This window comes from Caulobacter sp. 05L422, assembly GCF_056397765.1.
The window spans coordinates 1-55,862 of sequence record NZ_JBFTOB010000009.1; the positions used below are offsets into that span (position 1 = coordinate 1).

General features: G+C 70.0%; 50 protein-coding genes and 1 riboswitch (1 of these 51 running past the window's edge). Of the genes, 22 read left to right on the forward strand and 28 right to left on the reverse strand.

The annotated features are described in order from the left end of the window. Positions 1 to 81 precede the first annotated feature (81 nt). The 4 genes from AC1DMQ_RS10040 (at position 82) to AC1DMQ_RS10055 (ending at position 12,862) form a co-directional block, all read left to right on the forward strand. Positions 82 to 8,580 (forward strand): hypothetical protein, encoded by an 8,499-nt coding sequence (locus AC1DMQ_RS10040; RefSeq protein WP_477033418.1) that lies wholly within the window; start codon positions 82 to 84, stop codon positions 8,578 to 8,580. A gap of 152 nt (positions 8,581 to 8,732) precedes the next feature. Then, complete coding sequence (locus AC1DMQ_RS10045) at positions 8,733 to 9,485, forward strand: phosphocholine cytidylyltransferase family protein (protein ID WP_477033419.1); 753 nt, start codon at positions 8,733 to 8,735, stop codon at positions 9,483 to 9,485. A gap of 360 nt (positions 9,486 to 9,845) precedes the next feature. After that, entirely contained in the window at positions 9,846 to 12,149 is a 2,304-nt protein-coding gene (locus AC1DMQ_RS10050) for a TonB-dependent receptor (RefSeq protein ID WP_477033420.1), read from the forward strand. 272 nt (positions 12,150 to 12,421) lie between these two features. Further along, entirely contained in the window at positions 12,422 to 12,862 is a 441-nt protein-coding gene (locus AC1DMQ_RS10055) for a hypothetical protein (RefSeq protein WP_477033421.1), read from the forward strand. A gap of 4 nt (positions 12,863 to 12,866) precedes the next feature. Here the strand turns inward: AC1DMQ_RS10055 and AC1DMQ_RS10060 are convergent, their stop codons facing one another. The 5 genes from AC1DMQ_RS10060 to AC1DMQ_RS10080 are packed head-to-tail and all read right to left on the reverse strand — an operon-like array spanning position 12,867 to position 17,527. After that, on the reverse strand, positions 12,867 to 13,628 hold the full coding sequence (locus AC1DMQ_RS10060; RefSeq protein WP_477033422.1) for a nucleotidyltransferase family protein: 762 nt from the start codon (positions 13,626 to 13,628) through the stop codon (positions 12,867 to 12,869). Positions 13,629 to 13,632: 4 nt separating this feature from the next. After that, complete coding sequence (locus AC1DMQ_RS10065; protein ID WP_477033423.1) at positions 13,633 to 14,799, reverse strand: dATP pyrophosphohydrolase; 1,167 nt, start codon at positions 14,797 to 14,799, stop codon at positions 13,633 to 13,635. Continuing rightward, positions 14,800 to 15,864: an LptF/LptG family permease gene (locus AC1DMQ_RS10070; RefSeq protein WP_477033424.1), complete on the reverse strand. Its 1,065-nt coding sequence runs from the start codon at positions 15,862 to 15,864 to the stop codon at positions 14,800 to 14,802. It lies immediately after the preceding gene. Beyond that, positions 15,861 to 17,093 carry an LptF/LptG family permease gene (locus AC1DMQ_RS10075; protein ID WP_477033425.1) on the reverse strand — a complete coding sequence of 411 codons (1,233 nt, stop codon included), beginning with the start codon at positions 17,091 to 17,093 and terminating at the stop codon, positions 15,861 to 15,863. The genes AC1DMQ_RS10070 and AC1DMQ_RS10075 overlap by 4 nt, the downstream gene beginning before the upstream one ends. After that, positions 17,090 to 17,527, reverse strand: a complete 438-nt coding sequence (locus AC1DMQ_RS10080; RefSeq protein WP_477033426.1) for an HIT family protein — start codon at positions 17,525 to 17,527, stop codon at positions 17,090 to 17,092. Before AC1DMQ_RS10080 ends, AC1DMQ_RS10075 begins: the two co-directional genes overlap by 4 nt. A 61-nt stretch (positions 17,528 to 17,588) precedes the next feature. On the opposite strand from AC1DMQ_RS10080, the gene AC1DMQ_RS10085 reads away from it, so the two are divergent. Further along, entirely contained in the window at positions 17,589 to 18,104 is a 516-nt protein-coding gene (locus AC1DMQ_RS10085) for a DUF2141 domain-containing protein (RefSeq protein ID WP_477033427.1), read from the forward strand. On the opposite strand, the gene AC1DMQ_RS10090 is transcribed toward AC1DMQ_RS10085, so the two are convergent. After that, positions 18,101 to 19,012 carry a metallophosphoesterase family protein gene (locus AC1DMQ_RS10090; RefSeq protein WP_477033428.1) on the reverse strand — a complete coding sequence of 304 codons (912 nt, stop codon included), beginning with the start codon at positions 19,010 to 19,012 and terminating at the stop codon, positions 18,101 to 18,103. The two genes, AC1DMQ_RS10085 and AC1DMQ_RS10090, sit on opposite strands and share 4 nt — an antisense overlap. 156 nt (positions 19,013 to 19,168) lie before the next feature. Here AC1DMQ_RS10090 and AC1DMQ_RS10095 point away from each other — a divergent pair, with 156 nt between their 5' ends. Genes AC1DMQ_RS10095 through AC1DMQ_RS10105 form a run of 3 tightly spaced genes read left to right on the forward strand, consistent with a single transcriptional unit; the run spans position 19,169 to position 22,067 of the window. Beyond that, complete coding sequence (locus AC1DMQ_RS10095) at positions 19,169 to 20,227, forward strand: CDP-alcohol phosphatidyltransferase family protein (RefSeq protein WP_477033429.1); 1,059 nt, start codon at positions 19,169 to 19,171, stop codon at positions 20,225 to 20,227. Then, positions 20,227 to 21,144, forward strand: a complete 918-nt coding sequence (locus AC1DMQ_RS10100; protein WP_477033430.1) for a diacylglycerol/lipid kinase family protein — start codon at positions 20,227 to 20,229, stop codon at positions 21,142 to 21,144. Before AC1DMQ_RS10095 ends, AC1DMQ_RS10100 begins: the two co-directional genes overlap by 1 nt. Continuing rightward, on the forward strand, positions 21,141 to 22,067 hold the full coding sequence (locus AC1DMQ_RS10105; RefSeq protein WP_477033431.1) for a hypothetical protein: 927 nt from the start codon (positions 21,141 to 21,143) through the stop codon (positions 22,065 to 22,067). The genes AC1DMQ_RS10100 and AC1DMQ_RS10105 overlap by 4 nt, the downstream gene beginning before the upstream one ends. A 102-nt stretch (positions 22,068 to 22,169) precedes the next feature. On the opposite strand, the gene spt is transcribed toward AC1DMQ_RS10105, so the two are convergent. The 8 genes from spt to AC1DMQ_RS10145 form a co-directional block, all read right to left on the reverse strand. Beyond that, positions 22,170 to 23,387, reverse strand: coding sequence for a serine palmitoyltransferase (spt, locus tag AC1DMQ_RS10110; protein ID WP_477033432.1), 1,218 nt, complete (start codon positions 23,385 to 23,387; stop codon positions 22,170 to 22,172). Between the two features lie 3 nt (positions 23,388 to 23,390). Then, complete coding sequence (locus tag AC1DMQ_RS10115; RefSeq protein WP_477033433.1) at positions 23,391 to 23,642, reverse strand: acyl carrier protein; 252 nt, start codon at positions 23,640 to 23,642, stop codon at positions 23,391 to 23,393. Between the two features lie 79 nt (positions 23,643 to 23,721). Next, the gene (locus AC1DMQ_RS10120; protein WP_477033434.1) at positions 23,722 to 24,687 is read right to left on the reverse strand and encodes an NAD-dependent epimerase/dehydratase family protein; all 966 of its coding nucleotides are present in this window, start codon (positions 24,685 to 24,687) and stop codon (positions 23,722 to 23,724) included. A gap of 1 nt (position 24,688) precedes the next feature. Next, positions 24,689 to 26,398: a fatty acyl-AMP ligase gene (locus AC1DMQ_RS10125; protein WP_477033435.1), complete on the reverse strand. Its 1,710-nt coding sequence runs from the start codon at positions 26,396 to 26,398 to the stop codon at positions 24,689 to 24,691. Further along, positions 26,395 to 27,756, reverse strand: coding sequence for a lipopolysaccharide biosynthesis protein (locus AC1DMQ_RS10130; RefSeq protein ID WP_477033436.1), 1,362 nt, complete (start codon positions 27,754 to 27,756; stop codon positions 26,395 to 26,397). Before AC1DMQ_RS10130 ends, AC1DMQ_RS10125 begins: the two co-directional genes overlap by 4 nt. After that, on the reverse strand, positions 27,753 to 28,931 hold the full coding sequence (locus tag AC1DMQ_RS10135) for a glycerophosphotransferase (protein WP_477033437.1): 1,179 nt from the start codon (positions 28,929 to 28,931) through the stop codon (positions 27,753 to 27,755). The genes AC1DMQ_RS10130 and AC1DMQ_RS10135 overlap by 4 nt, the downstream gene beginning before the upstream one ends. After that, positions 28,928 to 29,545 carry an LPS export ABC transporter periplasmic protein LptC gene (gene lptC / locus AC1DMQ_RS10140; protein WP_477033438.1) on the reverse strand — a complete coding sequence of 206 codons (618 nt, stop codon included), beginning with the start codon at positions 29,543 to 29,545 and terminating at the stop codon, positions 28,928 to 28,930. Before lptC ends, AC1DMQ_RS10135 begins: the two co-directional genes overlap by 4 nt. 123 nt (positions 29,546 to 29,668) lie before the next feature. Beyond that, on the reverse strand, positions 29,669 to 30,436 hold the full coding sequence (locus tag AC1DMQ_RS10145; protein WP_477033439.1) for a pseudouridine synthase: 768 nt from the start codon (positions 30,434 to 30,436) through the stop codon (positions 29,669 to 29,671). Between the two features lie 114 nt (positions 30,437 to 30,550). Here AC1DMQ_RS10145 and AC1DMQ_RS10150 point away from each other — a divergent pair, with 114 nt between their 5' ends. After that, positions 30,551 to 30,853 (forward strand): hypothetical protein, encoded by a 303-nt coding sequence (locus tag AC1DMQ_RS10150; protein WP_477033440.1) that lies wholly within the window; start codon positions 30,551 to 30,553, stop codon positions 30,851 to 30,853. 57 nt (positions 30,854 to 30,910) lie between these two features. On the opposite strand, the gene AC1DMQ_RS10155 is transcribed toward AC1DMQ_RS10150, so the two are convergent. Both AC1DMQ_RS10155 and AC1DMQ_RS10160 read right to left on the reverse strand, forming a co-directional pair. Continuing rightward, entirely contained in the window at positions 30,911 to 31,102 is a 192-nt protein-coding gene (locus tag AC1DMQ_RS10155; RefSeq protein WP_477033441.1) for a hypothetical protein, read from the reverse strand. 8 nt (positions 31,103 to 31,110) lie between these two features. Continuing rightward, positions 31,111 to 31,422, reverse strand: a complete 312-nt coding sequence (locus AC1DMQ_RS10160; RefSeq protein ID WP_477033442.1) for a plasmid stabilization protein — start codon at positions 31,420 to 31,422, stop codon at positions 31,111 to 31,113. Positions 31,423 to 31,524: 102 nt separating this feature from the next. Between AC1DMQ_RS10160 and AC1DMQ_RS10165 the strand changes: the two genes are divergently transcribed. Then, on the forward strand, positions 31,525 to 31,980 hold the full coding sequence (locus AC1DMQ_RS10165; RefSeq protein WP_477033443.1) for a hypothetical protein: 456 nt from the start codon (positions 31,525 to 31,527) through the stop codon (positions 31,978 to 31,980). A gap of 6 nt (positions 31,981 to 31,986) precedes the next feature. On the opposite strand, the gene AC1DMQ_RS10170 is transcribed toward AC1DMQ_RS10165, so the two are convergent. The 4 genes from AC1DMQ_RS10170 to AC1DMQ_RS10185 all read right to left on the reverse strand — a co-directional run bounded on the left by AC1DMQ_RS10170 (position 31,987) and on the right by AC1DMQ_RS10185 (position 35,767). Further along, on the reverse strand, positions 31,987 to 33,537 hold the full coding sequence (locus AC1DMQ_RS10170) for a carboxylesterase/lipase family protein (RefSeq protein ID WP_477033444.1): 1,551 nt from the start codon (positions 33,535 to 33,537) through the stop codon (positions 31,987 to 31,989). Positions 33,538 to 33,616: 79 nt separating this feature from the next. Next, positions 33,617 to 34,261: a hypothetical protein gene (locus AC1DMQ_RS10175; protein ID WP_477033445.1), complete on the reverse strand. Its 645-nt coding sequence runs from the start codon at positions 34,259 to 34,261 to the stop codon at positions 33,617 to 33,619. Between the two features lie 92 nt (positions 34,262 to 34,353). Further along, positions 34,354 to 35,556: a 3-oxoadipyl-CoA thiolase gene (gene pcaF / locus AC1DMQ_RS10180; protein ID WP_477033446.1), complete on the reverse strand. Its 1,203-nt coding sequence runs from the start codon at positions 35,554 to 35,556 to the stop codon at positions 34,354 to 34,356. Positions 35,557 to 35,623: 67 nt separating this feature from the next. Beyond that, positions 35,624 to 35,767, reverse strand: a complete 144-nt coding sequence (locus AC1DMQ_RS10185) for a hypothetical protein (protein WP_477033447.1) — start codon at positions 35,765 to 35,767, stop codon at positions 35,624 to 35,626. 122 nt (positions 35,768 to 35,889) lie between these two features. Between AC1DMQ_RS10185 and AC1DMQ_RS10190 the strand changes: the two genes are divergently transcribed. After that, on the forward strand, positions 35,890 to 36,315 hold the full coding sequence (locus AC1DMQ_RS10190; protein ID WP_477033448.1) for a GNAT family N-acetyltransferase: 426 nt from the start codon (positions 35,890 to 35,892) through the stop codon (positions 36,313 to 36,315). On the opposite strand, the gene AC1DMQ_RS10195 is transcribed toward AC1DMQ_RS10190, so the two are convergent. Both AC1DMQ_RS10195 and AC1DMQ_RS10200 read right to left on the reverse strand, forming a co-directional pair. Beyond that, positions 36,312 to 38,000 carry an ATP-binding protein gene (locus AC1DMQ_RS10195; RefSeq protein WP_477033449.1) on the reverse strand — a complete coding sequence of 563 codons (1,689 nt, stop codon included), beginning with the start codon at positions 37,998 to 38,000 and terminating at the stop codon, positions 36,312 to 36,314. The genes AC1DMQ_RS10190 and AC1DMQ_RS10195 overlap by 4 nt on opposite strands. 145 nt (positions 38,001 to 38,145) lie before the next feature. Beyond that, complete coding sequence (locus tag AC1DMQ_RS10200) at positions 38,146 to 39,789, reverse strand: pectate lyase (protein ID WP_477033450.1); 1,644 nt, start codon at positions 39,787 to 39,789, stop codon at positions 38,146 to 38,148. A 520-nt stretch (positions 39,790 to 40,309) separates the two neighbouring features. Between AC1DMQ_RS10200 and AC1DMQ_RS10205 the strand changes: the two genes are divergently transcribed. From AC1DMQ_RS10205 to AC1DMQ_RS10230, 6 genes are all read left to right on the forward strand, one after another. Beyond that, positions 40,310 to 40,480 (forward strand): hypothetical protein, encoded by a 171-nt coding sequence (locus tag AC1DMQ_RS10205; protein ID WP_477033451.1) that lies wholly within the window; start codon positions 40,310 to 40,312, stop codon positions 40,478 to 40,480. Positions 40,481 to 40,585: 105 nt separating this feature from the next. Further along, entirely contained in the window at positions 40,586 to 41,617 is a 1,032-nt protein-coding gene (locus tag AC1DMQ_RS10210; protein WP_477033582.1) for a sensor histidine kinase, read from the forward strand. A gap of 107 nt (positions 41,618 to 41,724) precedes the next feature. Continuing rightward, complete coding sequence (locus AC1DMQ_RS10215) at positions 41,725 to 43,605, forward strand: transglycosylase domain-containing protein (protein WP_477033452.1); 1,881 nt, start codon at positions 41,725 to 41,727, stop codon at positions 43,603 to 43,605. Positions 43,606 to 43,790: 185 nt separating this feature from the next. Next, positions 43,791 to 44,723: an IMCp domain-containing protein gene (locus AC1DMQ_RS10220; protein WP_477033453.1), complete on the forward strand. Its 933-nt coding sequence runs from the start codon at positions 43,791 to 43,793 to the stop codon at positions 44,721 to 44,723. Between the two features lie 132 nt (positions 44,724 to 44,855). Then, on the forward strand, positions 44,856 to 45,056 hold the full coding sequence (locus AC1DMQ_RS10225) for a hypothetical protein (RefSeq protein WP_477033454.1): 201 nt from the start codon (positions 44,856 to 44,858) through the stop codon (positions 45,054 to 45,056). A gap of 97 nt (positions 45,057 to 45,153) precedes the next feature. After that, entirely contained in the window at positions 45,154 to 45,915 is a 762-nt protein-coding gene (locus AC1DMQ_RS10230) for a DUF4019 domain-containing protein (protein ID WP_477033455.1), read from the forward strand. Here AC1DMQ_RS10230 and cuyB read toward each other — a convergent pair whose 3' ends face one another. Both cuyB and cuyA read right to left on the reverse strand, forming a co-directional pair. Next, the gene (gene cuyB, locus AC1DMQ_RS10235; protein ID WP_477033456.1) at positions 45,916 to 46,596 is read right to left on the reverse strand and encodes a cysteate racemase; all 681 of its coding nucleotides are present in this window, start codon (positions 46,594 to 46,596) and stop codon (positions 45,916 to 45,918) included. It lies immediately after the preceding gene. Then, positions 46,589 to 47,590: a D-cysteate sulfo-lyase gene (cuyA, locus tag AC1DMQ_RS10240; protein WP_477033457.1), complete on the reverse strand. Its 1,002-nt coding sequence runs from the start codon at positions 47,588 to 47,590 to the stop codon at positions 46,589 to 46,591. Before cuyA ends, cuyB begins: the two co-directional genes overlap by 8 nt. Before the next feature lie 167 nt (positions 47,591 to 47,757). Here cuyA and AC1DMQ_RS10245 point away from each other — a divergent pair, with 167 nt between their 5' ends. From AC1DMQ_RS10245 to ypfJ, 3 genes are read left to right on the forward strand one after another with little or no spacing between them, the layout of a single operon-like run. After that, a complete protein-coding gene (locus AC1DMQ_RS10245; protein WP_477033458.1) occupies positions 47,758 to 48,315 on the forward strand; it encodes a tetratricopeptide repeat protein in 558 nt (185 codons plus the stop codon). A gap of 54 nt (positions 48,316 to 48,369) precedes the next feature. Then, on the forward strand, positions 48,370 to 48,768 hold the full coding sequence (locus AC1DMQ_RS10250) for a hypothetical protein (RefSeq protein ID WP_477033459.1): 399 nt from the start codon (positions 48,370 to 48,372) through the stop codon (positions 48,766 to 48,768). A gap of 45 nt (positions 48,769 to 48,813) precedes the next feature. Beyond that, complete coding sequence (gene ypfJ / locus AC1DMQ_RS10255) at positions 48,814 to 49,662, forward strand: KPN_02809 family neutral zinc metallopeptidase (protein WP_477033460.1); 849 nt, start codon at positions 48,814 to 48,816, stop codon at positions 49,660 to 49,662. Here the strand turns inward: ypfJ and AC1DMQ_RS10260 are convergent. Continuing rightward, on the reverse strand, positions 49,659 to 50,447 hold the full coding sequence (locus tag AC1DMQ_RS10260; protein ID WP_477033461.1) for an alpha/beta fold hydrolase: 789 nt from the start codon (positions 50,445 to 50,447) through the stop codon (positions 49,659 to 49,661). The two genes, ypfJ and AC1DMQ_RS10260, sit on opposite strands and share 4 nt — an antisense overlap. Before the next feature lie 66 nt (positions 50,448 to 50,513). After that, a complete protein-coding gene (locus tag AC1DMQ_RS10265; protein ID WP_477033462.1) occupies positions 50,514 to 51,926 on the reverse strand; it encodes a serine hydrolase domain-containing protein in 1,413 nt (470 codons plus the stop codon). A gap of 59 nt (positions 51,927 to 51,985) precedes the next feature. On the opposite strand from AC1DMQ_RS10265, the gene AC1DMQ_RS10270 reads away from it, so the two are divergent. Then, positions 51,986 to 52,492 (forward strand): MarR family winged helix-turn-helix transcriptional regulator, encoded by a 507-nt coding sequence (locus AC1DMQ_RS10270; RefSeq protein WP_477033463.1) that lies wholly within the window; start codon positions 51,986 to 51,988, stop codon positions 52,490 to 52,492. A gap of 30 nt (positions 52,493 to 52,522) precedes the next feature. Here the strand turns inward: AC1DMQ_RS10270 and AC1DMQ_RS10275 are convergent, their stop codons facing one another. Together AC1DMQ_RS10275 and AC1DMQ_RS10280 are read right to left on the reverse strand one after the other, a co-directional pair. Beyond that, positions 52,523 to 53,149 (reverse strand): glutathione S-transferase family protein, encoded by a 627-nt coding sequence (locus tag AC1DMQ_RS10275; RefSeq protein WP_477033464.1) that lies wholly within the window; start codon positions 53,147 to 53,149, stop codon positions 52,523 to 52,525. A gap of 81 nt (positions 53,150 to 53,230) precedes the next feature. Further along, positions 53,231 to 53,758: a RidA family protein gene (locus tag AC1DMQ_RS10280; RefSeq protein ID WP_477033465.1), complete on the reverse strand. Its 528-nt coding sequence runs from the start codon at positions 53,756 to 53,758 to the stop codon at positions 53,231 to 53,233. A gap of 110 nt (positions 53,759 to 53,868) precedes the next feature. After that, positions 53,869 to 53,975: riboswitch (TPP riboswitch) on the forward strand. Positions 53,976 to 54,047: 72 nt separating this feature from the next. Here AC1DMQ_RS10280 and thiC point away from each other — a divergent pair. Beyond that, positions 54,048 to 55,862 carry the 5' portion of a phosphomethylpyrimidine synthase ThiC gene (gene thiC / locus AC1DMQ_RS10285; RefSeq protein WP_477033466.1) on the forward strand. The gene runs 24 nt beyond the window's last position, so 1,815 of the gene's 1,839 nt are visible here — the first part of the coding sequence; it begins with the start codon at positions 54,048 to 54,050; its stop codon lies off the right edge, out of view.

Sequence of the window (55,862 nt, forward strand, 5' to 3'; positions counted from 1 at the left end):
GCCTTGGGCGGCGGCGGCTCGGGCGGCGGCAACGGCGGCACGGTCGACGTATTCAACGACGGCGTCATCGAAACCTACGGCTTGGCCTCGATCGGCATGTTCGCCCAGAGCGTGGGCGGCAGCGGCGGCGTGGGCGGCGGGGCCGGCGGCCTGGTCGGCATCGGCGGCGGCGGCGGCTCGTCCGGCGACGGGGCGGCGGTGACCGCGACGAACGCGGGCCAGATCTACACCCACAACGACCTGGCGGCGGGCGTGTTCGCCCAGTCGATCGGCGGCGGCGGCGGCAACGGCGCGGGCGGCGGCGGCCTGGTCGGCGTCGGCGGCGACGGCGGCGCTTCGGGCAAGGGCGGAACCGTCACGGTGTCGAACACCGGCCTGGTGGAAACCGACGGCAAGTCGTCCCAGGCGGTGTTCGCCCAGAGCATCGGCGGCGGCGGCGGCAACGGCGCTGGGGCCGGCGGCCTGGTCGCGATCGGCGGCAAGGGCGGAGCGGGCGGCGACGGCGAGGCGGTCACGGTCACCAACGGCGGCGACCTGATCACCCACGGCTACGACTCCTACGCGGTCTTCGCCCAGAGCGTGGGCGGCGGCGGCGGCAACGGCGGCGGCGCGGGCGGCATGTTCGCGATCGGCGGCGGCGGGGCCGGCGGCGGCATCGGCGGCGTGGTCAAAGTCAGCAATCATGGAACGATCGTCACCGACCTCGACGGTTCGGGCGGCGTCTTCGCCCAGTCGGTCGGCGGCGGCGGCGGCAACGGCGGCGACTCCACCAGCGTGGGCCTGTTCGTCAACCTGTCGATCGGCGGCGACGGCGGCACGGCCAGCAAGGGCGGCGACGTCACGGTCATCAACGACGGCTCGATCGCCACCGGCGGCGACCGGGCCACGGCCATCTACGCCCAGAGCGTGGGCGGCGGCGGCGGCAACGGCGGCTTCGGGGCCGGCGGCGCGATCGGCGTCTATGGCGCGGTCAGCATCGGGGTCGGCGGCGACGGCGGCGCGGGCGGCGCGGGCGGGGTCGTCAACGTCACGGCCGACGGGACCCTGGTCACGACCGGCGACGACTCGCGCGGCGTGTTCGCCCAGAGCGTGGGCGGCGGCGGCGGCGACGGCGGCTACACGGTGGCGGCGGCCCTGGCGGTCGGCGACGTCGGGGCGGCTGCCGGCGCGATCTCGGTCGGCGGTTCGGGCGCCGGCGGCGGCGCGGGCGGCGACGTCACGGTCGGCCACACCACCGGCGTGAGCATCGACACCACGGGCGACCGGGCGGTCGGCATCTTCGCCCAGAGCGTGGGCGGCGGCGGCGGCAACGGCGGCTGGAGCGGCGCGATCGCGCTGGCGGCCTCGGGCGGCGCCAGCGCGTCGATCGGCGTGGCCGTGGGCGGCGAGGCCGCCGACGCCAGCAAGGGCGGCAAGGTCACGGTCGACACGGCCGGCGAAATCCATACCCGAGGCGTCGACGCCTCGGCGATCTACGCCCAGAGCGTGGGCGGCGGCGGCGGCACGGGCGGCTTCGCCCTGGCCGGGGCGCTGTCGGCCGGCTCGGCGGCCGGTTCGGCCTCGGTCGGGGTCGGCGGCAAGGGCGGCGGCGGCGGCGACGCCGACGAGGTCAAGGTGCTCAGCGTCACCGACATCGTCACCGAAGGCGACCGCTCGGCCGGGATCTTCGCCCAGGCGGTGGGCGGCGGCGGCGGCAGCGGCGGTTGGAGCGGCGCGGTGGCCGGGGCGGGCGGCGTGGCCGGCGGCTCGGTCGGCGTCTCGATCGGCGGCAGCGGCGACGTCGGCGGCAAGGGCGGCGTGGTCAGGGTCAACAGCGACGGCCAGATCGACACCTTCGGCGAGGACGCCACGGGCATCTTCGGCCAGAGCGTGGGCGGCGGCGGCGGCAGCGGCGGCTTCTCGCTGGCGGCGGCCATCGCGGGCGGCGAGGGCGCGCTGGCCGGTTCGGTCGGGGTCGGCGGCTCGGGCGCCGGCGGCGGCGACGCCGAGCTGGTCGAGATCGTGACCCGCGGCGACCTTCACACGCGCGGCGACCGGGCGGCGGGCGTGTTCGCCCAGTCGATCGGCGGCGGCGGCGGCAACGGCGGCTGGAGCGGCTCGCTGGCCGGGGCCGGCGGCGTTGGAGCCGGGGCGGTCGGCGTTTCGGTCGGCGGCTCGGCCGACGACGGCGGCGTCGGCAAGGACGCCTCGATCCTCAGCCGCGGCAATGTGATGACGGAAGGCGACGACGCGGCGGGCCTGATGGCCCAGTCGGTCGGCGGCGGCGGCGGCACGGGCGGCTTCTCGCTGGCGGCCGGCATCGCCGGCGGCGAGCTGGCGGGTTCGGCCTCGGTCGGGGTCGGCGGTTCGGGCGGCGGCGGCGGCAAGGCCGGCAAGGTCGACATCGACACCCAAGGCGACATCTACACGCAAGGCGAACGGTCCTCGGCCATCTACGCCCAGAGCGTGGGCGGCGGCGGCGGTTCGGGCGGTTGGACCGGCGCGCTGGGCATCGCCGGCGGGACCGGGGCCGGCACGGTGGCCGTCGGGGTCGGCGGCAGCGGCAACGTCGGCGGGGCCGGCGATACGGTCAAGGTGACCAGCGTCGGCGACCTCGAAACCGAGGGCGCGGACGCCCACGGGATCCTGGCGCAATCGATCGGCGGCGGCGGCGGCAGCGGCGGCTTCTCGCTGGCGGCCGGTGTGGCGGGCGGCGAGACGGCGGGGGCCGGTTCGGTCTCGGTCGGCGGTTCGGGCCTGGGCGGCGGCGACGGCGAGGCGGTGACCGTCTCGACCCTCGGAGACATCCGCACCCATGGCGACCGGTCGGCGGGCGTCTACGCCCAGTCGGTCGGCGGCGGCGGCGGCGACGGCGGCTGGAGCGGTTCGCTCGCCGTGGGCGCCGGCCAGACGGCGGGCGCGGTCGGCGTCAGCGTCGGCGGTTCGGCCGGGCTGGGCGGCGACGGCAAGAAGGTCGTGGTCGAGAGCGTCGGCATGGTGATCACCGAAGGCCATGACGCGGCGGGTCTGCTGGCCCAGAGCATCGGCGGCGGCGGCGGCACGGGCGGCTTCTCGCTGGCGGCCGGCGTCGGCGCGGGCCAGACGGCGGGCGCGGCCAGCGTCAGCGTCGGCGGCGGCGGCGGAGCGGGCGGCATTGGCGGCCGGGTCGAGGTCAGCAGCGAGGGCACGATCGTCACCGGCGGCGACCGCGCCTACGGCGTCCAGGCCCAGTCGATCGGCGGCGGCGGCGGCAGCGGCGGCTGGAGCGGTTCGCTCGCGGTCGGCGTGGGCCAGACCGGCGCGGCGGTCACGGTCGGGATCGGCGGCGGCGGCGGCGCGGGCAACGACGGCGGCGAGGTCGAGGTCGACGTCATCGACCTGATCCTGACCCTCGGCGACGACGCCACGGGCGTCCTGGCCCAATCGATCGGCGGCGGCGGCGGCAGCGGCGGGTTCTCGCTGGCGGCGGGCGCGGGCGTGGGCCAGACGTCCGGCTCGGGCAGCCTGACCGTCGGCGGCTTCGGCGGCTCGGCCGGCGATGGCAAGATCGTCACCGTCACCAGCCACGCGGACATCGGTACGATCGGCGATCGCGCCAACGGCATCCAGGCCCAGAGCATCGGCGGCGGCGGCGGTACGGGCGGCTGGACGGCCGCCCTGGCGGTCGGCGTGGGCCAGACCAGCGGCGCGGTCGGCGTCGGCATCGGCGGCTTCGGAGCCGGCGGCGGTGACGCCGGCGCGGTGACCGTCGACAGCTTCGGCCAGATCTACACCCTGGGCGACGACGCGGCGGGCGTCCTGGCCCAGGCGATCGGCGGCGGCGGCGGCAGCGGCGGCTTTTCGGTGGCGGCCGGCGGTGCGTCCGGCCAGAGCACCGGCGCGGGAACCCTGACCATCGGCGGCGGCGGCGGGATCGGCGGCGACGGCGCCGACGTGACCGTCCACAGCCACGACGTGATCTACACCCTCGGCGACCGAGCCTACGCGATCCAGGCCCAGAGCATCGGCGGCGGCGGCGGCAACGGCGGCTTCTCGGCCTCGGTGACGGCGGCCCTTTCGTCGGGCGCGCCCAAGGCGATCAGCGCCTCGATCGGCGGCTTCGGCGGCGCGGGCGGCGACGGCAAGGTCGTCACCGTCACCAGCGATGTCGGCGCCTCGACCTATGGCGAGGAAGCCCACGCCCTCTACGCCCAGAGCGTGGGCGGCGGCGGCGGCACGGGCGGCTTCTCGATCGCCGGGGCCCTGACGATGGGGACCAGCACGGTCGGCGTCTCGGCGGCCATCGGCGGCGCGGGCGGCGCGGCGGGCGAGGGCGGCGACGTCCACGTGACCACCGACGGCGTGACCACCACCGACGGCGCGCGCTCGTACGGCGTGTTCGCCCAGAGCGTGGGCGGCGGCGGCGGCGACGGCGGCTTCTCCGGCGCCCTGACCGGCGGCCTGGGCTCGACCGACAACATCGCCATCGGCGTGTCGATCGGTGGCTTCGGCGGCGCGGCGGGCAAGGCCGGCTATGTCGAGGTGACCAACAACGGCAAGGTCGGCACCCTGGGCGACGGCGCCACGGCCGTGTTCGCCCAGAGCGTGGGCGGCGGCGGCGGTTCGGGCGGCATGGCCGTTTCGGCGGCCCTGGGCGGCGCCAAGTCCAAGAACGTCTCGATCGCCCTGGGCGGTTCGGCCGGCGGCGGCGGCAAGGGCGGCGACGTCAAGGTCACCTCGACCGACCTGGTGGTCACGGAGGGCGACGACGCCATCGCGATCTTCGCCCAGAGCGTGGGCGGCGGCGGCGGGGCCGGCGGCGCGGCGGGCGCCCTGGCGGTGTCCGGCGGCGAGTCGACCAACCTGGCGATGAACATCGGCGGCTTCGGCGGCGCGGGTTCGGAGGGCGGTAACGTCACGGTCGTCAACAGCGGCGACGTCTTCACCTCCGGCGAGCAGTCGCACGGCATCTTCGCCGAGAGCATCGGCGGCGGCGGCGGTCATGGCGGCATGGCCGGCATCGACGAGAACCAGTGGTCCGACTACATGGCCGGCGGGGCCGGCACGGTCAGCCTGGGCTCCAACAGCAACAACATCTCGGTCGCCCTGGGCGGCCAGGGCGGGACGGGCGACAACGGCGGCGTGGTCAGGGTGACCAACAGCGGCGTCGTGGCCACCACAGGCGAGTCCCAGGCCAACGCCATCTACGCCCAGAGCATCGGCGGCGGCGGCGGCGACGCGGGCGTGGCCACGGCGGCGTCCGGCAGCTTCGGCCAGGGCAAGAACGGCACCTACGCCGTCGCCCTGGGCGGCTTCGGCGGCGAGGCCGGCAACGGCGGCCTGGTCCAGGTCAACAACAGCGGCTCGCTCAGCACGATCGGCGGCAACTCGACCGGCATCGTCGCCCAGAGCGTGGGCGGCGGCGGCGGCAGCGGCGGCGACGCTCGCGGCTTCTCGCTGGGCTTCGCCAAGAAGGCGGCCGGCACGACCAAGGCGACCTCGGTCAACGTCTCGATCGGCGGCCAGGGCGGCGCGGCCGGTGAGGGCGGCCAGGTCGACGTGATCAACAGCGGCCAGATCCTGACCGAGGGCGGCGACTCGCACGGCGTGTTCGCCCAGTCGGTGGGCGGCGGCGGTGGTCGCGGCGGCCTGATCTCGACCCAGGGCGAAGAGATCGTCACCTTCCTCGACCTGGCCAACAAGGGCGAGGCCAAGGGCGGCCAGATCGCCATCGGCGGTTCGGGCGCGGGCGGCGGCAATGGCGGCGCGGTCACCGTCGGCAACAGCGGCCTGATCTGGACCAAGGGCAAGGACGCCCACGGCGTGTTCGCCCAGAGCGTGGGCGGCGGCGGCGGCGACGGCGGCTCGGGCCTGGCCGGCGAGGTCAGCATCGGCGGCCAGGGCGGCGTGGCCGGCAACGGCGGCGCGGTCACCGTGACCAACAGCGGGACGATCGTCACCGAAGGGGCCCTGTCGCGCGGCGTGTTCGCCCAGAGCGTGGGCGGCGGCGGCGGCACCGGCGGCGCCACCGACTACGACGGTCCCGACACCTATTCTTACAGCGACGCCCTCTCCAAGACGATGGGCGAGGTCGGCAAGCTGACCGCCGCCAAGGACCTGATCGACTCGTTCAGCGAGCCGGCGTGGGGCATCAGCATCGGCGGCACGGGCGGTTCGGCCGGCAACGGCGGCACGGTCACGGTCGACAACAGCGGCGCGATCTACACCTCCGGCCGGCTGTCGCACGGCGTCATGGCCCAGTCGGTGGGCGGCGGCGGCGGCACGGGCGGCGAAGGGACGATCACCGGCGTCGGCCAGATCGTGTTCTCCGGCGTGGGCGGCAGCGCCGGCGACGGCGGCGACGTCATCGTCACCAACAGCGGCCTGATCCAGACCGAGGGCTTCGGCGCCTACGGGATCTTCGCCCAGAGCATCGGCGGCGGCGGCGGTGTGGCCGGCGACGTCTCGCTGGGCATCGCCTCGTGGGGCGACTTCAGCGCCTACGGCGGCGAGGACTACAGCGACTACGCCGACATGAGCATCAATCCGCTGGACGGCTACGGCGGCAACGGCGGCGACGTCACGGTGACCAACACCGGGAACATCGTGCTGCTGGGCGCGGGCTCGGTCGGCATCTTCGCCCAGTCGGTGGGCGGCGGCGGCGGCCTGTTCGGCAGCGGCCTGGGCCTGTCGTTCGCCGGTTCGCTGGGCGGCACGGGCGACGCGGGCACGGTCACCGTGATCCAGAACGGCAACATCTGGGCGGGCGGCCAGAACGGCATCGGGGCCTTCTTCCAGAGCCAGGCCGGCGACGTGCCGGCGGCCGGCTCGCACAGCCTGGCGGCTCCGGCCGCCCTTGGCGCCGCGGCGACCCCGACCTATGCGGCGGCCGACATCAACGCCACCCTGAACGGCGACGTCCACGGCGGCTCGGTCTACGGCAAGGGCGTGTTCGTCGACGGCGGCAAGAACAACGTCATCACCCTGAACGGCGTGGTGACGGCGGACTCGAACCTGGCGATCCTGGCGACCACCGGCAACGACACGATCATCAGCAACAAGGGCGTGGTCGGCAACGTCGACCTGGGTCGCGGGACGAACGCCTTCCGCAACACGGCGACCTCGACCCTGCTGACGCTGGACTATGTGAAGCTGAACGGCGGCCTGCTGACCAATGACGGCGTGCTGACGCCGGGCGGCAACGGCCTGGTGCAGGTCTCCAGCGTCGAAGGCGACTTCAAGCAGACCGGGACCGGCGTGTTCTTGGCCGACCTGGACCTGGGCAAGACGGGCAAGGCCGGCGAGATCGACCGCCTGGACATCACCGGCTCGCTGGACCTGAAGGGCAAGTTCGTCCTGCAGATCGCCGACCCCGGCCACATCCTGCCGGGCGACCACACGGCCTCGATCCTCAACGGTTCGGGCGTGGTCACGGCCTCGGGCCTGCAACTGGTGGCCCCGGTCTCGTCGATCGCCATGTTCGAGCTGAAGACCACGGCCGACGACCTGAACCTGCACTATGTGGTCGACTTCTCGCCGGCCGGGTTCAACGCCAACCGCACGTCCATCGGCGACCACATCAACAACATCCAGCTGGCCGGCAGCACCAACGCCTTCGCGCCGGTGGCGGCCGAACTGTTCTGGGAACCCTCGCAGACAAAGCTGGCCAACTACTACGACAGCTTCAGCGCAGAGACCTACGCGGCCCAGGTGGCGGTGACCAACTTCGCCATCGCCGGCTTCACGGACTCGATGATGACCTGTCCGACGACGCCGGGGCAGGGCGAGGCCGACAGCTGCGTGTGGGCCAAGGCCGGCGGGCGGCAACTGAAGCTGGACCCCACGGCGCAGGACATGGCGTACAAGGAGCGTTCGACCGGTCTGTCGGGCGGCTTCGAGAACGCCATCGGCCCGCACTGGCGGTTCGGCGCGGCCGCCTCGGCCGAGAGCCTGCGGACCGGCATCCCGACCCGCACCCAGGGCGACGGCGACCGCTATCAGTTCGGCGCGGTGGTCAAGGCCGCCGACGGTCCGGCGACGATGGCCATGGCCTTCACCGCCGGTTCGAGCTCGGTGGACACCCGTCGCGCCGTGCTGCTGCCTTCGGGCCTGCGCATGGCGGAAGCCAAGCAGCGCCAGACGTTCCAGGCGATCACCATCCGGGCGGGCTACCGCTTCGGCGACGACAAGGCCTACGCCAAGCCGATCGCCGAGATCAACCACGCCCGGATCTCGACCGACGCCTTCGCCGAAAAGGGCGCCGGCGCGCTGAACCTGGTGGCGCCCAAGCAGGCCGACCAGTCCACGCGTGTCAGCGCCAAGCTGGAGTTGGGCGGCGAGTTCATGCAGGGCGTCACGGCGATCCGGCCCTATGCCCGGATCGGCGCCAGCCACATGCTGTCGGGCCGCGCGCCGCAGTTCACCACCGCGTTCGAAAGCGCCGCGCCGGTGGCGGGCTCGTTCGATGTGGCGGGGCGGCTGGACAAGACCACGGCCGACGCGGAACTGGGCTTGTCGCTGGTCAACGCCAAGGGAGCCAGCGCCAGGGTCAACTGGACGGGTCAGTTTGGCGAGCGGGTCAGCAACCAGGCCCTGGCGGTGAAGTTCACGCTGCCGTTCTAGGGGAGGAGGGCCGCGCTTGCGCCAGTGCGGCTAAACTTGATACTTCGCACCCTGAAGCGACGGGGCGGGCTTGTTGGCCCGCCCCGTCGTCGCTATTTCGCGCTCTTCGTATTCCCCGTTCCTTGCTTCCCCAGACAGACGAGACCACGCCCGTGGCGAAACCGGCCAAAGCCATCATCCTCAGCGCCGGCCAGGGCAAGCGCCTGTCGCCGCTCACCGACACGCGTCCCAAGTGCCTGGTCGAGCTTTCGGGCCGCACCGTGCTGCACTGGCAGCTCAAGCACCTGGCCGAGGCGGGGATCACCGAGGCGGTGGTGGTGACCGGCTTCGCCGCCGACACGGTTGAAACCGAGGTCGCCGGCCTGCACATCCCGGGCCTCAAGGTCCGCACCCTGTTCAACCCGTTCTACGCCCTGACCGACAACCTGGCGACCTGCTGGCTGGCGCGCGGCGAGATGCGCGGCGACTTCCTGCTGCTGAACGGCGACACCCTGTTCGAGAAGGCCATCGCCGAGACCCTGATCGCCGCCCCGTCGGCCCCGATCACCGTCACCATCGATCGCAAGGCCGCCGGCTACGACGCCGACGACATGAAGGTGCTGACCGAAGGCCTCAGCCTGCGCGCCATCGGCAAGACCATCGACCAGTACGACGCCGAGTCGATCGGCTTCCTGAAGTTCGACCCCGAGGGCGCGGCGCTGTTCACCCGCATCGTCGAGCAGGCCCTGCGCACGCCGGAAGGCCTCAAGCGCTGGTACCTCAGCGTCATCAACCAGATCGCCCAAGAACACGACGTGGTCCGCACCCAATCGATCGAGGGCCTGGAATGGGCCGAGATGGACTTCCCCGAGGACCTGCCGGGCAATCGCGCCCTGGCGGCCAAGTGGGTCGCGGCGGGCGAGTAGGCTCCTGGATCCTTCTCCCCTTGCGGGAGAAGGTGTCGGCGCAGCCGACGGATGAGGGGTCTCTCAGAACTGTCCGCCGTGCGCGGCTGAGTCTCTCGTCAACCCCTCACCCGACCCGCTTCGCGGGCCACCCTCTCCCACAAGGGGAGAGGGAAGGCGCCGTCTTGCCCTCGTTGCCAACTATCTAGCCACCTGACCGCTCGGCGCTTCTGTCACCGCCGTGTCATGCAACATGCCTATAGGCCGCAGGCCCGCGACGAAGTAAGCGGGGTCTTACAAGCGGCGGCGGAATCAACGACCGGCGCTTTCGTCTCTCTCTTGTCGGTTCAGCTTTTCCAGTCACGGATGTGGTGGGGTTCAATGTCTCGTTTCAACGCTCGTAAAGGCGCGCTCCTGCTGAGCGCCGGCCTCTCCGCCTTGGCCTTCGCCAACACGGCCCTCGCCCAGGAGGCGTCCTCGACGGCCTTGGACGAGATCGTGGTCACGGCCGAGCGCCGGTCGGAAAACCTGCAGAAGGTGCCGGTCTCGGTGGCCGTGGTCGGCGGCGACCAACTGCGCGCCATCAATGGCGACGGCAGCGACATCCTGGCCCTGTCGGGCAAGGTGCCCAGCTTCTACGCCGAGACCACCACGGGCCGTATCTTCCCGCGCTTCTACATCCGCGGCCTGGGCAACATCGACTTCTATCTCGGCGCCTCGCAGCCGGTGTCGATCATCCACGACGACGTCATCCTCGAGCACGTGGTGCTGAAGTCGAACCCGCTGTTCGACATCAAGCAGGTTGAAGTGCTGCGCGGCCCGCAAGGCTCGCTGTTCGGCCGCAACACCACCGCCGGCATCGTCAAGTTCGACACCAACAAGCCGACCCAGACCCTGGAAGGCCGCGCCAGCGCCTCGTACGGCACCTACGGCACGACCACCTTCGACGGCGGCATCGGCGGCCCGATCGTGGCCGACAAGCTGGCCTTCCGCGTCTCGGCGCTCTACCAGCACCGCGACGACTATGTCGACAACACCTTCGCCGGCGCCAGCGCCGACGGCACCGTCACCCCGCAGAAGAACGCCATGGGCGGCTTCGACGAGAAGGACGTGCGGCTCCAGCTGCTGGCCACCCCGACCGATCAGCTGACGGTCCTGGCCTCGGCCCACGCCCGCAACTACGAGGGCACCTCGACCCTGTTCCTGCGCCAGGCGCTGAAGAAGGGCTCGAACAGCTCTTCGGCTCCGCGCGACAGCGTCGCCTTCGACGAGGCGGCCAACAACCCGCAGGCCTACGACACCCAGGGCGCGTCGCTGAACATCGCCTACGACCTGGGCCCGGTGACCCTGACCTCGATCAGCGCCTATGAGACCACCGCCGGCTACAGCCGCGGCGACACCGACGGCGGCGCGGCCGCCAACTATCCGGTCGGCGGCGCGCCCAACGGCTTCGGCCAATCGATGGGCCAGATCCGCGACCTTGACCAGCTGACCCAGGAAATCCGCCTGGCCAGCAACGGCGACGACCGCCTGAAGTGGCAGGTCGGCGCGCTGTACTTCGACTCGCGCGACACGACCGACTTCTACCAGCGCGCCTATTTCCTGAAGCCCGGGACCACCGGCTACAACCCCAACAACTGGGTGCGGCTGAACAACCTCAACACCTCGTGGGCGGTGTTCGGCCAGGTCAGCTACAAGCTGACCGACGCCCTGACGATCACCGGCGGCCTGCGCGACACCTACGACGCCAAGAAGACCAAGCTGGTCAAGACGGCCAACACCGCCGCCAACGCCGTCACCTACACCGGCCGTCGCTATGTGCGCCTGTCGGACGAGCAGGTCAGCTGGGACCTCTCGGCCAACTATGAAGTGAACCCCGACCTGAACCTCTATGCCCGCGCGGCCAAGGGTTTCCGCGGCCCGACCATCCAGGGCCGCTCGGCGGTGTTCAACAGCGACTTCACGACCGCCAATTCCGAAACGATCCTGTCGTGGGAAGCCGGCTTCAAGAGCACGCTGCTGGACAACACCCTGCGCCTGAACGCCTCGGCCTTCACCTACGAGGTCAAGGACATCCAGCTGAACGGCAACGACTCCAACGGCAACGGCGTGCTGTTCAACGCCGACAAGGCCAAGGCCTACGGCCTGGAAGCCGACGCCGAGTGGCGCCCGATCGCCAACCTGACCCTGACGGCCGGCCTCAGCCTGCTGCACAGCGAGATCGACGACAAGCGCGTCTACGCCCAGGTCTGCGCCCTCAACGGCGTGGTGGTCTGCACGGTCAAGAACCCGACGATCGTCGTCGCGGGGCCGTTCGGCGCCAACACCTTCGCCCAGATCGACGGCCAGCCGCTGCCCAACGCGCCGAAGTACAACTTCAGCTTCACGGGCCGCTATGACGTGCCGGTGGGCGCGGACGGCAAGCTGTTCGTCGCCACGGACTGGAACGTCCAGGGCTATACGAACTTCGTGCTCTACGACACCGACGAGTTCTACTCGAAGGACAACTTCGAGGGCGGTTTGAAGCTCGGCTACGAGGGCAACAACGGTGGTTATGAAGTGGCCCTGTTCGGTCGCAACATCACCAACGAGAAGAACCTCAAGGGCGTGATCGAGAACTACATGGCGGCCGTCTACAATGAGCCGCGCATCGTCGGGATCTCGGTCAGCGCCAAGCTGCGATAGTCCGCACCGAGACGTTTTTCGAGGTTCCAGGACCCCGTCGCCGTCGCCGCTTCCCGCGGCGTTCGGCGGCGGGGTTTTTCGCGCCTGCAACGGCAGCGCTTGTCATGGTTGCGTTCGTTCCTAGACCCAATCAGGGATTGCGTCGACTCCCAGGTTCGGTCAGGTTTGCGACAGGACGCTCCTCGTGGATGGCTCAGTTCGCGTCGGAAAGTCGCGACGATGGCGTCCTGCTCGAAAATCAAAGTCTTCAACGACACGAGAGGGAGCGACCAATGTCACTGAGAGTCCACGGCATGCCCATGGGTGGCGGCGACCCGCCATCGGTTCCGACAGCGCCCGACGGATGGGCCACCAGACTGGCCAAGCTGATTCCGGCCGAGGCCCTGGGTCTCTACGGCGCGGCCGCCGGCGTCCTGCCGCTGATGCCGGACAACACGACCTTGCGCCTGGTGCTGCTGATCATTCTCGCCTGCATCTGTCTCGCGGTCTCGATCGTCGTTCGCTACAAGAGCACCTCCCTGGCGACAGGCAGTCCCCAGGTCTGGGCGATCATCATCTCGGCGGGGTCGTTCGTGATCTGGCTGATGGCGTTGGGCGTTCCGAACTCGCCGATCCCGATTCCGCAGAATCTCGCCTTCATCCCGACCCTCATAGCGGTGGTCTGGACGACGCTGATCGGGTTCTTCTACCGCGGCGACACCGGCGAAAGCTGAGGGGTCACCCCTCGACGATCGACCTCACCAGGTCCAGGTCGGCCGGCTTGTCGACGTCCACCGCCGCCAAGCCGTGCCGGGCCCTGACCGCCGACGCCCTGACCCCCGCCAGGCGGCCGATCCGCGCCACCATCTCGTCCAGGGTCATCAGGCCCAGCAGGTAGCGGACCAGCATCACTGGCCCGAACAGGGCCGCGATCTTCCACGGCTGCTTGCGGTGCTTCTCGACCGTGCGCCACAGGTCGATGGCCTTCAGCGACGCCGGGGTCTTCAGATAGAACAGGTTGCAGCCCGAATAGCGGCCGTCGCGGAACGCCAGATAGGTGCGCTTGGTGGTCGGAGCGGCGGCCTGGACCAAGTGCTCCTCGCCCAGCAGGATGGCGATGTCGGCGTCGGCCGGGGTGTCGGCCATGAAGTCGGTCACCCAGTCCGGCTGAAGCAGGGCGTGGTCGACCGTGGTCACCAGCAGCGGCGTGCCCATGGCCGTCGCGCCCTCGTGGACGCTCTGGCTGGGACCAGCGGCCGACGGCAGGCGCGACAGCGTCGCCCGGGTCTTCTGCGCCTCCAGGGCCGCTTGCAGGGCCTTGTCGTTGGTCGAGACCGCGATGCGCTCGGCGCCGGCCTGGTCCAGCGCGGTCAGCACCCGCGTCAGCAGGGTCTGGCCGCCCAGGACGATCAGGCCCTTCTGGCTGACGCCGGCGTAGTCGGCGACGGGATCGACCCCGCCGCGCGAGCCGGCCAGCACGAGGGCCTGGAACGCCGCCACGCCTCTAGAGCGCCTTCTCGTAGATGCGGTAGGTCTTGTAGATCTCCGCGCCCATCGCCTCGGAGATCCGGCGCATCGGCGTGTTGTCCTCCAGGATCCACGAGAACTCGAACTTGTCGTAGCCCAGGGCCAGGCCGGCGTCGCGGCCGGCGTTCATCAGGTGGAACGGCACGACCTGGCCGCGCAGGGTGTCGGCGAACTTGCGCTTGAGACCCATCAGCGGGATGCGGATCGACTTCACCCGCTTGACCTTCAGCCGCCACAGCAGCTTGGCCCATCCGAACGGCAGCAGCTTGCCGTTCAGGCCCTCGATGGCCTCGTTGACGTTGGGCAGCAGCACGATGAAGCCGGCCGGCTCGCCGTCGATCTCGGAGAACAGGATCAGGCGCTTGTCGAGCACGTCCTTCAGCGACTTGCCCAGCTGGGCGGTCTCGGCCTCGGTGGTGGGCACGAAGCCCCAGTTGCCGGACCAGGCGTCGTTGAGGATGTCGGTCAGGGCTTTGACCTCCTCGTCGTAGCGGCTCATGTCCAGCTCGCGCAGGGTCACCCCTTCGGGCAGGCCGCGCTTGACGCGGCGCACCACCACGGCGGGCAGGGCGGCTCGGGGATCGCAGACATAGGCGTAGACGTCCTTGGCCTTGACGTAGCCCTGCGCCTCGACGCGCGCGGCGGTGTAGCGGGGGTCGTGGCCCATCATCACCATCGGCTTGGTGTCGAAGCCGTCGACCAGCAGGCCGACCTCCTCGTTGATCGACAGGTTGAACGGCCCCAGGGCCCGGTTGCAGCCGCGGGCCTTCAGCCAGTCCTCGGCGGTGCGGAACAGCAGCGAGAAGATGGCCGGATCGTCCTCGGCGGCGATCATGCCGAAGTTGCCGGTCTTGGCGTTGGCTTCCTTGGCGTCGCCTTCCTCGGTGGCCAGGTGGTCGATCTGGGCGCTGATCCGGCCCACGTCGCGACCGCCGCGCACGGCCAGCCACATCTGGACGTCGGCGTGCTGGAAGAACGGGTTGGTCGCCGGCGTCAGGGCCGCCATCCGCTCGTACATCAGCGGCACGACCCAGTTGGGGTCCTTGGCGTTCAGCCGGTTGGCCAGGTTCACGAACCGCTTCAGCTCGGCCTTGGAGGCGACGGGGACGATCGTGAGATCGGAATCAACGGTGTCGAACGGCATTCAGCCCTCCAAAACAACAAGCGCGTAGATCGCGAGGGCCGCGAAGATGACCGGGCCGCCCCAGACGGCCAGGATGGGTGAGAGCGAGCCGCCTTCGCCGAGCGCCGACAGCAGGCCGTTGACGACCAGGAAGATCAGGCCGGACGCCAGGCCGCCGGTCAGCAGCATCGCGCCTTGGCCGCTGCGGAAATTGGCCAGGGCGACCGGCGCGCTGAGCAGCAGCATCACCAGCGACACGATCGGTCCGGCGAAGGCGCCCAACAGGCGGGTCTCGTAGAAGGTGGCCGGACGGTCGCCGCCGCCGTTCAGCAACGCCCGACGGGCCGTGGCGGCGGTCGGGACGGGACTGTCGGCGAACAGCGCCTGGACGTCCTGGCGGTGCAGGGGCGAGGGCCAGCTCATCTTGGCGGCCGGCACGACATTGACCTGCTCGCCGTTGAACCGGACGATCACGGGGTTGATCAGGGTCCAGCCGTTGGCGTGGGCATAGCTGGCCGACGGCGCCTCGATGCGTTCGATCAGCCGGCCGGTCTTGTCGCGCCGATAGATCTTCACCGCGTTCAGCACCCTGCCGTCGGCCGAGGCTCCGGCGGCGATCACCAGGTCGTCGCCGGCCCGAAAGCTGCGCGGACCTGGAACCTTGCGGTCGGCGACCGGCGTGGTGGCCTGCCACCAGTCGGCCAGCACCGGGTCGGTGCGCGGGGCGATCAGCTGGGCGCAGCTGAAATCGACGGCCATCACCACGAAGGCCACCGGCAGGGCCATGCCGACGATGCGGTAGGCCGAGATGCCGGTGGCGCGCATGGCGATGATCGCGCTCTCGCGGGCCAGCTGCGAGAAGGCGAACAGGCCGCCGGCCAGGGTGGCGATCGGAGCGACCTGCTCGATCAGGCGCGGCGAGCGCATGGCGGCGTAGTACAGCACCCCGGCCGTGCCCAGGCCCCGGTCGAGGATGTCGGTGGTCACTTCCAGCAGGTCGAGGATCTGCAGGATCGAGAACAGGATCAGGGCCGCGCCGAGCACGCGCGTGCCGACCGTGCGCAGGACGTAGAGCTGGATCTTCATGCTTCGGCCTGCTCGAACTTGTCCCGGAACATGCGGCGGAAGCGCTTGATGCCCACGCCGAACCTGCGGATCAGCTCGGTGACCGGGGTCTGGCCGGGCCGCTTGCGGCTGCCGACGAACATCCAGACGCTCAAGGCCGTGAAGATCAGCCACGGCGTTCCGATGGCCGCCAGCGGCATGGCCTTGCCAGATTCCGCCAGGCTCTGGCCCAGCTGCAGGCTGTGCTGGAAGGCCAGCAGCAGGACGCCGGCGATGATCAGGCCGGGCGTGCGGTTGCCGCGCTTGGCGGCCAGTCCCAGCGGGAAGGCCAGCAGGGGCAGGAAGGGCAGGAACAGAGCCCGGGCCAGACGTCCGTAGAGCTCGGCCAGCAGGGTGGCGCGGGGCACGATCGGATTGGGCATGTCGGCCTGGCGGGCCAGCTCGCCCAGGGTCAGCTCGCGCTCGTCGCCGCCGCGGCTGCGCAGCAGGGCGGCCGCGCCGGCCAGGGGCACGTTGGTGGTGAACTGGTCGAAGATCAGGGTGCGGTACTGGCCGCGGGCGTCGACGCCGATCCGCTGGCCCTTGCGCAGCAGCATGGTGACGTTCTTGCCGTCGGCGTCGGCCCGCAGGTCGGCGGTGGCGGCGGTGATCACTTCCTCATGGCCGGCGGCGTCCATCCGGCGGATGAACACCCGCGTCAGCTGCTGCCCGGCCGCGTCGGCGCCGTCGGCGGTCATCAGCAGCTTGGGCTGGTCGATGAAGGACCCGCCGTTCAGCTTGCCGTTCCAGCCGGCGTTGATCGCCTCGTGCATCACGGCCCGATAGGCGTAGCGGCTGTAGGGCTGCATGTAGCCGAAGACGATCAGGCTGAAGACCATCAGGAACACGCCGACGCAGACGAACGGCGCGGCCACGCGGGTCAGGGATTGGCCGCTGGCCAGCAGGGCGTCGATCTCCGACCCGTCGCTGAGCTTGGTGATGACGATGAACAGCGCCACGAAGAACGCCACGGGCAGGGCCAGGCCCAGATAGTGCGGCACCAGGTTGGCGGCCAGCGAGGTGACGTAGCCGAAGCGGGCGCTGCTCTGCGACAGCACGTCCAGCAGCCGCAGGACGCGCTCCAGCAGCAGGGCGATCACCGTCACGCCCAGGCAGCCGACGATCGGCCAGGCCAGCATGCGCAGCAGGTAGGCGTCGATCAGCCGGAAACGCGACGTGCCGTGCGGCGTGGGGATGGGCTTCTTCTTCACGCCGCGGACCAGACCTGGGCCAGGGTCTTGGCCAGGCGCTCGGCGGCGTCCAGGTCCAGGTCGACCGTCGATCCCAGCGCGGGAACGGCGGGCCAGCCGGCGTCGTTGAACACCTGGCCTTCATGCTCACGGTTCCCGGCGTAGCGCGGGATCACGTGGAAATGCACGTCCTTGTCGACCATCATCAGCATCAGGTAGTTGATCTTCTCGTATGCGACCACCTTGCTCAGCATGCGCTCGACGCCTTCGGTGGCCGTCTTGAGATCGGCGAAGGCGGCGGGACTCAGCTGGGAGAAGGCTTCAGCCGACTCCTTGCATACCAGCACCAATGACCCAAATGTCGGTTGTTTGGGACGCACCAGGACCAGCCAGCTTTCGGTTTCGGCCACCTTGGTGCGCGGGAAACCGAAGTTCTCAGCGGTGGGATTGGTCATGTCGGCCTCGCCTCGGGGCGTTCGCCGCCGTCGCTCATACAATAGGGACGCCGTCTTTTGCATGGAAGTACGATCCGCGTTGTTCGCTTCGGTTCTGGTCCTTTTCGCCATCATGGCCGGACCGACGTCGGCGGATGATTCCGCGAGCGGGGAGGGCGCGGCCGTCGCCAGCAACCACAGGCCGTGCGAGGGGCGGCCGAGCAACACCCGGCTGATCGTCCAGGTGGGCCGCCTGAGGTCGAACCAGGGCGAGGTTGCGGTGACCGTCTATCCGTCCGATCCCCGGCGCTTCCTGGCCCCGCACGGCAAGCTCCTGCGGGTGCGGGCCAAGGCCGGCGCGCCGGTGACGGAAGCCTGTTTCTATCTTCCCAAGCCCGACGCCTATGCGGTGGCCGTCTATCACGACGCCAACGCCAACCGGGACTTCGACCGCAACGCCGTGGGCCTGCCCGTCGAAGGCTTCGCCTTCTCCAACGACGCGCCCAGCAAGGTCGGCCTGCCGACGTTCGCGGACGCGCGCTTCACCGCCAAGCCCGGCGACACGGTCCTGCGGGTGCGGATGCGCTACGGGCGCTAGAGCGCCGGGCGGCCGGCCTGGGTCAGGACGTAGCGGCCCAGTTCGCCGGGCTGGCCGGTCTTCGTGTCCAGGCCGCGCGCCACGACCTTCACCTCGACGCCGCCGTCGGCCCGCCGGTCGATCTCGACGCCGTGCCAGCGCGCCGCCGGATGGCCCAGCTGGCCGACGGCCGAGGCCGAGGGCACGCCCAGCACCGGGATCATCGCGCCGTCCGGACCCGGCGCCGTCGCCACCATCGCCTCGTGGGCGTGGCCGTGCAGGACCAGGTCGGCGCCGTGGCGGGCCAGCAGGGCGCGCAGGGCGTCCTGGTCCTCCAGCGACTTGCGCTTGGACACCGCGCCGGGGATGGGCGGGTGGTGGATCAGCAGCACCCGGAACGCGTCGCGATAGGCCGGGTCGCCCAGCAGGGCTTCCAGGCGGTCCAACTGCGCCTGGCCCAGCCGGCCGGTGGCCAGGTGGGGGGCGGTCGGCACGGCCGAGCACAGGTTGAACAACGCCACGCCGTCGCGCACCCGCACCTGCGGGAAGGCGGTCCCGCCGTCGTCGCCCAACCAGGGCGTCCAGATGGCGAACGGCTCGCCCGGCGATTCGACCAGGGCGTCGTGATTGCCGGGGCTGACGGTGATCTCCCGCGCGGGACCCAGGGCCTCGAGCCAGACCCGGGCGGCCTCGTGCTCGGCGGGCGAGGCGTAGTTGGTCAGGTCACCGGTGATGGCGATGTGGTCGGGCGCGTGCGCCTTGAGGTCGGCGACGATCGCGGCCAGCACCTCGGGCCGGTGCTCGCGGTGCTTGCGTCGCCAGGCGATCCGGCTCAGCAGGCGTTTGGACAGCAGGTCCCGCCAACCGAACGCCCCCTCCGGCGGCGGCAGGTGGAGATCCGAGAGGTGTGCTAAGCGGAATATCGACAAGTTTGGTTCACGGATTCTGGCGGAAGAGGCCGAAGCTGCTTATCAATCGCCCCAGGTTTCAAGGGGTTGTCTATCGTGAGCGTGGAAAATCATCCAAATGAGGCCGCCGGCCCGTCCGCCGTCACGGTCGGACAGCTGAAAACGCGCCTCTGGGGGATGAGCTCCGCCGAGCGCCTGTCGCGCATTTATCGCCGTTTGGGCCTGGTCGAGGCCGGTCCCGAGACGGTCTTCGTCGCCGGCGACGTCGTCGTGGTCGATGCGGGCTGGGTGTTCGACGAATCGCTGATCAAGGCCCTGGCCGGTCGGCCCGACGTGGCGCTGGTCGACGAGGCCGGACGCGTGGTCGCCGTCAACGTCCCCGCCGCCCAGGCCCGCGAGGCGATCGTGCGCCTCGACACCGGCGAGGACGTCACCGCCCTGGCCACCACCCGCCTGACGGCGCTGGAACTGGGCTCGGCCTACAATAGCGCCCTGCGCAAGCGCGAGCCGCCGGTGCTGGAGCGCCTGACGCCCGAGACCCGCGTGGCGGTCGAGAAGCGCCTGTTCCAGGGCTCGTACAAGGGCGTCACCGACCTGGTGACCAAGTACGTCTGGCCCACGCCCGCCCGGATCGTCACCCGCTGGTGCGCCCTGGCCAGGATGACCCCCAACCAGGTGACCCTGATCGGCTTCGTCGGGGTGCTGGCGGCCTTCTGGCTGTTCTGGATCGGCGAGTTCGGCTGGGGCCTGGTCTGCGCCTGGATCATGACCTTCCTCGACACGGTCGACGGCAAGCTGGCCCGGGTGACCCTGACCTCGTCCAAGTGGGGCAACGTCTTCGACCACGGCATCGACCTGGTCCATCCGCCGTTCTGGTGGTGGGCCTGGTACGTCGGCGTCGGCGCAGTGGGCCTTGCCATGCCCCACGGCGAGGCGGCGCTGGCCGTCATCGTCGCCGGCTATGTGCTGCAGCGGGTCGAGGAGGGGATCTTCCTGGCCCTGTTCAAGGTCGAGATGCACGCCTGGCGGCCGTTCGACAGCTTCTTCCGGCTGATCACCGCCCGCCGCAACCCCAACCTGATCTTCCTGACCCTTGCGGTTCTGGTCGGGCGTCCCGACATCGGGTTCCTGGCGGTGGCGGTCTGGACGGCGATCTGCCTGGTCGTGCACGCCGCGCAGATCCTTCAAGCCCTGGCGACCCCGAAGGGGGCCGTCGTTTCCTGGTTGTCGCGCTGATGCGTGTAGGCGTCGTCCGCAATCCGATGAGTCACGCCAATATCGGGCGGACAGATGACGAGTCGACGCCCGACGCCGTGCTGCTGGTCGAGCCGGCCACGCCCGAGGCGCTGGAGCAGGACCTCCAGGCCTTCGCCCAGTGCGGCGTGACCCTGCTGGTCATCGACGGCGGCGACGGCACGATCCGCGATGTGCTCAGCCGGGCGGCGCCGATCTTCGGCTCGGCCATGCCGCTGATCGCCCTGATCCCGTCGGGCAAGACCAATGTCCTGGCCATCGACCTGGGCGTGCCGCGCGACTGGACCCTGGCCAAGGCCATGGCCGCAGCCAAATCCGGAAACGCCGTGATCAAGCACCGCGCGCCGCTCGAGGTGCGCTGGGACGACGGGCGGCCCAGCCTGCTGGGCTTCGTGTTCGGCCTGGGGGCCTTCGTGCGCGCCACCAACCTGGCCCACAGCGTCCACAAGATGGGCGCGTTCCACAGCATCTCGGTCGGCATGAGCGTGCTGGGGGCTCTGGTGGGAACGGTGATGGGCGGCAAGCGCGATCAGTGGCGGGCTGGCGTGCCGATGTGCCTGGCCATCGACGGCGAGGAAAAGCGCACCGCCGAGCGGTTCCTGGTTCTGGCCACCACGCTCAAGCGGCTGCCGTTGGGCGTCAAGCCGTTCGGTCCGCCGCGCGAGGGGCTCAAGTTCCTGGACGTCGACGCGCCGCCCCAGCGGCTGCCGGGCGCGTTCCCGGCCCTGCTGGCCGGCAAGGATTCCGCCTGGTCGCCGCGCTACGGCTATCGGCGCGGCGACGCCTCGAAGCTGCGCATCACCACCGACCAGCCGCTGGTGGTCGACGGCGACGTCTATGACGGGGCGGGCGGGCTGACCGTGGTCCTGGCTCCCACCCTGAGGTTCCTGGCGGCATGACCGGGACCGTCGCCAGCCTGGTGGGGGAGGAGCTGCTGGCTCCCGCCCCGCCGCAGGCCGTGAGCCTGGCGGCCAAGCTGCTCGATCGCTTCGAGGCGCCGCTGGCGGTGCTGTTCTACGGCTCGATCCTGCGCACCGGCGACCTGGACGGCGTCCTGGACTTCTACGTGCTGACCGAGCGTGTCGGTCCGGGCCTGCGCGGCCTGGCCACGCGTCTGTTGTGGCCCGACGTGAGCTATCACGAGCTGGAGGTGGACGGTCAGGTGCTGCGGGCCAAGGTCGCGACCATGACCCTGGCCCAGTTCCAGGCGGCGACGCGCGGGCAGGGGATCGACACCACCATCTGGGCCCGCTTCGTCCAGCCCGCCGGCCTGGTGTGGAGCGCCACTCCAGCGATCGCCGAGCAGGTGGTCGGGGCCGTGGCCGACGCGGCCCGCACGGCCGCCCGCTTCGCCGCCGCCCTGGGCCCCGCGGAGGGAACGCCGGAGGCCTATTGGTCGGCGCTGTTCAAGGAAACCTACGCGGCCGAATTCCGGGTCGAGAAGGGCGGGCGCGAGCGCTCGATCCTGGGCTTCGACGTCGCCCGCTACCATCGCCTGCTGGTCGCCTGCTGGCATGAGGAGGGGTTTCTGGACATCGAGGTCGCCGGCCAGGTGCGGCCCGCGCTGAGCCAGGCCGACCGCAAGCGCATCCAGGCCGCCTGGCGGCTGCGTCGCCGCATGGGCCGGCCCCTGAACTACGCCCGCCTGATCAAGGCGGCGTTCACCTTCGACGGGGCGGCGCGTTACGCGGCCTGGAAGATCGAGCGCCATACCGGCATGCCGGTGGCCCTGACGCCGTGGCGTGAGCGTCATCCGGTGCTGGCCGCGCCGGGTGTGCTGTGGCGGCTCTGGCGGCAGCGCCAAGGCAAGGCGAAAGTTTAGGCCGGCGCCGGGGACATGCCCTTGCGGCTTGTCCCCGGCTCCAAAAGAAAAGGCCCGAGGTTTCCCTCGGGCCTTTCGCTTGTCGGTGATGTCAGTCCGGCCTTAGGCCGAGACGCGCTTCAGCGGGGCTTCGATCAGGCCCATGGCCGCGCCGATCTCGGCGAACACGGCCAGCACCTGGTCGATCTGCTGTTCGCTGTGCGCGGCGCTGACGCTGGTGCGCAGCAGCGGACGGCTGTCCGGCGTGGCGGGCGGCAGGGCCAGGTTCAGATAGACGCCGTTCTGCAGCAGGGCGTTCCACATGCCGATCGCGCGTTCGGTGTCGGGCATGGTGATCGCCACGATCGGGCTGGAGGTCGGGCCGGTGATGTAGCCCATGCCCGACAGGCCGTCGTACAGGCGACGGGCGTTGGCCATCAGCTTGTGACGCAGCTCGGGCTGTTCCTCCAGGCGGCGCAGGGCGGTCACGGTCGAGGAGACCACGGCCGGCGGCAGCGAGGCGGTGAACATGTACGGACGGCAGGTGACGCGCATGACGTCGAAGTCGTCCATATCCGAGACGCAGAAGCCGCCGATGGCGCCCAGGCTCTTGGAGAAGGTGCCGACCACGAAGTCGACGTCCTCTTCGACGCCGGCCAGTTCGGCCAGGCCGCGGCCGTGCTCGCCCAGCACGCCCATCGAGTGGGCTTCGTCGACCAGCAGGTAGCCGCCCAGCTCGCGCTTCACGGCGGCGATTTCCTTGAGCGGCGCGGTGTCGCCGATCATCGAATAGATGCCTTCGACGACGATCAGGCGTTCACCGGGAACGTCCTTCATGCGGCGCAGGCGCTTGTACAGGTCTTCCGGATCGTTGTGGCGGAAGCGGATGACCTCGGCATGGCCCAGGCGCGCGCCGTCGTAGATCGAGGCGTGGCTGTCGGCGTCCAGGATCAGGTGGTCGCCGCGGCCGACCAGCGTCGACAGCACGCCCAGATTGGCCTGGTAGCCGGTGGTGAACACCATGGCGTGCTTGCGCTTGTAGAACTTGGCCAGGGCCTCTTCGAGCTCGACGTGGGCTTCGAAGCTGCCGTTGGCGATGCGGGAACCGGTGGTGCCGGTGCCGCGTTCCTGGACGGCCTTGACCGAGGAGGCGATCGCCTGCTCGTCGAAGGTCAGGCCCAGATAGTTGTTGGTGCCCAGCAGGATCGTGCGTTTGCCGTTGATCACGCCTTCAGTCGGCGAGACGACGGCGTCGAAGCGCACGCTGAAGGGATCGGCGCCGGCTTGCCGGATCGCGTTGTAAGCGTCGCGATACGCGAGGTGCTTGTCGAACAGCCCCATGGCTTAGGCCCTATTCCGAAGGTCTTTAATCAGGGACGCAAGGTCTCCGGCGGTTTCCACCGAAGCCAGGCGATCCAGAGGAATGGAGATGTCGAAGGTGTCTTCGAGCTCCATGATGATGTTCATCAAGGCCAAGGAATCGACGGCCAGATCGCGGCCGATATGGGTATCGTTCGTCACATCGACCGAGCGCCCGAGCACTTTGCCCGTAGCCAAGCCGATTTCACGCAAAGTGAGATCCGTAACAGCTTCCATCGACGCGACGATATCCCCGACCAATGTCCTACATAACCGAATTGTAACAGCCGTCTCGACAGAAAATCGCCGTATTCGGCTACTTTCGAGACTTTTTATCCTTCAACCAACCTTCCGAACGATACCAGCGCACGCTTTGCGCGAATCCCGCTTCGAGAGGGTATCTCACTGGGGGAAAGTCCGGAATCGGATCGTTGCTAGATAGGGCCCAATCGCCGTGAAGCAACTCCCGAGCCTTGCCCGGTGTGAGAATTGAGTCTTTCCCGGTGGCGATTGCCGCCCATTTTGACAAAATCGCCAAAGCCTTGATCGCTCCCGAAGGGATCCGGACCAGCCTTGGCGACGCGCCGACCGCTTTGGACGCGGTCTGCATGAGTTCGACCCAGCCATACCCCTCCGGACGGTCGTCGGACAAGCTGAGCAGCCCGGGGCGCGGCGTTTTGACCAAGTGGGCGATACGCTCGGCGGCGTCGTCGGCGTGGATCCAGGCCATGCGGGTTTTTGGGCTCAAAACCGGCAAAAAAGCCGATTTTGAAGCCATTTCGAACAGTCTGAGCGTCTCGATGTCGCCTGGGCCGTAGATGGCCGGGGGCCTGACAATGGTCAGATCACCACCAAAAATCTCGCGCGCTGCGTCTTCTCCGCCACGTTTGCTTGCGGCGTAATCGGACAGTTGAGGCTCGCGCGCGGCCAGGCTGGAGACCAGGATGAGTCGCGCGCCGGCCGCCTTGGCCGCCAGGGCGACCTGCCGCGAGCCCTCGACATTGGCCCGGTCGAACGCCGCCCGGTCCCGCGCCTTGATCAGGCCGGCCACGTGGACGACCGCCTCGGCGCCCTCGCAGAGCGCGGCCAGGGCGCGGGCGTTGGCCAGGTCGCCGATCACCAGCTGGGGTTCGAAACCCTTCCACGCGGGGTCGGCGATGTCGCGCCGGGCCAGGATGCGGACCGTCCAGCCTTGTTCGGCGAGAACCTTGACCAGCCGACGGCCCAGGAAGCCCGTGGCGCCGGTGACGGCGACCACAGGCCCTTTCCGGGCCGTGTCCATGTCAGGCGCGCTCTGTGGGGGCGTAGGCGCCGGCCAGATAGGCGGCCTTGGCCTTGGAGCGGCTGAGCTTGCCCGACGAGGTCTGGGGCAGGGCGTGGGCCCCCACCAGCTGGATCTGGGCCTCGACCTGGTGGCGCAGGCGCAGGACGCCGGCGATCTTCTCGACCAGGGCCGCGCGGGTGTCGGCGTCGCCGCCGCGCGCCTGTACCAGGACCACGACCACTTCCTCGCCGTCGCCGGGGACCGAGAAGGCCGCCACGTCGCCGCTGCGCAGGCCCTCGACCTCGGCTTCGGCGGTCCATTCCAGGTCCTGCGGCCAGATGTTGCGGCCGTTGAGGATGATCAGGTCCTTGCCGCGGCCGGTGATGACGATCTCGCCGTCGATCAGGTAGCCCAGGTCGCCGGTGTCCAGCCAGCCGTCGGCCGACAGCACGCGGGCGGTCTCCTGGGGCTGCTCGAAATATTCCCGCATCAGGCTGGGGCCGCGGGCGTAGATGCGGCCCACGCCGCGCTCGGGCAGGACGGCGCCGTTCTCGTCGCGGACTTCCAGCTCATGGCCGGGCAGGGCCGGGCCGTTGCGGGCGAATTCGCGCGAGCGCTCGGTGTCGCTGGTGAGGACAGCCTCGTGCTGCTCCAGGCGCTCGACGTCCAGGCGCTCGGTCTTCAGGCCGCCGCCCAGCGGAGCCATCGACAGGGCCAGGGTCGCCTCGGCCATGCCGTAGCTGGCGACGAACGCCTTGTCGGAGAAGCCGACGCTGGCGAACCGCTCGGCGAAGGCGCGCAGAGGGCCGGTGCGGATCATGTCGCCGCCCAGGCCGGCGCTGCGCCACTTGGAGAGCTCAAGGTGCTCGATCGAGGCCACCTCGGCGCGGCGGGCGCACAGCTCGTAGCCGAAGGTCGGGCTGTAGCTGATCGTGCCGCCGTTCTTGGTGATCAGGTCCAGCCACAGCAGCGGCCGGCGCACGAAGGCGCCGGTGGGCAGCAGGTCGACCGACATCTGGCTGGTCATGGGGCTCAGCAGGAAGCCGATCAGGCCCATGTCGTGATAGAGCGGCAGCCACGAGACGGCGCGGTCGCTGGGCCGCACCTGCAGGCCGTCGCGGGTGATAGCCACGGCGTTGGCCATCAGGGCCCGGTGGGTGACCAGCACCCCGGTCGGGAAGCGCGTGCTGCCCGACGAGAACTGCAGGTAGCAGGTGTTGTCCGGCGCGACTTCGGGCAGGGCGTCGCCCTTGGAGTCAGGCAGGTCGGCCAGGACGCCGGCGAAGTCCAGCGGCGTCTTGGCGGCGATCTCGGCCACCCAGTCCTTCATGCCGGCCGGGCCGATCAGCAGCTTGGCGTGGGCCGAGCCCAGCATGCGGGCGATCTGCTCGACATAGGCCTCGCGGCCGCCCAGCGGCGCGGGCAAGGGCAGGGGCGCGGGCACCAGGCCGGCGTACTGGCAGGCGAAGAAGGCGCGCACGAAGTCGGCCTCGGTGTCGGCGATCAGGCCGACGCTTTCGCCGGGCTTGGCCCCGGTCGCCAGCAGCCGCTCGGCCAGGCCCAGGGCCTGCTGGCGCAGGGTGGCGTAGGGCAGGGCCTCGACCAGTTCGCCGCGCAGCGAGTAGAGGTTGACCCCCGTCTCACCGGTCGCGGCGAAGTCGAGCGCGGCCGTCAGGGTTGGGAAATCGGCGAATCTAACGGTTCGCGAGGGGGACGTCGGAGTAATCATTGCGAGAGGCCTTTGGCGCCGTTTTGACCTTCGGCGCAAGTTTGTTCGTCGCCTTTGGCGGCGGTGGATCGGGCTAGGCTGCGGCGCAGGGTCCAGAACATGCCCAGCGCCATGGCCGCGGCGGCCCCGACGAGAGCGGCTCCGGCGCCGGTCAGGCCCAGCGCCTTGATGATCGGAACCAGCGCCGCCAGATAGACGGCGCAGACCACCAGCCGCACCCGCAGGGCGACGCCCGCCTGGTTCAGCGAGACCAGCATCGGCTCCAGCGGCAGGGCCAGGACGCCGATMGCGGCGGCGGCCACCTGCCAGGTCATGATCGGGGCGGCGGCGGCGAACGGCTTGCCCATCACCAGGGTCAGGATCGAGGCGCCGAACAGCATCGAGACCAGCAGCAGCACGCCGGCCACGGCGCCGCCCATCAGGCCGATCTGGCCGGCCAGCTTGCGCATCGCCGCCTCGCCGCCGGTGGCGCGCATCTTGGCCAGTTCCGGATAGAGGGCGGGGGTCAGCAGCTTGGCGGGCTTGGCCATGCCGTCGGCCACTTGCCGGCCGACGCGCCACAGCGCCGCCTGGGTGGGGCCCAGCACCGCGCCGACCACCAGGGTGATGACGTGGGTGAAGGCGGTGTCCAGCGTGCCGCTGAAATTGGTGGCCCAGGCGAAGCGCCAGACGCCGGGCAGGCCCTCGCTGGTCGGCCCCCGGAACGTGAAGCCCTTCAGCAGGTCGCGACGGGCCAGGTCCCACAGGGCCACGCCCATCACGTACAGGAACGAGGCCACCGTGCCGGCCGCCCAGGCGACCAGGAACCAGCCGATCGGCGCGTCCAGCGCGAAGGCCGCGGCGCAGCCGATCAGGCGCACGATCGAGCTGACCGCCTGCTCGCCCGCCAGGAACCGGAACCGGTCGAACAGGCGCAGCAGGCCGACCGAGGTGGCCGAGGTCATCATGGCGATCGACAGGGCGTAGAGCGCCGCCGCCGGGGCCAGCTCGCGCGGCCAGCCCAGGGTCGAGCCCAGCAGCAACGCGCCGCCGACGCCCAGCACCACCCCCACGGCCGCCCCGATCAGGTCCAGCAGCAGGGTGAACCGCAGCACCTGCTGGAAGCGGGGACGGTCGCCGGTCAGCAGCGGTCCGGTCCCGTACTGCAGCACCGTCTGCCACGACTGGAACTTGGCCACGTCGCCCAGGAACTGGGCGTAGGCGTTGATCAGCACCAGCACGCCCATCTGCACCGCGCCCAGGCCGCGCGCGGTCAGGGCGATGTAGGCCAGGCTGACGATGGCGTTGACGGTGCGGCCTCCGAGCAGGGTTCCGGCATTGGCCAGAACCCGCTTCAAGACCTTGGAATCGTTACTCATCTTGGACGGTGCTTCATCACCGGCAACCGGTCGACGATCGCCTGGGCGGCGCGCACCGACGACGGGGTCTCGCGCAGGTCGAAGCTCTCGGCGAAGCCGCGCTTCTGGGCCTCGACATAGTCGCCGTGCCCGCGCTGGGCCGAGGCGACGGCGTCGACCACGTCGTCCACGTCGTCGATCCCCTCCAGAACGGGGCCGTAGCGCCAGTGATGGAAGCTCTCGTCGCCCCGCCAGTCGGCGTTGCTGGCGTTGAGGAACAGGCACGGCTTGGGCGTGCGCAGGAACTCGTAGATCTGGCTGGAGACGTCGCCCAGATAGATGTCGGCCGCGCGGGTGTAGGTCATGTCGATCGCCGCCGGCCCGCCCAGGTCAAGATGGATGCGCGGGTGGTCCACGAACGGGGCCAAGGCCTCGATCGTCCTCGGGTCCGCGCCCTCGAAGAGCCGGATATGGGGCGCGAAGATCAGATTGTAACGTTCGTCCGCCGCGAACCGCTCGAGAATCTGCCGACCCCATCGCGGCCAGGAGCCCAGGGTGGGGTGGAAATGCGGGTTGTACAGCACCAGCGGCTTGGCCTGCGGAAAGACCGGCAGCGGCGAACCGGGCAGGGCGTCGATGATGTCGAACTTGGGGTAGCCGACCATGGCGCAGGTCTGGGGCGTGACCCAGCCCTCGTCCAGCATGCGGTCGCGCTGCTTGGGGCCGGCGGCCATCACCAGGTCGAACTGCTTGAGGCGCGGCTCGAACGGCCCGCCGCGATCGCCCGCGCCGTGCTGGGTGTAGACCAGCTTGCTGTCCTTGACCCCCAGCTTGCGCAGCAGGGTCGTGGTGCGCTCGGGGGTGACGATGGCGTCGTAGCGCGCCAGCCGCCGGGCGTTGGCCGCCAGCATCAGCGCCTTGGGCGGCGTGCTGGCGCCCTTCAGACGCAGGTCCCGCAGCCAGCTCGGCGGCAGCAGCCGCGAAGGGATCGGCGGGACCTTCAAGGTCTCGAGCAGCTCGCGCACATAGTCCAGGTGCTCCTGGGTCGTGGTGGCGATGTGGACGTCGATGTCGGGCCAGCCCTTGGCCAGCGCGATGGCGATCGGCAGGCTGTGCAGGATCTGGTGGGTCTGGGCGATGTAGAGGAAGCAGACGCTGGGCCTGGCTCCACGCCCCTTCGGATCGGGCTTGATCACTGTTGCGGCGTGAGGCGCGTGCGCACCCGGCCCTTGAACACCACCCGATCGCCCTTGTCGCTGACCGAGTAGTTGTCGGCCCGGATCGAGCCGCTGTTCGGGCCCGCGCCCTCGACCGCCGCGCCGCCGACCAGGTCGCCGGTGTGGGTGTCGATCAGCGCCTTCTGCGAGGCGAACTGATAGCCCGCGCCGTTGTCGATCTTGACGTCGCCGGTCAGCAGCAACGAGCCCTTCTCTTCCTGGTAGGCCCCGTCCTTGGAGACCACGTGGGTGGGGGCGGGCGAGCCGTAGCCGCGGGTCAGCTGCGGGTTCTTCAGGAACACCTGGTCGGCGTTGTTGAGGTCGCGGGTGGCCGAGGTGGCGGTGATCAGGAAGGCCCGTCCGTCCTTCAGCGTGCCGGTGAAGCGCGGATTGTCCATGCGCAGCGGCGCGGCGGAGGCAGGCGCGGTGGGCTTGATCGCCATGGCGCGGATCACGCCCTGGCCGACGATCGCGACCGCCATGCCGATGGCGATGGCCGGCAGGACGGTCCGCATCGCCCGCACCGGCTTGCGGTGGCGGTTGCGGTTCTTCTTGCGGACCGGTTTGGCGGCTGCGGGCGTGATGGCGATCATGGCTGTGCGAACTGAAAGCGACGGGCGAAAGGCAATGGACGACCGGCTTAAGCCTCCCGGCGCGATCCCCCAAGAGGTATTGCGACCCTGCCTCCGCCCGGGTTGGCGGTCAACAACGGCGGCTCAGGCGGCGGGGGTGGTCAGGCTGTTTCGTTCGGCGGTCGTCAGCGGCCGCCAGCGACCTTCCGGCAGGTCGCCCAGGACCAGGTCGCCGATGCGGATGCGCAGCAGGTCCACGACGATCAGCTCGACCAGCTCGCACATCCGGCGGATCTGGCGATTGCGGCCTTCCTTGAGGATGAACTTCAGCTGCTGGCGGCCCACGACCTCGACCTGGGCGGGGCGCAGCGCCCGCTCGTCCAGCTCCAGGCCATGGCGCAGCAAGGCCAGCTTCTCGTCGGTGATCCAGCCGTCGACCCAGACCAGATATTCCTTTTCCATGTCCGAGGCCGGGCCGATCACCGCCTTGGCCACCACCCCGTCCTCCGAGAGGATCAGCAGGCCGCGCGAATCCATGTCGAGGCGCCCGACCGGGGCCAGGTTGTTGCTGAAGCCGGGGATGACCGGGCTCTGACCGAACAGCGCCTCGCGGGTCAGCAGGCGCACGGCCGGGACCTGGCCCGTATCGGGCTGGGCCGAGACGATCCCGATCGGCTTGTGGATCATCACCGTCAGCGCGCCTTCCAGCTGGGCCTGGGCGCGGTCGGACAGCACCAGGGTCTGGCCGGGCTCGATCTTGCGGCCGACGTCGTCGACCCGCTGGCCGTCGATCGACACCAGGCCCTGGGTGATCAGGGCCTCGGCCTCGCGGCGCGAGCAGACGCCGTTCTGGGCCAGCCAGCGATTGACGCGCTGCGGCTCGGCTTCGTCGTACAGGCGGGTCCAGGCCATGGTCGGGCGTCCAGAGAGGTGAGCGGGCCTGTCTAGGGCCACGCGGGGGCGCTCGGCAACCGTCATGGGCGCAAGGCCGTTGCTTCAGCAGTGCAATTGGGTCTGGAGATTCCGATGACCGACCGCGTCGACAACGACACCGCCCTGGAGGAGGTCCTGGAATTCCTGGCCGATCCGCCCGCGCCCGGCACACCGGAAGACGCTCGTTTCGGCGACCGTTTGCGCCAGGTGCTGTCGGCCTCGATCGTCGACGACCCGGTCGACGAGGACGACCCGATCCCCAAGGCCGAGCTGGCCTTGGACGATGACCTGCGCCGTAAGCTGGAGGCGGTGGCCAAGCACCGGTCCAGCAATCCGTTCGGCGAGCATCCGGACGGGATCGGGCCGACGCTGGGGATGGATCTGCGGAAATCCTAGCGACAGGGCTGCTGTCGGGGACAGGCGCATGCGCCTGTCCCCAGCGTTGGCCGGGACCTAGACCCGCCCGCCTGGACTGTCCTTGAACGTGTCGCCGACCTCGCGGGAATCCCCGCCGTCCGGTCCGGCCGAGCGCCGCTCCTTCTGGCCGGTCTTCTTGGTGTCCTTGTCAGACACAAGTCCGGGACGCTCGCCGGCGGGCAGGGCCTCGTTGGCCTCGCGGCCGGGACTGTTGATCTTGTCGGTCATGAACCCTCTCAGTGATGGGTGGCGTTGCGCTTGCGGGTCGCGGCGGCCTTCCTGGCCGAGGCCGAGCGTTCGGCCGCCGTGCGGGAGGCCGCCGCCTTGCCGCCCTTTTCGCCGCCCTTGTGGGCCGCCGGGTGGCCGGTGTGCTTGCCGCGCCCCGAGCCGCCGGGCTCCTTGCCGCCGCCGTCGTCCTTGTTGACCGTCGCCCAGGCCCGCCGTTCGGCCTCCTTCTCGGAGACGCCGCGCGCTTCGTAGCCTTCGGCGATGTGGTCGGCCTTGCGCTCCTGCTTGTCGGTGTATTTCGACTTGTCGCCCTGGGGCATCGTCGTCCTCCATTCGCTGTGGAGGGAAAATCCGTCGCCGGCGGGTCGGGTTCCTAAAGCCGACCTTCGGAACGGCCTGGATTATCCGGTCGTTCGGAGAGCATGGCGCGCAAGCTCAAGGTGTTTTCCTGGTCCGACGGCCTCCACGACTACACCGTGGCCGCGACCTCGCGCGCCAAGGCCCTGGAGGCCTGGGACGTCGGCCGCGACCTGTTCAAGGACGGCACGGCGCGGGAGCTGTCCGAGGGCGCGAACCACGACGCCGCCGTCGCCGAGCCGGAGACGGTCATCACCACCCCGGCCGGCGGACTGGGCGCGGCGCTCAAGGCCTTGCCCGCCAAGGCGCGGCGCAAGCCGTCCAAGGCGGAGACGGCGCGGGCGGAGAAGCTGGCGGCCCTGAAGGCGGAGCTCGAGGGCGTCGAGGACGAAGCCGAGGCCTCGGAGCTGGCCTTCGCCGAGCGCCACGCGGCGCTCGACGCCGAGGAAGCGGCGGCGATCGACGGCCTCGCGGCGCGGCGGGCCCAGCTTCAGAAGGCGATCAAGGCGGCGAAAGGCTAGGCGTCGCTATTTCCCCACGCTTTCCAGCAAGCGCAGCCGCGCCACGTCCGGATCGTCCACGAGCCGCGGCTCCGGCCCGATCAGCATCTTCTTGGGCGCGTCGGGCGAATACGGCGCCCAGGTCGGCAGGCCGGGTCCGTTCGGATCACCGGTCCGCGCGAAATTGACCCAGTAGGACGACATCTGGTCGGCGACGCGGCGGTCCGTGGCGTCGGTCGTCCAGGCCTTGATGATCTCAGGATGGTCGAACACGTAGACGATGTCTGCCGAGTGGAAGGCGCCGAAATCCTTGCCGCGATTGGCCGCGCCGAACCAGGCGTCCGGAATCCTGGGCGCATGGTCGAAGCGGTAGACATAGACGGGCGACTTGCCGGTCCGGGTCTGCGCCATGGCCCAGCGCCAGGTCGGCAGGCCCATCCAGAGGTCGCCGGCGTAGGTCTGCCGCGAGGCCTGCTCGATGGCCGGCGTGTGGACCGGATAGAGCGCCAGCGCCTCGCCGACCCGAGGACCGAAGCGCTCGGCCAGCACCTGCTGCAGGGTCTTGTTCTCGAAGTTGCCGAACAGGCTGCCCTCGTCGCGGTTCCAGCCGACCAGCAGCGGCACGTCCGCTTGCTCGCGGGCGGCGAAGGTCTGGGCGGCGCCGGCGGGCAGGATCCAGCCGTCCAGGTTGGGGCGGAAGCCGAAGTCGGCGTTCGGCGCGGTGAAGGCGGCCAGGATCTCGGCGGAGGAACGCGCGCGCAGCCTCGCCAGGTCGTCGCCGCCCAGCGACTGGGCGAAGGCTTTGCCGACGGCCTCGGCCTGGGCCAGGGTCTGGTCGTCGCGCGTCATCGAGAAGGCCGATCCGCTCTCGCCGATGGCGCGATGGAACAGGCCCTTGGCTTCGGGCGAGATCATCATCCGGCTGACGGCGTCCGATCCGGCCGACTCGCCGACGATCGTGACCTTGTCCGGATCGCCGCCGAATGTCGCGGCGTTGGCCTTCACCCAGCGCAGGGCGGCGATCATGTCGGCCAGGGCCTGGTCGCCGCTGGCGTGGCGCGGGCTCTCGGCGGTCAGCTCCGGATGGGCCATGAAGCCGAAGACGCCCAGGCGGTAGTTGATGGTCACCACCACCACGCCCTTGCGGGCCAAGGCCTCGCCGTCGTGGCGCGGCTCCGCGCCCGAGCCCGCGCCGTAGCCGCCGCCGTGGATCCAGAAGAACACCGGCAGCTTCTCGCCCGGCTTGGCCGCCGTGCTGACGTTCAGATAGAGGCAGTCCTCGCTCATGGACGGCGTGAACGGGTCGATGTCGTCGTAGCGCTTGGGCTGCAGGCAGTTGGGGGCGTAGGCGTCGACCGGACGCGCGCCGGCCCAGGGCCGCAGCGGTTGCGGCGGCTTCCAGCGGTTCTCCCCGACCGGCGGCGCAGCGTAGGGCAGACCCTTGTAGACCCGCACGCCGTCGGCGGTCGGCGCGGCCTGGGTGATCTCGCCGCCGGTGACCTTCAGCGTCTGGGCGGCGACGGGCGTGGCCAGCAGGGCCGCCGCCAGGACGGGCAGGGCGAGGGCGCGAAGGATCATGGACGGCTCCAGCGATGCGGAGCCGGGATCATGGGTGATTCAGCGGCGCTGTCGCCAATCCATTCAAAGGGCGGGCCATTCAAGGGTGGGCGGTCGCCGGACCGTCGGCCGCCACCCAGGTCAGGAACGCGCTCTGGAAGGGCGGCAGCACCTTGGCTTGCCGGCGCAGGGCGTCGGCGCTCTGGACCTCGCACTTGCCGCCGGCCGTGGCGAAGCCGGCCGGGCGCGGGGTCTGCGACGGACACTGCACCGGCCAGACGACCGCCCGGTCGATCAAGCCGGCGCTGGTCCGGTGGAGGGGACGAAGGGCCAGGTAGCCCGGTTTCAGCGGTCCGCCCTGGGGCGTCGAGGCCGACGGCGGACCGTTGGTGGCGCCGTTGATCAGTTCGACGATCTCGGGGTCTCCGTCGATCAGCAGGTAGTCGCTGGATTTGGGCGGCTGCAGCGCCGCGAGCGATCGCGCTGCCGGACCGAACGCCCGGACCATGGCGGTCTCGGCGTCCCAGCTCATCTTGCCGTGCGCGACCTCCACCGGGGCGGAGCAGTCCGGCAACCGGCCCGATGGGGCGGGCCGGACGTCGCAGCCAGGCCCGGACAAGGCCCAGACGCCGTCGGCCAGGCCATGGGGCGAGGCGTCGGCGGCGGCGAACAACGGCGTTTCGGACACCACGGCGCAGCCCGTCAGCAGGGCGGAGGCCAGGATCAGCGGCAAGACGGGTTTCATGACCGGCCTCCTTCGGAGAGCGGAAGGCGCGGCGCGACCTTCGCTGCCCGGAGGGTCGGCGCGGCGTGTTGCGGGATGATTGCAGCGCCGTTTCAGACGCGCTCGACCACCATCGCGATGCCTTGGCCCACGCCGATGCACATGGTCGCCAGGCCGTAGCGGGCGCCGCGGCGGTGCAGTTCCTCGACCAGGGTCAGGCCCAGGCGGGCGCCGCTCATGCCCAGCGGGTGGCCCAGGGCGATGGCGCCGCCGTTGGGGTTCACGTGCTCGCCGTCATCGGGCAGGCCCAGGTCGCGCAGCACGGCCAGGCCCTGGGCGGCGAAGGCCTCGTTCAGCTCGACCAGGTCGATGTCGCCGATCGAGAGGCCCAGGCGCGCCAGCAGCTTCTTCGTCGCGGGCACCGGGCCGATCCCCATCACGCGGGGTTCGACCCCGGCGGCGGCGACGCCCAGGATGCGGGCGCGGGGCGTCAGGCCGTGGGCCTTGGCCGCCGCCTCGGAGGCGACGATCAGGGCGGCCGCCCCGTCGTTGACGCCCGACGCGTTGCCGGCGGTGATCGTGCCGTCGGGCCGGACGATGGGCTTCAGCGCCGACAGCGCCTCGATCGTGGTGGCGCGCGGGTGCTCGTCCCTGGATACCACGACCGGATCGCCCTTGCGCTGGGGCAGGGTGACCGAGACGATCTCGGCGTCGAACCGGCCCGAGCCTTGCGCGGCCGCCGCGCGGGCCTGGCTGCGCAGGGCGAAGGCGTCCTGGTCGGCGCGGCTGACCTGCCACGCCTCGGCGACGTTCTCGGCGGTCTCGGGCATGGAGTCGACGCCATAGGCCTTGCGCATGGCCGGATTGACGAAGCGCCAGCCGATCGTGGTGTCGAAGATCTCGGCGTTGCGCGAGAAGGCGCTGTCGGCCTTGCCCATCACGAACGGCGCGCGGCTCATGCTCTCCACGCCGCCGGCCAGCATCAGCTGGGCCTCGCCGGACTTGATGGCGCGGGCGGCCACGCCCAGGGCGTCCAGGCCCGAGCCGCACAGGCGGTTGACGGTCGAGCCCGAGGCGGTGGTCGGCAGGCCGGCCAGCAAAGCTCCCATTCGGGCAATGTTGCGATTGTCCTCGCCGGCCTGGTTGGCGCAGCCCAGCACCACGTCGTCCAGCGCGTCCCAGTCGACGCCGGGATTGCGGGCCATCAAAGCCTTGATTGGGATCGCCGCCAGGTCGTCGGCCCGCACGCCCGACAGCGCCCCGCCGTAGCGGCCGATCGGCGTGCGGACGGCGTCGCAGATGAAGGCGTCGGTCACGGCTGGATCCTCGCAAACACTTGTTTGAAGGCAGCCTACCGGGCCCGGCCCAAGGATCAAGGGCTGGCTAGTTGTTGATCTCGATCGTCTCGATCCGCGACTGGGTGGCCTCGGCCTTGCGGTGGCCGGGGACCGGCATCAGCAGTCCGGCCAGGACGGCGGCCAGGACGGCGGCCAGGACGGCCAGGGAAATGAAGGCCTTGAGGGCCATGACGCACACGAATTGCTGTTAATCCGACCCTGAAACAGCGCCCCGGTCGGGCGGCGGGTTCCAAAGTCGGCTTCCCTACACGGCGCCTTCACGATCGCAATCGCACGAGCGAGAGTGGGCGCATGACGTTCGAGATCCGCCAGACCGACCAGCCTTCGCTGGACTCCTACCAGCAGGGCCTGGCCGTGCTGCGTGCGTTCACGGGCAAGGCCGTCGGCCCGCCCGACAACCGCGACTTCGCGCTGCTGATCACCGCGCCGGGCGAGGCGGCGGTGCTGGGCGGCCTGTGGGGGCAGTCGCGGTGGGGCGCCTTCTATGTCGACATGATCGTGGTGCCGGAGGCCTTGCGCGGGACGGGCGTCGGGACCGACCTGATGACCCGCGCCGAGGCCGAGGCGCGGGCGCGCGGCTGTCACCTGATGTGGCTGGACACCTACGCCTTCCAGGCTCGGCCGTTCTACGAGCGGCTGGGCTTCGAGGTCTTCGGCCAGATGGACGGCCCGGCGCCGTTCTATCCGCGGTGGTTCATGCGCAAGGCGCTGGTCTAGGCCGCGCAGGCCTGGGCGATCGCCCGCACCAGGTCGGCCGGCCGGATCGGCTTGGACTGGACCGCGTCGAAGCCGCAGGCCAACAGGTCGCCCTCGTCGCCGTGCATGACGTCGGCGGTCAGGGCGATGACGGGGATGTCGCCGGCGCCCGCTGCTCCGGCCCGGACACGCCGCAGCGCCTCCAGCCCGTCCATGTCCGGCATGTGCACGTCCATCAGCACGGCGTCGTAGACCCGTTCGGCCAGGCGCTCGAGGGCGTGGCGGCCGTTGTCGGCGACCTCGACCACGGCCCCGGCGGCCTCCAGGATGGTGCGGGCCACCAGCTGGTTGATGCGGTTGTCGTCGGCGACCAGCACCCGCAGGCCGACGATGCCTTCGCACGGCGTCTCCGGCGCGACCTCGGGTTCGGCGGCGGCCGGCAGGGGCAGGGCCAGGGTGAAGGCCGAGCCCGCGCCCGGCGCGCTGCGCACGGTGATCGCCCCGCCCATCAGCTCGGTCAGCTGCTTGCAGATCGCCAGGCCCAGCCCGGTGCCGCCGAACCGCCGGGTGATCGAGGCGTCGGCCTGGGAGAAGGTCTGGAACAGGCGCGTCTGCTGCTCGGCCGACATGCCGATGCCGGTGTCGACGACCTGGATCTCCAGGAACGCCGCACCGGCGGGGCCGACCCGCACGGTCACCTCGCCGCTGGCGGTGAACTTCAGGGCGTTGGAGATCAGATTGGTCAGGATCTGCCGAAGCCGGGTCGGATCGCCGCTGACCCAGGTGGGAGCGAGCGGGTCCACGGTGCAGATCAGTTGCACGTCCTTGGCCTGCGCCGCCTGGCTCCACAGGCCGACCACTTCGTCGATCAGGTCGCGGATGTCGAAGGTCAGGATCTCCAGCTCCAGCTTGCCGGCCTCGATCTTGGAGACGTCCAGCACGTCGTTGAGGATGGTCATCAGGCCCTCGCCCGAGCGGATCAGCATGTCGACCTGACGGGACTGCTGGTCGTTCAGCGGGCCGGCGGTCAGGGCGTGGGCCATGCCCAGGACCCCGTTCATCGGCGTGCGCAGCTCGTGGCTCATGGTGGCCAGGAACACCGACTTGGCGGCGCTGGCCGACATGGCGGCGTGCTGGGCGGCTTCCAGCGCCTGGACCCGGCGGGCGTTCACGGCGGCGCTGGACACCACGTAGAGAAGCACCAGGGCCACGGCGATCAGCACGGTCAGGATCGACCAGCCGGTATAGCCGCCCAGCAGCAGCGGCATGCCGGCCAGGGCCAGGGCCGGAAGGCCGGCGTCGAACGCGAACACGGTGGGCGAGCGGAAGGTCACGGCCTGGGCGTGGATCAGCTGTCCGCCGGTCAGGCAGATGGCGGCGAACCGCAGGGCCGGATGCTCGGAAAGCCACAGCAGCACGGCCAGCGAGGTCCAGACGCCGACCATCACCACCACGGCCGAGACGTAGCCGGCGCGGCGCGCCTTGGGCCCGACGCCGCTTCGCGCCGAAAGCCGGGTGACGGCCAGGCCGTAGAGGTCGGCGAACAGCACCGCGGCGAGCCACAGGGCGGCGGTGCGGAAACCAAGATTGAAGATCAGGAAGCCGGTGATGAACACGGCCATGATCAGGCGCTGCGGGCGCGCGCGCCGGCTGGCGACGGCGACTTCGTCGACCCGCTCGTCCAGAATGCCAAGCCCGTCCAGCATGGAAGGCGCCCCCGCGTTACACGGAGGCTCTAGCGCCAAACGGTTAGGAAGATGCTCCCACGGCCCTATTTGATCCGTGGTGCGACAATTTGGTCTTGGATCGGCGAACGGGGGACACGCGCCATGACGCATGTCCCCGTCGCGTTTAGGCCGTCACGTAGCGGATCAGGGCCGCCATGTTCTCGATATAGGCGCCGGTCGAGATGCCCGGCTTGGGCACGTCGGCGATGTAGGGCGAGGTGTCGGTGGGATCGCCCACGCGGGTCGCCGAGAACTCGCCCGGGGTCACGGTCATCGAGCCGTCGCCGATATAGGGGTTGCTGACCGCCTTCATCTCGGTCGGCCACCAGCCCTCGGCGTTCAGCTGCGCCATCAGCTTGGCGGCGTCGGCGTCGGTGGTCTTGTCGCTGGTCTTCAGGGCGCCGACGTTCAGGTCGGACACCGAGAGGTCCTTGGTGGTGAAGTAGCGGGGCAGGGGGCGGCTGCCGCCCTTCACCTTCAGCGGCGAGTCCTTGCTGACCACTTCGGGCGGCGTGGCCTTCAGCGTCTCGTAGCGCTTGCGCAGCTTGTCGATGGCGACCGCGCGGAACGACGAGTAGTGGACGATCGTGTTCTCCCAGTGCTTGTCGATGAAGTACTCGCCGTTGAACACGTTGGAGCCGCGACGGTGCACGTAGAGCGGCTCGTTGGTGCCGATCTCGATGAAGGTCGGATAGCGCGGCTTGCCCGGTGCGATCTTGTCGTCGAGCTTCAGGCCGGCCAGCCAGTCGATGGTCTCGGGGATGCGGTCCAGGTACTTCGGGTCGCCCGTCAGCTGATAGTAGTCCATCAGGTTTTCGAGGTTGCCGGCCGTGGTGTGGCTGGCGAAGGCCTTGGGCTCGTAGGTGCGCGCGCCGGCCGGCTTCAGGTCGGCGACGGTGTGCTGCAGGCCCCAGCCGGGCTGCGGCATCGGCTGGTGGGCGGCGATGTAGATGTCCATGGCGCGCTTGATCGGGTCCAGCACGCGCTTGTCGCCCAGGGTCTGCCAGACCATCAGCAGGAACTTGATGTTCTCGTCGACGACGCCGTCGTTGAAGGTGATGTAGCCCGTGTAGTCGGGGTGGCCCTTGTTCTCGAAGCCGCCCGACAGCGGGAAGCGCTGGGGCCAGCCGCCGTTCGGATATTGGCTGTCGAGGACGAACTGGATGGCCTTGTCCAGCGCCGGCTTGAAGGCCTTGTCCTTCTTTTCCAGATAGATGCGCAGCATCAGCTGGCAGCTCTCGGCGGTGCCCTCGTCGTCGAACGTGGCGTTGCCGTAGTAGTGCTGGAATTCCTCTAGCCGCCAGCCGTTCTTGCCGATGGTGTCGTACCACTTCTGCAGCGACTCCGGCCCGGCCAGGTCGCCCATGTAGTTCCAGCCGCCCGCCGGGTGCTGGATCTTGATCAGCGCTTGAGCGGCTTTGCGGGCCGCCTCGTAGTAATATTCGTCGCCCGTGGCGTGATAGGCGTCGAGGAACAGGTGGCCCATGGTCGCCGTGCCGGGCGGCTGGACCCAGATCATGGTCGGGAAGGCTTCCATCTCGCCGAACCGGCGCGAGAAGTCGGGCAGGTAGCTCCAGACATAGCCGCCCTCGTAGGCGGCCTTCTCGGCCATGAAGGTCGTGGCCTTCTTCATCGTCGCCAGGACCTGGTCCTTGGACGGCGCGGCGCCTTGGGCCAGGGCCTTCAGCGGGGCCATGGCCGCGGCGACGGCGAAGGTGGCGGTGGTCGTCGCCAGCAGGCGGCGGCGTGTGAGGGGGCTAAGCGGCATGGCGACGATACTCTCCCAGGGGCTTTCAGGCCGAAACCCCCCGCGACGCAAGGACGCGGCATGGCGGCTGGGAGAGGAGCTGAGAGGGGTCTTCCAAACCCTCGCGTTCCTGGTCTTCCTCCCGGTCGGTCCTTGCCGAAACCCCTGTCGCCGTTGGGTCGGCGCGGTGTTGTGGACAGTTATGATACCGGTGTCATGACTTGACCAGAGGCTTTTGGTGGAGCTTTGTTATATGACGCCGAGTCATTCTCCTGCGACAGGCCGTCACGTTGTGCCTCCATCGAGGGTGAGCGAGAACGGGTCATCGGTTTTTGAGGCGACGCCGCCGCGCCGGTTTTGGTAGCGCGCGACGCCGTCCTGTTGGGGAACAGGACGACGGCCCCGGGTCAGGAATGACCCGGGGCCGTTTTCATTTCTGACACCGGTTTCTCGCGTAACGATTTGTTTTTACGTGAGGTTACACCGTTCTGCGACCAGCGGTCACATGGATGGGGTCGTTCATCTCCCGTAAATATTCATCATGCCCAGCCAGCTTGACCACCTGAACGAAGCCGAGCGTCTCGAGCGACAAGCCGAGATCGCCGACAGCGATCACGCTCGCGATGCGCTGCGTCGCATGGCCCAGACCTCGCGTCTGTCGGCGGCCCTGGTCGGCATGCTGGAGGCCAGCCGCGAAGATCATCCGGGCTAGTGCGGCCCGGATCGCCTCATCCTCGCGAAACCTGTCTTCAACATACACGCATGGCTTGAATTGCGACGCGGCACGGTGAACATGGCGTGGTGCAAGGAGACCCTGGTGTCGGGCGAGGGATCGGACAAGGCCGTTCTGAAAGGCGCGGGCGCGTACTTCCTCAGCATCGTGGAAGCCAGTCGCGACTGCATCCGGGTGATCAGCCCGGAGGGCTTCCTCGAATTCATGAACGCCCGCGGCCAGGCGCTGTTCGAGATCGACGATTTCGAAGGCCGCAACCGCAGCCGCTACTGGCCCGACATGTGGCCGCCCGAAAGCCGGGCGGACGTCGAGCAGGCCCTGCGCACCGCCATGAAGGGCGAGGCCGCAGCCTTTCGCGCCATCTGCCCCACCGCCAAGGGTGATCCGCGCTGGTGGGACACCACGGTGTCGCCGATCCTCTCGGAAGAACTGGGGGAGGAGGGCCGGGTGATCCGCGTCCTGGCCACCTCGCGCGACGTCACCGGCGAGATGCGCGCCGAAGCCCATCGGCAGCTGCTGGTCAACGAACTGAACCACCGGGTGAAGAACACCCTGGCCACCATCCAGTCGATCGCCAGCCAGTCGCTGCGCAACGCCGGCGTCGACATGTCGGTGCGCGGGGCGCTGGAAGGACGGCTGATGGCGATCGCCGCCACCCACAACGTGCTGACCGACGAGAACTGGTCGGCCGCCAGCCTGCGGCAGATCGTCGACGGCTCGGTCACGCCCTATCGCAACGATCCGGGGCAGCTGACCATCAGCGGCGACGACCTGATGGTTTCGCCCAAGCCGGCGGTGGTGCTGGCCCTGGCCTTCCACGAACTGGCGATCAACGCGCTGAAGTACGGCGCGCTGTCGGTCGCGGACGGCAAGGTCGACATCGGCTGGTCGGTGGCGGGGGGCGAACGGCTGGACATCTCCTGGACCGAACAGGGCGGGCCGCCGGTCCGTTCGCCCGAGCGGCGGGGGTTCGGTTCGCGGATCATCGAGCTGGCCCTGCCCAACGAACTGGGCGGGGAGGTGGATCTCGACTATCGCCCCGAAGGCCTGCGCTGCCACATCCGCGCGCCGCTGGCGGCCCTGAACCGGGTCGACGCCTTCATGCCGCTGTCCTAGGCGGAGCCCTTCGGCGAGCCGGTCAATGTCCTGACACGGTGAACCCCGATCCTCCTGAGCCGTTGTCCAAGCTTGAGCGGCGTTAAGGTCGCGGAGGCGCGTCGCTGATGATCCCCGAAGGTGCGAAGACAAGCCTGGCGTCCGCCTGGACCGCCGCGCGCGCCTTCGTCGTGCGCCATCGGCTGTGGTTCGGGGCTGGGATCGGCGCCTTGCTGCCGTTGTTGGTCCTGCTGGTCTGGCTGGGCGCCAGCCTGCCGATTTCGCGGGCCCTGGAGCCCCTGCCGAACCGGGCGTTGATCCTGCTGGACGACCAGGGTCGGCCCTTCGCCCGACGGGGGGCGTACAAGGAGGCCCCGGTGGTCATCAAGGCCCTGCCCAAGCACGTGCCGGCCGCCTTCCTGGCCATCGAGGACCGCCGGTTCTACCGCCACATCGGCGTCGACTTCGGCGGCATGGCGCGCGCCCTGGTGGTCAACGCCAAGGCCCATCGCACCGTGCAGGGCGGCAGCACGATCACCCAGCAATTGGCCAAGAACGCCTTCCTCAAGCCCGAGCGCAGCCTGCGCCGCAAGGGCCAGGAGGCGATGATCGCCCTGTGGCTGGAGCTGCGGCTTTCCAAGGACGAGATCCTGGCGCGCTATCTCTCCAGCATCTATTTCGGCGACGGGGTCTACGGTCTGGGCGCGGCGGCCCGGCACTATTTCGGCAAGCCGCCCGAGCAGTTGTCGATCGGCGAGGCGGCGATGCTGGCCGGCATGGTCAAGGCGCCGGTCGACCTGGACCCGGTCGACCATCCCCAGGCGGCCGGCGCGCGGGCCAGGCTGGTGCTGGATGCGATGGTGCGGACCAAGGCGATCACCCGCCAGCAAGCCGACGCGGCCGGTCATGTGGTGGTGCGCACCACCCGGGCCGACCTGCCGGTGGGCGGCTATTTCGCCGATTGGATCTCGCCGCAGGTCAAGTCCGCCTTCGACGGGCCGGGCTATGGCGAGGTGCGCGTGCCCACCACCCTGGACAGCCGCCTGCAGCGGATCGTCGAGCGGGCGGTGGCCAAGGACATGAAGGGCGCGGCCAAGGCCAAGGTGGGACAGGTGGCCGTGGTCGCCATGCGCCCGGACGGCCGGGTGGTAGCCATGCTGGGCGGCACGAACTATCGCCAGACCCCGTTCAACCGCGCCGTCCAGGCCCAGCGGCAACCGGGCAGCGCCTTCAAGCTGTTCGTCTATCTGGCGGCCCTGCGCGACGGGGCCGCGCCCGACAACCTGGTGATCGGCGATCCGGTGACCATCGGCGGCTGGACGCCGGCCAACTACGAGGGCGGGGGCGGGCGCGACCTGACCATCCGCGACGCCTTCGCCCAGTCCAACAACATCATCGCCGCGCGGGTCTACCAGCAGGCCGGCGGCCCCGAGGTGGTCCGGGCGGCGCGGGACCTGGGGATCGTCTCGCCGCTGCGCGAGGACGACGCCACCCTGGCCCTGGGCACGGCCGAGACCAACCTGCTGGAGCTGACCGGAGCCTACGCCGCCGTCGCCTCGGGCAAGATGCCGGTCCAGCCCTACGGCCGCGCGCGCACCACCCCCATCGCCACGGCCGACATGGACACGGCCGAACGCGCGGCGCTCTACGACCTGCTGGGCGCGGTGGTCGAGGAGGGCACCGGCCGCGCCGCGCGCCTGGGCCAGAAGGCTTATGGCAAGACCGGCACCACCCAGGACTATCGCGACGCTGTCTTCGTGGGTTTCACCGGCGACCTGGTGGTCGGGGTCTGGGTCGGCAACGACGACCACTCGCCGATGAGCCGCATGGTCGGCGGCGACCTCCCGGCCCGCATCTGGCGCGACGTGATGACCGCCGGGCTGAAGGCTGGCCTGGTCGCGCGGGACGGTCCGCCCGAGCCGCGCTACGCGCCCGCGCCGGACGTGATCGAGGAAGCGCCGCGTCCCAAGCGCGTGCCGAAATGGATCCGCCGGATCTTCGGGCTCTAGGACGCCCGCGCGCTCCAGCTAGGGAGTGAACTGGTCCAAGCCTTGCTGCCAACCGAGCGCCGCGACCCAGAATGGGACGCTTCGCGATCGCTGTCGGGGGATCGTTCGCGAGGTGCTGGACGGCGTAGTCGGAAAGGCGTTTGACGATGAACCCGAAGGCAATGCTCCTGATCGGAGCGGCGACGATGACGCTCGCCGCGCTGGGACCCGTGACGTCCGCGCTCGCGGACGGCTATCCAGCCCGCGTCACCCCCATCACCAAGGCGGCGCCCAGACCCGCGTCGAAGCCGGCCGCCAAGCCCGTGGTCAGGACCCGGGTCAAGATCATCGAACGCCCGGTCTATGTCGAAAAGATCGTCAAGCAGCCGGTCTATATCGAGAAGCGGACCGAGGTGCCCGTCGACCGGATCGTCTATGTCGACCGCCCGGTGGACCGCGTGGTCGAGAAGCGGGTCGAGGTGCCAGTGGTCAAGATCGTCGAGAAGCCGGTCGATCGTCCCGTCTATGTCGACCGTCCCGTCGACCGAATCGTCGAGAAGCGCGTGGAAGTGCCGGTGGATCGCATCATCGAAAAGCGGGTCGAGGTGCCGGTCGAGAAAATCGTCCGGGTGCCGGTTTACATCGAGCACGAGGAGCGCCGGGCCGAACGCCGAGGCTGCGACTGTGACGGCGACCGTCGCGCTTACGAGGATCGCGGCTATCGCGAGCAGGGGCGGATTTACGATCGCGCCGAAAGCAGCGTCGAGCGCACCGAGGAGACCTACGAGTCCGAATCCTCCCGCTACAGCGAGGAAGGCCAGGGCTGGAGCTATCAGGGCAGTTACCAGGCCGGCGACGGCTACGCCCAGTCGCTCGAGGGCGCGGCCGGCGGCGGTTATTACGGCTATTCCAGCGCCCGCTACGGCGTGGGCGGCGGCTGGATCGGCGGCCAGGCCTATGGCCGGACGGGCTATGCCCGTGGTTGGTCGAGCGCCGGCGCGGCCGCCAGCGCCTCTTCCAGCGCTAGGGCAAGCGCCAGCTCCTCAAGCAGCGTGACGGTGTCCGGCGGCGGTCGCTATGGCGGCGGCGGGCATGGCGGCGGCTCAACGGGCGGTCACGGCGGCTGCTGCGGGCATTAACCGCGTTCGCGCAGAAACCGGCGTTCACGGAGCGAAACCGCACCGTTCTGCATAGTCTGGGTTCTGGAATCGGGCATCAATCATCGACGGGGGATCACGTGCGGCGTCGGGCCGCCTGGTCAGGAGCAGCCCGTGGATTTGATCCTGGTGGTCACCAAACCCTTCGACTGGTGCGTCGAACGGCGGGGGCAGACCTTGTCGCGTCATTCCAGCCAGGAGGCCGCCTACAAGGCCGCCCTCGACTACGCCAGCGCGCTGTTCGACGAGGGCATCCGGACCCAGGTCACGATCAAGCCCGAGGCCCGCACCTTCGCGGGGGTCACCGCGGACTAGGAGGGGTTCGCGCGGCGCGCCGGCCTGGGAGTCGGGCGTGCAAAGCTTCCCGTTTCACGTTATGGGGGAGTCGCGCTGATTTTCGGGGGCAAGGTTCATGGACGATCCGCCGAAGCGTTCCTTCGTCACCGGTGAAATAGACGTCAAGACGCTCATCGCGTTCGTGTTCGGCGCGATCTTCATCATCACGATCCTGGTCTTCACGGCGGTGGTGAAAGACCCCAGTCCGACCGAGGTCTGGACCTATCGGATCATCCTGGCCCTGGCCGCCGCCGGGGTCGCGGCCATCCTGCCGGGTTTCATCGACATCAAGTACAAGGGGTTCGTCCAGGCGGGCGGCGCCATCGGCGTGTTCGTGCTGATCCTGCTGGCGTTCCCCGCGCCGGACGCCGCGCGGAAACCCGAATCGCCGAACCCGGACGCGCAGGCGCCCGAGGAGATCGTCTGGCCGACCGAAGACGCGGATTTCGCGGCCCGGAAGTATGTCGACCTCGTCGACAACGGGAAATTCGTGGAAGCCTATGAATCCGTCGACAAGTCGATGGGCGTTCCGTGGACCACGTTCGAGGCCACCTACAAGACCGGTCTTGTTCCCCTGGGCGCCGTGATCGACCGGCGGCAGACGGGCGCCAAGCGGGAGGTGGATCCGCCGGGCCGGCCGAAGGGCGGCTACGCGATCGTCACCTACCAGACGAAGTTCGCCAACGAAGCCAAGTGCCGGGAGGAGGTGGTCTCGCTCAGGGCCATGCCCGACAAGACCTGGAGCGTGTCCAAGCACGAAAGCTCGCCCCAGCAGGTCGACTGCATCGGCCTGGGACCCGCGCCCCCGACTGCCGCGCCCCCGACTGCGAAGGACTGATCAGCCGGCCGAGCAGACCTCGACGCACCGCCTGGCCAGGGCCTCGGTGGCGTCGATGAACGGCACGGTCAGGTCGGCCGCCCCCATCACCAGCGGCACCTCGGTGCAGCCCGCCACCACCACCTGAGCCCCCTTGCCGACCAGCCGATGAGCGAGGGCGGCCATGGTCTCGCGGCTGTCCGCGCCCAGGTCTCCGTGCTTGATGCGATAGAGCAGGGCCATGAACTCGACCTGCTCGTGGTCGTCCAGGGTCACCGCCTCGATCCCCAGGTGCGAGAAGGTCCGGCGATACAGCGCCAGGGCCCCGCCGGTGCCCAGCACGCCGACGCGCTCGGCGCCGCCCTCTGACTTGGCGGCCTTCGCGGCCAAGCCGGCGGTCTCGATCAGGTCGACGAGGGGCAGGCCGCTGGCCTTCACCTGGTCCGCATAGGCGTGGGCGGTGTTGCAGGCGATGGCCAGCACCTGGGCCCCGGCCTCGCGCAGGCCCACGGCCATCTGGGCCAGCACCGGCCCGGCCTCGTCATAGCTGTTGTTGCGGTCGGGAACCTTGGGGTTGATGTCGACCAGCACCCGCAGGTGGTCCTGCTCGCGGCTGACCGGCGTGGCCGCCTGCAGCTTGGCCAGGAAGTCCAGGGTGGCGGCCGGGCCCATGCCGCCGAGAACGCCCAACACCTTAGACAAGGGCGGCCTCCAGTTCGCTCTGATAGCCGAACAGCCCCTGGGCGCCGCCGGTGTGCAGGAACACCACCCGCTGGCCCTTGAACGCGCCCTTGCGGGCCTGGTCGATCAGGCCCTTCATCGCCTTGCCCGAATAGACCGGATCCAGCAGCAGGCCCTCGGTGCGGGCCGCCAGGGTCAGGGCGTCGATCACCCCCTGGTCGACCAGGCCGTAGCCCGCGCCGACATAGTCGCAGTCGGCCACGACCATCTCGCGCGTCACCCGGCCGGCCGCGCCGATCGTCTCGGCGGTGGCGACCGCCAGGTTGAAGACGTTCTCCTCCTGCTTGGCCTTGGGGGCGCGGACGCCGAAGCCGAGGATCGGGATGTCGACGCTCAGCGCCGCGAAGCCCGCCACTAGGCCCGCATGGGTGCCGGCGCTGCCGGTGGCGGTGACCAGGCGGTCGATCTTCAGGTCCATCATGTCGGCCTGGACCACCAGCTCGCGGGCGCAGTCGACATAGCCCAGGGCGCCGACCGTGTTCGAGCCGCCGCCGGGGATGACATAGGGCTTGCCGCCGCGCTGGCGCACCGCCGCCGCCGAGGCTTCCAGCTCGGCGACCATGTCGGTCCCGCCCGGCACGAAGCGGATCGCCGCGCCCATCAGCCGGTCCAGCAGGACGTTGCCGTTGCCGACATAGTCGCTGGCCTTCGAGCCCGTGCGCTCCTCCAGGATGATCTCGCTCTTGAGGCCAAAGCGCGCGCCGGCCGCGATGGTCTGGCGCACATGGTTGGACTGTACCGCGCCCTGGGTGACCAGGGTGTCGGCGCCCTGGGCAAGGGCCTCGCCCAGCAGGAACTCCAGCTTGCGGGTCTTGTTGCCGCCGCCGGCCAGGCCGGTGCAGTCGTCGCGCTTGACCCACAGGTCGATCCCAAGCTCCGCGCCCAGGCGGGACAGGGGCTCCAGGGGCGTGGGCAGGTGGGCGAAACGGGCGCGGGGGAAACGGGCCAGGTGCATCGAAGGCCTTTCGCAGCAAGGGAACTATCGTTCGCCGATTCCCTACAGGCTCGGCCGCCGCTGTGCTATGCTGACGACCATAAAATCACGACCCGGCGCGGCCAACGCGCGACTGCCCCCAGCCGCGCGCCCTCGTCAGAAGGCCGTGCGAGTTTGGGAGAAGACGCATGTTGAAAACCACCCTCTGGGCGGCGGCTTTCGCGACCGCCATCGCCTGCGCCGGAACCGCCGGCGCATCCACCCTGGTCATCGGCGGCGGCGCGGCCAAGGATTGCGCCGACGCGGCGATGGACGGGCGCAAGGACAGCGCTTCGGTCACCACCTGCACCGTGGCCCTCGAGACCGAGACCCTGAACTTCCGCGACAAGGCCCGCACCTACGTCAATCGCGGCGTCCTGCAGATGCGGCAGCGCAACTTCGACGACGCTGTCGAGGATTTCGACGCCGCTTCGCGGATCGACCCCAATCTGGGCGAGGCCTACGTCAATCGCGGCGCGGCCTATGTGGGCACCAGCCGTTATGGCGAGGGTCTCAGCCAGATCGACCGGGGCCTGGCCCTGGGCGTCAAGGATCCCGAAAAGGCCTATTACAACCGGGCCGTGGCCAATGAGAGCCTGGGCGACGTGACGGCGGCCTATCGCGACTTCACCAAGGCGGCTGAACTCGACCCCGAATGGGATGCGCCCAAAACCGAACTGACGCGTTTCACCGTCAAGCAGCCCTGAACCCGACGCATTGAAGGCGTTGAATTTGGGGCCCTGAAGTTGGAGCCCCAAGGCATGAGCACGGTTCGGACGATGATCGCGGCGACGGGGCCAACCCTGATGTTGGCCCTGGCTGTCTGCACGTCGGCCCACGCCCAGGCCGACCTGAGGGGCGTGCGCGATCGCAACGTGATCCTACTGCAGCAGGATATCGCCCGCCAGAACGCCCTGGCGGCCCAGCGCGAGCTGTCGGCCGCCCAGAGCCGCTACGCCACCCAGCTGACCCTGCGCGGACTGAACGAGTCCGCGGCGACGCCGACCGCGCCGACCCTGCGGCCGCCCCTTCCGCCGACCCCGCCGCGCGGCCCCGGCGCCGAGGACATGGCCGCCGACATCGAGCGGATGGACCGCCTGACCGACCAGGCCCTGGCGGCCGGCAACATCCGCATGCGCGCCATCAAGCCGGCGTCCTGACGCCTCTCTAGCAACTCGAATTCGCAACACTGGGAGACCGATCGCATGGAATGGGGTGGGGGACGCCGCGAAGGCAATATCGAGGACCGTCGGGGTCTGGGTCCGGTGGGCGTGGCCGGCGGCGGCATCGGCGCGGTGGTGCTGGCGGTGATCGGCTATTTCGTGTTCGGCGTGCCGCCCGAGACCACGATGAACGCCGTCAACGGCGTCCAGCAGCCCGCCGCCCAGGAGGGCGTGCGCGGTCAGGTCAGCGACGAGGCCGGCCGGTTCGTCGACGTGATCGAGACCTCCAACACCGACGTCTGGGGGCCGCTGCTGGCCAAGCACGGCGTCAGCTATCGCCCGCCCCAGGCGGTGGTGCTGTACGATCAGGCCACCGGCACCGGCTGCGGCACGGGCCAGTCGGCCATGGGGCCGTTCTATTGCCCGGCCGACAACAAGGTCTATCTGGACCTGAGCTTCTGGAACGAGCTGGAAAGCCGGTTCGGAGCCAAGGGCGAGTTCGCCCGCGCCTATGTGATCAGCCACGAGATCGGCCACCACATCCAGAGCCTGACCGGCGCCTCGGACGAGGCGCGGCGCCTGGGCGCGCGCGGGGCCGAGAGCGGCTCGGTGCGGCTGGAGCTGCAGGCCGACTGCTACGCCGGCGTCTGGGCCCGCCACGCGCCCGAGGCCTCGGGCGGCGGCATCCAGATCAGTCGGGCCGACATCGAGGACGGCCTGGGCGCGGCCGCGGCGGTCGGCGACGACGCCATCCAGGAGCAGTCCCAGGGCCGGGTCATGCCCGACAGCTTCACCCACGGCACCTCGGCCCAGCGCATGCGCTGGTTCGGCAAGGGCTACGACGCCGGCGACCCCGGCGCGTGCGACACCTTCACGGCGCGGACGCTCTAGCCGCCCGCCTTGGCCGCCGTCGCGATCAGGTCGGTGATCGCCTGCGGGTGCGAAATCATCGAGACGTGGCTGGACGGCAGCTCGATCGTCGTCGCCTTCATCCGCTGGGCCAGGAACCGCTCCAGGTCGGGCGAGGTCGTCTCGTCGCGGGCCGAGACGGCGTACCAGCTGGGCTTGCCGCGCCACGCCGCGACCGTGGTCCTGGCCGCGAACAAGTCCGCGGCGATCGGTTGCTGCGCGGCGTACAGCACCCGCGCCCGAGCGGCGGGCACGTCGCCGGCGAAGTGCTTCAGGAAAGCGTCCTCCGTCAGCCAAGAATAGCCGTCGGTCGTCACCACCCCGGCGCGGACGGGCATGGTCGGGTAGCGCGCGGCGAGGGCGGCGAAGTCCTCGCCCGCGTCGGGCGCGCGGGCGGCGACGTAGACCAGGGCCGTGACCTTGGGATCGACGCCGGCCTCGGTGATCACCACGCCGCCCCAGGAATGGCCGACCAGCACCGTCGGGCCGTCCTGCCGGGCCAGGACCCGGCGCGTGGCGGCCACGTCGTCGGCCAGCGAGGTCAGGGGGTTCTGCACGACGGTGACGTTGAAGCCGGCCGCCTGCAGCCTCGGGATCACATCGCTCCAGCACGAGCCGTCGGCCCAGGCGCCGTGCACCAGCACCACGTTGCGTACCGGCGCCCGGGCGAAGGCCCGCGTTCCGCCAACGCCGGCCAGGGCCGCCGCGCCGAGGGCCGCGCGCAGGGTGGCGCGGCGATTGAGGGTGGGGGTGGTCGATCGAGCCATGCCGTTGTCCTCCAGCCGTGGATCACGATGCCATATTCGGCTGGACGGGCGCGATGGATACGGGGCTCACGCCTTCGTGAAGCTCGGCAGGCGATTGCCGAGGTACTCGGCCGGGTTCACGGCCGTCGGGTGGCCGCGGTTGCACAGCACCGCCGTGACGTAGCCGGACCCCGGATAGATCGCCAGCTCGCCATTGACCCCCGGCGCGCCGCCGCCGTGGCCGTGGAAGGTGACGCCGTTGCGGGTCTGCACCCGGAAGCCCAGCGCCCAGCGCGAGGTGGCGCTCGCCTCCACCCTCGGCGTGGTCAGCAGCCGGGTATGGGCGGGGTCCAGAAGCCGATGGGACGTCAGGGCCGTCGCGAAGGCGTGCAGGTCGTCGACGGTGGAATAGCCGCCGCCCGCCGGCAGGCCGGCATAGGGTGTCAGCGACTTGAACCCGGCCAGCGCGCTGCCGGAATAGGGCAGGGCGTCGCCGACGCGCGGTTGCTGGCTGGTCGCCGTCATGCCGGCCGGGCGGAAGACGTGCTGGTCGAAATAGGCCTCGTACGGTTGTCCGGCGACGCGCTCGAGGATCGCGCCCAGCAGGACAAAGCCGTAGTTGCTGTAGGCGAACTTCGCGCCCGGCTCGAACAGCGGCTCGCGCGGGCCGTACAGCCGCACATAGTCCGACACCGTGCGCAGCTCGGCCTGGTGGCTGTCGTGGAAGGCGCCGAAGATGTCGCCCGTGCCGCCGGTGTGGGTCAGCAGGTGCTCGACGGTCAGGCGCTTGGCCAGGGCGGCGTTGGGATAGTCGGGCAGCAGGGCGGCGACCGTGTCGCCCAGGCCCAGCCGTCCGGCCTGGACCTGCTGCAGGACCCCGACGGCGGTGAACATCTTGCCCATCGAGCCGATGCAGAACCGCGTGCCGACCTGGGCCTTCCGCCCGTTGTCGCGGTCGGCCAGGCCGTAGGCTTGGCGGGAGATCACGCGGTCCCCGCGCGCCGCCAGCACCGCGCCGGAGAAGCGGTCGGCGCCGGCCTCGATGCGCAGCTTGCTCGTCAGCGCCGCGACGGCTTGGGCCTCGCTCAGGCGGGCGATCTTGAACCCGTCCGGCGGCGCGGCGCCCGCGAAGGCGAGGTCGGTCATCCCGCCGTCCGGCCCGGTCGTCAGCACCACCTTGGAGAACCGGTCCCAGGCGCGGTCCTGGACCCAGGCGGTCAGCTCGCCCGGCGAGGTCAGGCTGGCGCGCAGCACGGTGAAGCCGCCGGACGCCTCGCGGGTGGCCAGATCCTCGTCGACATAGGGCAGGGCGTCGGGCAGCCGCGCCTGGATGAAGGCGCGATAGGCGGCCGGGTCGTCGCCGTTGAACACCGCCAGCCATTGCCGGAACAACGTCTTGGCGGGCTCGTCGCCGGCCAGGTCGTCGGCGCACCAGGCGGTGGTCGCGCACAGGCCGCCGCCCAGCAGGATCGAGCCCGCCACGAAACCACGCCTGTTCATCCGCCGAAGCCTCCTGTATAGCTGCCCGGAAGAAATGTAAGTGCTTACGGATGTTGTCAATGGCCGATGAGGCGCCGCCGGAGTCCGGCGACTACACCCTGCGATCCGGGGCCGCCGCCCTCGGCGCGCGGCTGCGGCGGCTGTCCGAGCGGATCGACCGCGACGCCGGCCGGCTCTACGCCGAACTCGACGTGCGGTTCGAGCAGCGGTGGTTCGGTGTGCTGAACCAACTGACCCTGAACGGCCCGCGATCGGTGGGCGAGCTGGCCGCCGCCCTGGGCGTCACCCACGTCGCGGTCAGCCAGGTGCGGCAGGCCTTGGTGGCCGAAGGGCTGGTGGCCGAGGACCGCGATCCGCGCGACGGCCGCAGCCGCGTCCTGCGCCTGACCGACGAGGGCTTGGCCTTGACGCGGCGGTTGGCGCCGGCCTGGAAGGCCCTGTCGGCGGCCGCGGTCGCGCTGAACGCCGAGGCCCAGGACGCCCTGGCCGCGCTGGAGCGGCTGGAGGCGGCGCTGGACCGGTCTTCGATCCTGGAGCGCGCCAGGCAGGCGTTGGGGGAGAGCTAGCGCGCCTCAATTCGCGGGGCGGACGGGGGTTTAGGTGTTCACCCCTTCGTGCGACCGCTCCATGGCGCGCTTGTAGGCGTCGCGGCCCGTGGTGCGGGCGAGGTAGGCCTGTTCGACGTCGCCGAGGATGACGCCGCAGTTCCGTTGGCCCAGGTTCAGGGCGTAGGTCACCGAGATGTCGGCGGCGGTGAAAGCCTCGCCCGCGAGGTAGGGCGAACTGGCAAGCCGTTGGCTGACCAGCTTCAGCCGCTTCTGGAACGACCGCAGACACCAGGTCGCGCCCCAGTTCTCCCGCTCGGCCTCGGGCGCGATGAAGCGGCTGACGACGACGGGCATCATCAGGGTCGCGAGGCCGGCTTCGCCCAGGTGCAGGAACTGCTGGTAGGCGGGGAAGTTCGGATCGTGCGGCGCGGGCGCCAGCGGCGTCGGCCCGTAGCGGGCCAACAGGTACTCCATGATCGCGATCGACTCGACCATGACGACGTCGCCGTCCTGGATCGCCGGGATGTAGTCGGCGGGGTTGACCGCCAGGAACTCGGGGTCCTGCTCGGCGGCCAGCATGTCCACCTGCCGCACCCGATAGGGCAGGCCCATCTCCTCCAGCACCCAGACGACCCGGATCGATCGCGAGGTCTGTCCGCCCCAAACGGTGATCATGCGCCGGCCCTTTCCCGGAATGACTGAGGATCGACCGTAGCAAACCTCATATGGGCCTGGCGCTCCAGGCCTATGCAAAGCCTACGGGCGGCCATGTGCAGGCACTTTGGCGATCACCTGCACCTCGACGATGCCGTGCGGGTTCAGCAGGCCCGTCGTTCCCACCGCCGTCCAGGCGGGGTGCGGGGCCTTCATGAACTCGGACTTCACGGCGTTGAACATCGCCAACTGTTCGCGGCGCGGGGCCGGCTGGTCGGGACCTTCCCAGACGTGGAAGCTGTTGATCATCACCACGTCGTCGAAGCTGGCGCCCGAGGCTTTCAGCGTGGCGTCGATGGCCTGGAACGCCCGGCGCACCTGGGCCTTGAAGGCCTCGGCGTCGGTGCCCTCGTCGTCGGCGCGCCCGACGATCACGCCCGAAACGTAGAGCGTGTCTCCGGCCCGCCGGGCCGGGGCGTAGTGGATGGTGTCGTAGCTCTGCTGCTGGCGGGCGTTGGCGATGATCACCTCGCCGTGCGGGGCCGGGATCTTCCTGACCACGTCCTGGGCGAAGGCGGGCGCGGCGGTCAGGGCCAACAGGGCGGCGAGGGCGAGGCGGGACGGGATCATGCTAGGGCTCCGGAAGAACTGCGTTCGCTTGATCGGGCGGCGCCGGCCTCCTTGGCAAGTGAACTCCTCGTCACACGGGTTGACCCGCGTGTCAGTCGGCCTAGTGTCCCCCCCGTTCACCGGGGGGCCGCTTCGCGCGGCTGAGATTGGGCGCCAGCCCTGACCCGTCGAACCTGATCCGGGTCATGCCGGCGAAGGGAGGGAACGCGGTCGGAGCTTCGAAACCCCGCCCGTAAACCGACTTAGCGCGACACGTCCGGGTCTCCTTAACGCCCGAGGAGCGCCCGAAATGAACGTTCAACTGCCCATCAAAGACGCCATCGGCGCCATCCCCACCGGGGAGCGCCCCGGCAGCCGCAAGGTCTACCAGGCCGGCTCGCTGTTCCCCGACATCCGGGTGCCGTTCCGCGAAGTCGCGGTCCATCCCAGCGCCAACGAGCCGCCGGTCACCATCTACGACCCGTCGGGCCCCTATACCGACCCCCACGCCAAGATCGACATCGAGCAGGGCCTGGAGCGCTCGCGCGAGCCCTGGATCATCGCCCGCGGCGACTGCGAGCTGGTGGCCAATCCCCGCGAGGTGAAGCCCGAGGACAACGGCTTCGCCCAGGGCAAGCACCTGGCCCCGCAGTTCACCGCCAAGCGCCCGATCTTCAAGGGCGCCCAGGGCAAGCTGGTCACCCAGCTGGAATACGCCCGGGCCGGCGTCGTCACCGCCGAGATGGAATATGTCGCCATCCGCGAGAACCTGCGCCGCGAGCAGGACCGCCCGTGCATCCGCGACGGCGAGGACTTCGGCGCCTCGATCCCCGACTTCGTGACGCCCGAGTTCGTCCGCCAGGAAGTGGCGCGCGGCCGGGCCATCATCCCGGCCAACATCAACCACGGCGAGCTGGAGCCGATGGCGATCGGCCGCAACTTCCTGGTCAAGATCAACGCCAACATCGGCAACTCGGCGGTGCTCAGCACCGTCGCCGACGAGGTCGACAAGCTGGTCTGGGCCACGCGCTGGGGCGCCGACACGGTCATGGACCTGTCGACCGGCCGCAACATCCACAACATCCGCGACTGGATCATCCGCAACAGCCCGGTGCCGATCGGCACGGTGCCGATCTACCAGGCGCTGGAGAAGGTCAACGGCGTGGCCGAGGACCTTAACTGGGAAGTCTTCCGCGACACCCTGATCGAGCAGGCCGAGCAGGGGGTGGACTACTTCACCATCCACGCCGGCGTCAGGCTTCCCTTTATCCCGCTGACTGCAAAGCGGGTGACGGGCATCGTCTCGCGCGGCGGCTCGATCATGGCCAAGTGGTGCCTGGCCCACCACAAGGAGAACTTCCTCTACGAGCGGTTCGAAGAGATCTGCGAGATCATGCGCGCCTACGACGTGTCGTTCTCGCTGGGCGACGGCCTGCGTCCGGGCTCGACCGCCGACGCCAATGACGAGGCCCAGTTCGCCGAGCTGCGCACCCTGGGCGAGCTGACCAAGGTGGCCTGGAAGCACGGCGTCCAGGTGATGATCGAAGGGCCGGGCCACGTGGCCATGCACAAGATCAAGGCCAACATGGATGAGCAGTTGAAGCACTGCCACGAGGCCCCCTTCTACACGCTCGGCCCGTTGACCACCGACATCGCCCCTGGCTACGACCACATCACCAGCGCGATCGGGGCGGCGATGATCGGCTGGTTCGGCACGGCCATGCTCTGCTACGTCACGCCCAAGGAGCACCTGGGCCTGCCCGACCGCGACGACGTCAAGACCGGCGTCATCACCTACAAGCTGGCCGCCCACGCCGCCGACCTGGCCAAGGGTCACCCCGGCGCGGCCATGTGGGACGACGCCATCAGCCGGGCGCGGTTCGAGTTCCGTTGGGAGGACCAGTTCAACCTGGGCCTGGACCCGGAGACCGCCCGGGCCTTCCACGACGAGACCCTGCCCAAGGAGGCGCACAAGACCGCGCACTTCTGCTCGATGTGCGGTCCCAAGTTCTGCTCGATGAAGATCAGCCAGGAAGTCCGCGAATTCGCGGCCGGCATGGCCCCGAACTCGATCGAACAGGGCATGGCCGAGATGAGCGACAAGTTCCGCGAGCAGGGGTCGGAG

Coding starts and splice junctions, on each gene's coding strand:
- AC1DMQ_RS10050 (WP_477033420.1), top strand. CDS start 9,846: ATGTCTCGTTTCAACGCTCGTAAAGGCGCGCTCCTGCTGAGCGCCGGC.
- AC1DMQ_RS10055 (WP_477033421.1), top strand. CDS start 12,422: ATGTCACTGAGAGTCCACGGCATGCCCATGGGTGGCGGCGACCCGCCA.
- AC1DMQ_RS10065 (WP_477033423.1), bottom strand. CDS start 14,799: ATGCCGTTCGACACCGTTGATTCCGATCTCACGATCGTCCCCGTCGCC.
- AC1DMQ_RS10070 (WP_477033424.1), bottom strand. CDS start 15,864: ATGAAGATCCAGCTCTACGTCCTGCGCACGGTCGGCACGCGCGTGCTC.
- AC1DMQ_RS10080 (WP_477033426.1), bottom strand. CDS start 17,527: ATGACCAATCCCACCGCTGAGAACTTCGGTTTCCCGCGCACCAAGGTG.
- AC1DMQ_RS10085 (WP_477033427.1), top strand. CDS start 17,589: ATGGAAGTACGATCCGCGTTGTTCGCTTCGGTTCTGGTCCTTTTCGCC.
- AC1DMQ_RS10095 (WP_477033429.1), top strand. CDS start 19,169: ATGAGCTCCGCCGAGCGCCTGTCGCGCATTTATCGCCGTTTGGGCCTG.
- AC1DMQ_RS10100 (WP_477033430.1), top strand. CDS start 20,227: ATGCGTGTAGGCGTCGTCCGCAATCCGATGAGTCACGCCAATATCGGG.
- AC1DMQ_RS10105 (WP_477033431.1), top strand. CDS start 21,141: ATGACCGGGACCGTCGCCAGCCTGGTGGGGGAGGAGCTGCTGGCTCCC.
- spt (WP_477033432.1), bottom strand. CDS start 23,387: ATGGGGCTGTTCGACAAGCACCTCGCGTATCGCGACGCTTACAACGCG.
- AC1DMQ_RS10115 (WP_477033433.1), bottom strand. CDS start 23,642: ATGGAAGCTGTTACGGATCTCACTTTGCGTGAAATCGGCTTGGCTACG.
- AC1DMQ_RS10120 (WP_477033434.1), bottom strand. CDS start 24,687: ATGGACACGGCCCGGAAAGGGCCTGTGGTCGCCGTCACCGGCGCCACG.
- AC1DMQ_RS10125 (WP_477033435.1), bottom strand. CDS start 26,398: ATGATTACTCCGACGTCCCCCTCGCGAACCGTTAGATTCGCCGATTTC.
- lptC (WP_477033438.1), bottom strand. CDS start 29,545: ATGATCGCCATCACGCCCGCAGCCGCCAAACCGGTCCGCAAGAAGAAC.
- AC1DMQ_RS10145 (WP_477033439.1), bottom strand. CDS start 30,436: ATGGCCTGGACCCGCCTGTACGACGAAGCCGAGCCGCAGCGCGTCAAT.
- AC1DMQ_RS10150 (WP_477033440.1), top strand. CDS start 30,551: ATGACCGACCGCGTCGACAACGACACCGCCCTGGAGGAGGTCCTGGAA.
- AC1DMQ_RS10155 (WP_477033441.1), bottom strand. CDS start 31,102: ATGACCGACAAGATCAACAGTCCCGGCCGCGAGGCCAACGAGGCCCTG.
- AC1DMQ_RS10160 (WP_477033442.1), bottom strand. CDS start 31,422: ATGCCCCAGGGCGACAAGTCGAAATACACCGACAAGCAGGAGCGCAAG.
- AC1DMQ_RS10165 (WP_477033443.1), top strand. CDS start 31,525: ATGGCGCGCAAGCTCAAGGTGTTTTCCTGGTCCGACGGCCTCCACGAC.
- AC1DMQ_RS10170 (WP_477033444.1), bottom strand. CDS start 33,537: ATGATCCTTCGCGCCCTCGCCCTGCCCGTCCTGGCGGCGGCCCTGCTG.
- AC1DMQ_RS10175 (WP_477033445.1), bottom strand. CDS start 34,261: ATGAAACCCGTCTTGCCGCTGATCCTGGCCTCCGCCCTGCTGACGGGC.
- AC1DMQ_RS10185 (WP_477033447.1), bottom strand. CDS start 35,767: ATGGCCCTCAAGGCCTTCATTTCCCTGGCCGTCCTGGCCGCCGTCCTG.
- AC1DMQ_RS10190 (WP_477033448.1), top strand. CDS start 35,890: ATGACGTTCGAGATCCGCCAGACCGACCAGCCTTCGCTGGACTCCTAC.
- AC1DMQ_RS10195 (WP_477033449.1), bottom strand. CDS start 38,000: ATGCTGGACGGGCTTGGCATTCTGGACGAGCGGGTCGACGAAGTCGCC.
- AC1DMQ_RS10200 (WP_477033450.1), bottom strand. CDS start 39,789: ATGCCGCTTAGCCCCCTCACACGCCGCCGCCTGCTGGCGACGACCACC.
- AC1DMQ_RS10205 (WP_477033451.1), top strand. CDS start 40,310: ATGCCCAGCCAGCTTGACCACCTGAACGAAGCCGAGCGTCTCGAGCGA.
- AC1DMQ_RS10215 (WP_477033452.1), top strand. CDS start 41,725: ATGATCCCCGAAGGTGCGAAGACAAGCCTGGCGTCCGCCTGGACCGCC.
- AC1DMQ_RS10220 (WP_477033453.1), top strand. CDS start 43,791: ATGACGCTCGCCGCGCTGGGACCCGTGACGTCCGCGCTCGCGGACGGC.
- AC1DMQ_RS10230 (WP_477033455.1), top strand. CDS start 45,154: ATGGACGATCCGCCGAAGCGTTCCTTCGTCACCGGTGAAATAGACGTC.
- cuyA (WP_477033457.1), bottom strand. CDS start 47,590: ATGCACCTGGCCCGTTTCCCCCGCGCCCGTTTCGCCCACCTGCCCACG.
- AC1DMQ_RS10245 (WP_477033458.1), top strand. CDS start 47,758: ATGTTGAAAACCACCCTCTGGGCGGCGGCTTTCGCGACCGCCATCGCC.
- AC1DMQ_RS10250 (WP_477033459.1), top strand. CDS start 48,370: ATGAGCACGGTTCGGACGATGATCGCGGCGACGGGGCCAACCCTGATG.
- ypfJ (WP_477033460.1), top strand. CDS start 48,814: ATGGAATGGGGTGGGGGACGCCGCGAAGGCAATATCGAGGACCGTCGG.
- AC1DMQ_RS10260 (WP_477033461.1), bottom strand. CDS start 50,447: ATGGCTCGATCGACCACCCCCACCCTCAATCGCCGCGCCACCCTGCGC.
- AC1DMQ_RS10265 (WP_477033462.1), bottom strand. CDS start 51,926: ATGAACAGGCGTGGTTTCGTGGCGGGCTCGATCCTGCTGGGCGGCGGC.
- AC1DMQ_RS10270 (WP_477033463.1), top strand. CDS start 51,986: ATGGCCGATGAGGCGCCGCCGGAGTCCGGCGACTACACCCTGCGATCC.
- AC1DMQ_RS10275 (WP_477033464.1), bottom strand. CDS start 53,149: ATGATCACCGTTTGGGGCGGACAGACCTCGCGATCGATCCGGGTCGTC.
- AC1DMQ_RS10280 (WP_477033465.1), bottom strand. CDS start 53,758: ATGATCCCGTCCCGCCTCGCCCTCGCCGCCCTGTTGGCCCTGACCGCC.